Genomic DNA, 44701 nt, shown 5'->3' on the forward strand with positions numbered 1-44701 from the left:
ACGCGACCAGTAACACACCTATTGCCATCATTCGCCAACTGAAATTGGTATTCATTTATCAATATCCCAGCAAGTAAGCTCCGATTCTTGATCTCTTCGTACCGGCTGCCCCGCGCAATTATTTGCTTTAACACGGCAATCTTTGCCGCCGTCGAATATCCAGCACTTTATCTCGGCACAAGCACCAATACGATCACCGGCATTCAACTTCTTATAGAACGTTGAGGGAAAGCATTTGGCTGGGCCGATGTTGTAAGGACAAAATGAAGCGATACCAGCAATAGCTGGCTCGGATAGTGGCACCGTTACATTACGCTTAACCCATGCAATGGCTTTATCACGTTCTATCGCGTCGTAGCGTTTACATTCGCTGTATGAAAGTTTCATTCCTCGAGTAACTGGCTTTCCTTCAATGCGCGTTAAGCCTCGGCATATCGTCCAGATCCTTTGTCCTCCATCTTGGTAAGCAATAGTCCGAACGCCCTCTTTCTCATCCAGAAACTGATCAAGGATTTTATCTGCTGTGGCTCCACCGAGAACTAATGCCAGAACTGCAGCGCTGAGTTTTGTTTTAGTCCCCATCAATCCCGCTCCAGCATGTCTAGCTCCTCATCCAACGGCGCAGCAGCCATAACCTGACGGCTTTGAATCCACTCACGCAATAAGCGCTCACGACGGCAGCGGAAATAAATCCCCGAAATAAGGCCGGCCAGAGTGCAAAAAATGCCAACAATGATGCCGACAACCATCCACTCGTTAGGTGAAAAATAGTTAATCAGGCCAAATAGCCATGACGAAAGCCCACCAGCGAGCAAGGTGTTATCGGCAGCACGTGTGTACATTCTTTTCATCCTTCACCTCCACCAGCGAGGCAGGGTTATTTAGTGAATAGCGCCCAGCCGTAAAACCACTCTCAGCTAGAAAGTGTTTAATGTGTGGATGGTTGTTGGCTGGGCGCTACATATGAAAAAGGCCGCGCATACGCGCAGCCTGTGAATAATTTCCGCTCAGTGGCGGCAGATTATCGCATCTGATATCGTTAAATCGCCAAATTTACGTATATCAAACAAGGATTAGAGATGTCCAAGAAAAAATTCACTTTCTATCACGCCGACAGAAGTAATGCTCTGTCACCTCTATCAACACTTATATCGATTAATGGACTTTCCTTATTTGGGGAAAACTATATGCAACGAATGCATAATAGTGATCCAAACATCGTGCTGGATCCTGAAGTTCAAAGAGAAATGCTATGTGAGGATATTCGACAAAAACAGTTCCCTACAAGACCAAGCCGATTTTCATGTCTGTTCGGTGCAAATAGTATTGTTGAAGCAGAATCTTTTGCAAATTTCATAACTCCACGCCCGATTAGCCCAGTGAAAATCTATGAAGTTTTTGCCACTGATTTCTTTATTTGCGATATGAAATGGCTAGATTTCGTCACTGATGATTTTGAGCATAAAATATTCAATGCTAATGGCTACTGGCTTCCTGCTATCACTCAACATGCTCCGATAGAAGGAAGTCGGGTTGCTCCAATGCTTGAAGCCTTACTTCCCTTACCTGTTGAAATCGGAAAAGTAGTTAGTATTCTCGACTTTTCCTAACGTCTCCTGTGAACACCATAAGCCGATGTTGCGGTGTGAATAAGTTCCATAAAACTTCAGACAACACTGCTTTATATAGTTCTTCATTTTCAGCATGATAATCAAACCTCGTTGAAGGTGATACGTACACCACTTCACCTTCATCAGATATAATCTGCACTTTCATTTAGAAATCCCCATTAAAGAGTGAGTGTGCTGCCCTGTATCAATCATTCGTTCTCCATAAATGCAAAAGCCCCGCATATTAGCGAGGCTTCGTATTACTTATGAAAAAGAGCACCCGTAGGTAGCCTCTGAAATGGTGTTGCAGTCTGGGAGAGAGAACCCGACAGCACTCCTTGCGTATCCCAACCTGCAACATTGTAGGAATGTGGCGCTCGGTACTTATCCCGATGGTATCACTTAGGCGCTGGTCAACCTGATACCGGGTGGCACAGTAATCTGCCAGCCTTACCCTCGCAGTCGCGTATACACCACAATCGGCTGAGCCATCTACAACTTAGCAAGACACACACATGAATCCCGATCTGCTACATGTAGTTGGCTCATGCGACTGTAGTGTTGAATGTGGGAACCGGTACTGATATCCGGCTGGGTTATCCTAAATACTGGAAACTTGATAACCGGTGAGTTGCTGAACTTTCATTCATCCAGTTAACCTGCGCATCAGCCTGCGCCACTCCCACAACTGTCATGAGCACTAAAGCTGCTAACAAATCTCGGCCTGAGAAACTAAGAATTCTGATAGCTGCCGGTGACCCGAATAATACTCATGCAGTTGTGCAGCACACCAAACGCTCTGGGCTATCCCTTCTTCGCTGAGTGATGTGCTGGCTTATTCGTAGAACAAAACCATAAAAAAATAAAATACCATCATTAACAGGCATGCTGCGATGACGATTAATAGATCCAAAACTACAGGTTGTTTCATCTGTTTTTTTATCAATAGATTGGACCGCCACCGAGGCCTCGAACCTCGCACCTACAACTTATATGGTCATCGGCTCTATCCTGCTGAGCTAGTGGCGGCTAGGACGAGCAGCGCTGTAACGAGCAGATAAATTGGCTTTCACCAATGATAACGACGCACATCCCTACGCTAGCTCGCTACAGCAACGGAATAATAACCATATCCGATAATTCATTACAATAACTAAGCGTTACTTTCAGATTAATTCTAACTACATTGCCACTAGCCGTAGTGGCCACGCCCATGCCCTTGGGGTTGCGTCGCTTTATCGCCGCTAATAACCGGTTTATGTTTGGCAGGCACAATGCTTTACCGGCACATCTTCTTCCTCGTTAACCCTAACCAGCGTGTGTGCAGTTCGACCTGCTTCTGGCTCCATCTAGTGGACTCGGGGCCGCATCATGACTGTGGCATACAGTGAGCGCGATTTTACCACGTTAGAGCTTCATTTTCTCATCCTCCAGAAACGCAAAAACCCGCACAGTGGCGGGTTCTTAATTTATTCGTTAACGCATAGTCAGTAAATTCCCATCGTTAGGCTTAATCTAGTCCAATCTCGCCAAAAATGCAAATGTGGTTCTTAACTTGCCGCTACCTTCTATTTTGTAACCTTTTTCAGTGCATCTTCAGCGTAGGATTCTTCTATATAACAGCGCTGAACAAGTAACTCATATAGGGGTTTAAAATTACGACGCCATGTCGCATCAGGGATACCGAGCGCACTATAAATCTCGGAATCCTTCAGCCTAGGAAATCCACGCCCTGAACACTTTATACATGTTTTTTCTACCGGAACCCCTTGCCGTTCTGATTCAACCAGATCCCGTACCTTCCCACTACCACCACACCGACATGATATTTTAACCTTGCCCTTTCCATTGCATGATGAGCACTTGCATTGTTCAATATCGTAATAGACATGCTTCGCGTACATTTCACGACTTTCTACAGGGGTTATACTGGCAGGGAGATCACCACGAACAAAAGAGGCTACAGTGTCGTGCTTTACGGCTAAGCGATTCATAACGAACTTTTTCTTTTCAATAAATCCGGTCCCATTGCATTCCTCGCACTTCTTGGTCGCCGCCGCGCTTTTCGCATAGTCTTTGAATGCATACTCAGCAATAATCCTCAATATCGACCAGCGTTGCATCGGTGGCAGTTTTTGCAGGGGCTTATGGTTAACTGAAAACTCTTTTGCCAAATTATAGAGATATTCCTGAATGGGCTCGGATGGCATGATCCCTACTTTCGCGAGGTAAAGCTCTATCCCCACGCGCGCTCGAGCACTCGTTAATCCTTGCGCAGCCATAATATCAGTGATGGAAAGCGCATCCCCAGCCGTCGATTTTGCCGTAGCACCAAACATGGTGGATTTTGGTGAATAGTATTTCGCTATACCTTCCAGCGTCATTTTAGTATTCCCTCTTTTCTCAGGATGGACTGCGTGCGGAAAACGCCCTCAGCGTGATAGAGGCGCGCTATTCTATTGTCAAAGATGTGCGTACGGCGATCGATTTCATCGTGACAGCTGCTGCAGGCGAACGCAGCGAGTGAATCAACAGGTTTGTTCCCGGTACCGCATTCACCTGCCAATCGGTAATGCGCTAAAACCACCGTCTCCGAATTTCCATTACACACACCGGGTATGCGTACGGTGCACTCACGGCCACGCGCTGCGTTTTTGATAATGTGGCTTTTACGTGGTTTCTTTGCCGGTTTTAGCGCGACGTTGCGAGCCATGAGGTTAGCCATTCCCCACCTCCGACAAACGCTTATCAAGCAATTCTAACGGCGCGTACGAGGGCACAATGTCACACTCTTTACCGGTGCTCTCATTTGGCTCATAGCCAAGTAACTTGTGCAATAAGGCGCTGGGTAGGTGAGATTGGAGATTGTGACGAAGGCACCACATGAAAATATCAGCCTCGCTGAGCTGTCGATCATCCGGCTGGCCCATTTGCTCACTGATGGTTTTGAGCATGAAAGCAATACGATTCTGCCGCGCTATTTCTGCGAACTGGCGCGGGGTTTCTTGGATATTGAGTTTATTCTTACATGAGCGGCATACACAGACGGAACCGTTATCGCCAACGGGGAATGGTTCGTAGTATTTCGCTTCACATCCCAACCACTGGCATTTTCCTAACCAGAGAACGTGGTGATCTAACGAAGTTGTTCCACCGCACAGACCAAATGCGCGATCATTATCGTATAAACCTTGGAAGTGGGGATTGAGCGCTTCAATTTGATTAACAGCAGGTACAATGCCAGAACTTAAGTGTTCTTGAGCCGAGTTAAGCTCAATAATGGCGTAACGCATACCATCACGGAATTTAATCTTTCTACCTGCTTGAAACGTGACAAGCCCAAGTCGTGGCTGAGTGTTTACTGTGAGGATTGCGATCATGCTATCACCCTGCTGGATGATAGATATGAGAAAGCACCAACCTCTATAGCGGTCAGTGCAGTATTTCGTTGTTTGCGCCATTCTAATAGTCCAAATAGCGCAGTACTCAGGTTTCCAGTTATTCAGGCTGGAATGGCTATTTTAGTCCATCTCCAGCCAATTTCCTAGCTTCACACGCCAACTTGTTCCATTAACTCAACAAATTCCGATAACTCCAAACCTAAAACCTGCTTGCTAATGGCAATGGCCTCATCATGGGTGTAGACAAAGATAGCAACCGATGACTCTTTTATTTCAACAGCACCACAGACATCTTCCATATATGATTTAAATTCGTTAAACGTCATATAGTTGTACTCGATAGATTCATAAACCCTCGCGGGAATCACATCCGTGTCACCTATGCGCGCACTACTTACTATGAAGGTTAAAACGACCACGTCCAATAGGTCACATAGATCGGTATGGCTGTTTCGATCGTTTTTATCGATCAATCGAGTTATCTGGGCTTGATTGGATGATGTTGATTTATTTTCAATGAGTTAGATCATAAGACATAAAAAAAACCGCCGGAGCGGTTCTTTAATTGCAGAGCACTTGTTTTTATTTTTTTTCTTTGAATTTGGTATACATATCGGAGTTGAATAAAGATATGGATTCAATTTGATCACGAGGAATTACATGCCGATATTGGGATAATGACAGTGGTTCTGATGTAAACGTTATTCCACACTCTTCATAATGATCAGCATAATTAACCTCCTCTCTAAATGACAACGTATCTTTATCACGATAACCACTAAGTAAGGGGATGATAACCACGGTATCAGTATCATGCTCTTCAAGTCTGGCTTCATGAACCATCCCAACATAAACTTTTCGTGACTTTAAACTTATAGATACCAATAGACGGTGATTACTGTCCAACGACTCTAGCAAGACATTTTCGATAGGACTGCACTTTGCTACTTCTTCAAAAATCTTTCTACGCGCATCGGGATCCTTTAATTGTTTCTCTGCTTGTTTAGACTCCATCACACTGATGAATATCGTTAAACTCGCAAGCGCAACAAATGGAAGTCCAATCCCAGCAATGCTTCCATCAATAAGATCCATTGCAAATGAAAACTTATGGAGTGATGAGTTAAAGAAGTGGGGCAAGTTAAAAATTTGCATTACAACGAAAGCCGCAATCCAAAACATGACAAGGGAAAGTGCCGCCAATGTCAGATAGATAGACCCTTTAAGCGCTACCTGAAAGTAGGATTGCCAACCTGTTGATTTTTTGAAAAGAATTTTTGAAGGTATGTGGCTATTAATGAATAAATAGCCACATACTAAAACAAGAACAACTAGCGCTGCGCCCATATTTAACCTTGATGTTGCTTCTTAGAGGACAAGGCATTTATGTTATAGCTAAAGGCCTTTTGCACACTTTCGTTTAACGGGTTAATTTTAAGTGTGCCACTCCGGTCGAAGAAGTATGGTTCAGCATTACTATCGACCGCTGGGTTGTCCTTCGTATCCCAGCGATCACGAACCCAGATATCCATGATTTTATCTGGAGTGGCCAGTCTTGATAGGAACCGCTTTACTGATTTCATAAGTCACTCCTAGCCAGCTTGTTGTAAGGATTTGCTAACTACTAGTGAGTGTACATTCACTATTTAAGTTTATCAATAAACTTAAGGTTTATCCCCCTTGATTCCTTTGCGTTTTCATCTATTACCAATCACCCTCTGCCATATTGCCGAAACATACTTAGCCTGGTGAATGGCATCAGCTAACGCGTTATGGCGTTCGCCATCAAATGGCATATCACGCTTTGGATCAAAACCAATCGCCCTACCCATCTTAACTACCGTACGAACATCTAGATCGTTATACCAATTCCATGGTTCCTTGATGCCCGCCAGCTCGTAGCTATTACGCAAAATAACGTTATCGAAAGCAGCGCCATTACCCCATACGCTTAGGTATTTTGGTGATTCGCAGTAGTCATACACAAAATCACAAAGCATACCTAACGCCAGTTTAATATCGACGTTATCCGCTGATGTAATCGCCTCCTGCGCCTCTCGGCTTTGCTCAATCCACCAAAGTATAGTGCTAGCATCAGGCTGACAACCTAACTGCATGGCGCTTTCTAGCTTTACACCAACATAGAATTGCTCACCGAGAGCGCCAGTATCCGGCTCAAAAAATACCGCACCAATAGCCACGATGGGAGATGATGGCTTGTTACCCATGGTCTCGAGGTCGATCATTAAGTTTTTCACGTGTTATTCCTTATCGCCTGCATAGGCCAAAGTTTTTTACCAGCGCGGTCTCCATTCGACTCATGCATGCTCGTATACGGGTAATCTCTGCCTCTGGGAACATACTGTCGCTCATGCTCAATAATGCATTTTTCAATGGCTCACTTTCCACTAAGTTAGCGCGATAACGACCAAATTCCTGCAGGGACTTGCGTATACTGCGGCCATCTGCTCTAGCCATCGCCCTGCACAATTCAGCGTGAAGAATTGTCTCAGGAAATTCCGCATAGGCTGTGTTGATAATTTGTTTTGCAGTTCTTAACTCAGTCATGACTAACACCCCTTCGCCAACTGACGTACGGCACCGCTGACTGCTTTTTTTAGTGCCTCAACTCTACGAATCTCACTACGCAAACGGCGCAGCTCAAGATTCAGGTATTCTGGTGTTGGAACAATAAGCTCCATCATGTGTGATGGGATAGCGGGCTTATTTAGCATAGTGGCCACAGTTTCTTTTTTCTTGGCCATATCTTTAGCAGCATCGCCAGCAGGAATAGTTTTTGGAATATTTTGTGGCTCGTTTTGTGGTTGCACTTCTTCGCCCTCTTTGACCAAGTGGTAGTAATTTTTTCCGTTGCGCTCCACCAGCGTAATACGACCAGCTTTTTTGTCGTGTGCCAGCATTGGTCCAATCATACGACCTTCAATTTTTGACTTCTCGCCCAGCTCGGCGGCGGTCATATCACCGTGCTCAGCAAGCAGTTCGCGAAGTAGGCCCACAGTCGGTCTTGTTGCACTGTTCGGCATCTTTGTTGCCTTAATTTCTGGTTTAGGTGTATTTTGATGCGCTTTTACCGTGTTTTGTTGCTGTTTGGCTGGATTCCGTTGCACTCGTTTTCCTCCTGATTCTGCGTACAGGCCATTCACGCAAATAAGCTCATTGTGTTCTACGGCATCGGAAAGAAACGTGATCATATCTCTCGGTGTTACCCCAAGTAACGCAGCCAGATCCCCGCAGCTTGATGCTCCGTATTGCTCGATTTGTGATACTACCGCACTCAGTGTTAATGCCATTTTTTGCCTTCCCGTTAGAAATATTTTGCCTTGGCGCCACACGCCGCGTTTTTGTCTAAAGCCCAGTTCACCGTATCTTGCTCCGCGGCCTCCGCTATAAGCTGTGATATGGCAGTTTGTGCACGGAGGTAGAGTTTTTTATCAATCAGCTCAGTTATCTTTTGCTTTTTCGCGTTGATACCTGCAGCAGGATTTTTAGGTTGTCGTTTTCCAACCGGAGGTTTTGTTTTTGCGTATTGTTTTGTCGCCGGTAATGAATAGCACCATCTCTTTTTGGTACCAGTCTTGATTAGGCATCCAAGCTGCTGAAGGTACTTCAACTGGGTACCCACAGTGCCATTCGAAATCCCTGTTCCTTCAGCGATAAAACTAAAATCTGAATTTGGGTTTTTCTCCAGAAAAACAATAACATCTCTAATGGCTGACATTTTAAAACACCCCTGCATTTTGATTTTCATTGGCGTGATGACGCCCAATTGCCATCGCGCAGCGTACCGATACAACGCATTTATCAAAAAGCCTTACCATTTCACACATCTCACGCTCTTTGGGCTCTAACGGCGGCGGCACTCGGTCGCTCGGTGATTTTCTGCTACCTGATGATTTTCTGGCATTCTCTGACCGCTCGTAATAACGCTCGTCAACGCTGATTAGTCGCCATTTTCTACCGTGGTTTCTGTACTCGATGTCTACCAGAGAAGAGCGTTTCAGCGTCCCGATGCGTGTGTTTACGTCCGTAAGCGGTATGTCGAGATCAGGGTATTTTTGATTGATTCTCTGCAGAACTTATTTCGTCGTCATTGCACCCTCAAACATAATTTCGCAGAACTCACGTGCAGACAGCGTCTCTTTGGTTTCCATCGTTAGCTCCTAAATCCTTTGGGTATTCCTGAATAATCTTGGTTTTTTAAGTCGATATTTACCTTCGCTGGCTCTGCGATTTTTTGCGGCTTGCCGTTACGCCGCCACGCCCTCGCTTGGTCGAAATATCCCTCGAAGTTCTCTTGGCTGAATATCGTCTTGGGGCGCAGGTAAAAACTCATGTTGTCCTGCCCTGCCCACTCATTAGCGATGTAATCGACCACCAGCATGAGGTCGTCAGCAACGTATTCGCCCTGCAGCACACCGGAAATAAAACCTCGCGTCGTAGCACCATCCCGAAATTCTGAGTTGGTCACTCGGTTGAAGTGATTTAACACCCGTAAAACCGGATCAGATTCGTCGTCGTGTGGTTCGTCGGGCAGCTCGTCTGCCTGACAATAAATCTCCTGTGTAATCTCCTGTGTAGTCTCTGTGTAATCTCCTGTAAGAGAGTTTGCGGGGTTTCCACCAGCTAGTTGGCAGGGTTCCCCCCGACTAGTTGGCGGGGGTTCCACCATCTTGTTGGGTGCATTGCCGCCAACCAGTTGGCGTGGTTTCCGCAATCTAGTTGGCGGGGTTTCCACCAACTGTGATTCCTCTTGGGCTAGAGCCAGCAAAAGAGCCTCAAGGCGATCAGCATTGACGCGATAATGCATCGTCGCCGGAGCTCCCCTTAACTGTTCCTCAAGGACACCCACAGCGACCAGACGTTTTCTCCCTGTTTCCTGCTCGTCACGGCTAAGCCCAGTCTCTTGGGTAATCTCTTGCCGAGTTTTATAAAACCACCGTCCGTCCATGCGGTTATGCCAATACACAAACTGAGATAGTAAGACCGCCCCTACGGGGCCTGTCTTTATCTTTCCCACTCGCAGCTGGGCAAACGATGGTTGATAAGCAATTGGCCTATCAAGAAGTTTGATTAGTGACCCCATTTACGCCTTCACTTCTGTGAACTTCATAGAAAACAATCTCAGTGGGAGTTGGCTTGGTGCATCAGAACCATGACGCAGATAAACCACATAGCCACCAGCCAACCCCTGAACAGTTACGGTTGCGCCACGATGATCTTTAAATCGCTGGCCTTTCTTGACCTCGATATAGCCCCGTGATGGGGTTTCGCCTTTAAAGTTACGTTGCAAAGCACACCGTAGGCGCTCTTGTAAGTTGCTCATAACCACCTCACTGAGATAGAAATTACGGTTCTACATACCACTTAGGCATGCTGGGTAATTTAGCCTGCCGGATTTCACGTTTAACCGTTGGCGCTGGAGCGGCTTTGTTGTGCTTAGCGTGAAACTTTGCCTTATCCAACAACATGGAGAAGCTCGCATTCTTGTTGCTCCTCCCGTACTGAATTGCATAATCAGCCGCCGTAATAGCCGCTGACGCGGATATCTTTCCCGCCAACAATGATTCAACTATCGACTTGTGCATGTATTGCTCGCTCTGCAACATAGCTACACCTCAATGGAAAACTCGGGGCTGATTAGTAAGCGATTCATTGACCTGATATGCGCTAAGTACCGTTTCACTGAATGCGTCAACGTAGGCTTTGGCCTCTGAGTTCGTGAACTCAACTGCTCGCTCTCTAAGGCGGTATTCTCGTGTCGCAATCCTTAATAGCTTGGCCTTACGTTGCCAAGGCAATACCTCCAAGATGGCTGGCAGCAATTCGCGGACCTTCTGGCGCGCAGCTGGGGTATAGCTATCAAGCCAACGGAATAATTTCTGTTGGTTAACATGGAACGCCGTTGGCGCACTCATTGGCATAAACAGCTCGGTACCGCCAAGGCCAAAATATGCACCGGCCACCAGCCCACCAACGTATTCACGATTGGTTTCAACAGCCCATGCGCGCAATGTTTCGCGGATAGATTCGTGTTTGATTTCCATAGTTCAGTCCTTAGTTTTCCTTGGTGGTATTGTGCTGTTCAGCCGGTAACCCATCAGTTGGGTTCGGGTAAAGATCGGGGCGTAGTTCGTGAGGAGTAACGCCTGTGACATGAAAAACTGGAAGTACACGATCAGGTGGAACGTTGCCCTTTAATTTCCCTTTCCACTGGCTAATCGCGTTAGGTGAAATACCCAAACGAGACGCTAGCTCGCGTGCTGAGCCGGCTGACTTAATGGCTTTTTGCAATGACATCATATAAACCTCAGATTTAGTTTGTAGGGAAAGTAAAACACGCAAACCCACTTAAATCAATCTTGGATTTATTTAAATTTATGAATCTTGGATTTATACTATTGATATGGCTAAGAATATAAACCCAGAACAAATAGAGCGACTCAAACAGCTCGTAGAGCTTGTTGGCGTGAAAAAGGTCGAGCTTTCAAAGATCGCCGAAGTCAGCCCGCAAGCCGTAAATAATTGGTTTAAAACGGGATTAATTAGCAAAGATTCAGCGAATAAACTAGCTAACGAATTGGGCGTATCAATCGATTGGCTACTTTATGGCGACTCCAAAGAGCTACTTAATCGACAATCACTAAGACGCAAGCAATTAGAATCATGGTTCTCAACTAGGACTGAGCCAGACAATGAGCGAGAAAGAAGGTTAATTAAAAAATTAATTTCTGGTGAGGGTGCATTTGGTTCTTTGCTGGCTCGTCGACTGGAATCCGATCACGGCATGCCGCATATGTACCTTGATGCAGTTAGTGAGGCGGAAACAGAGATTCCAGCCATAGAGCTCACAAAGCAAGAGCGTGAGCTTTTGCAGTATTTTCAGCAATTCCCTGACAGCACGAAACAAGCAATGATTGAGCAATTCAAGGAAAAGGCAGCAACCTTCGACAATTTATTCAAAGAATTATCAAAACTACGTTCAAAATAAAAACATGTACTTACACCATTCAAACCGCCTTCTTGGCGGTTTTTTTATGCCTACCAGAAATTATTTATAAATCTTGGATTGACTAAAATAAACCTTGGATTTATTATTCATCACATCAACAGCACAGCAGTACACAGGTTTCACATTCTGACGGCGTGAAAGAACGCGATAAGGGGAAGTTCATGAGCAAGACACAAATCACAAACCTACTGATAAGCAACTATGGCATTTCTTGGGAAGCTGCTTATCACTATGCAAGTGCAGCAGAGTGGGATTGGGTTCTGGCTGGGATTTATATCCGTGAAGATGTCAAGAATGGAAACCTTTACAACTAAGGTTTTTAAGCCAGCATCGTTTAGGTTTCGGGTTAAACCATGTTGGTTGCGATTGATTAGCCAAGTGAGCACAAAGTAAGGATTTAGAAATGAAAGAACTTCTCGAGGTCTTATCTATATGCCTACTAGCCAGTGGATTGACCAGCTATTTGGTGACAGAGTCAATCTGGAGTCTGTCGACAGGGGAGAATTATTTTGGCAGAGATATGCGTGCGGCTCTTAGTTTTCTTAAGCGCCTGAAAAGCAGTCAAAAGGATGGTGATTGATTATGACCAATTCAATCGAATGGCGCTGGTTGTCCCTGCTCACGCCTGAAATTGGCCGTGGTTTCCTGCGTACTTTGGTCGATATCCAAGGTCTGGCGCTGTATGACGGCCATTGCGTTCGCATCAAGCGTGCCGTTCTCCAGATGACTCAGAATCTGGTGGTAGCGAAATATGAAGACATCCGGGCTGCGGACGCCGACCTTACCAGACTCGGCGATTTTGCGATGATGGTTCCATTCTTCAAGTGCGAGCGTCAGCGCGAGTTCCCGCGTTTTTGCATTTATCCCGGCGAGACGGTCTTTTTCCGTCCGGATCCTATCGGCTTCACGCTGTTTATTACCGTTTACCAGATTAAACCAACCAGCGATGAGCGCACTGAAAACACCGCTGGATACCACGCTAATGATGATGGTGAACCAATCATTTTGATGCAATGACATGCCGAACCTCCCTCAGTTCTTAGATGTTGGAGTCAAAAGAATACCAGAGGGAAGGTTCGGCACCAATTATAGCCAGCATCGTTTAGCCCTCGGGTTAACCAATGCTGGGTAAATGATTACAAAATGAGGTTAGAAATGAGCGAAACAGATTTGAGGCACGTAATCGCGCTATTGCTTGAAGATGTGAAGCGCCTCCAACAACTTGAACCAAATGCAGGTACAGAGGCCCGCATTTGGATTGCTAAAGAAGCGCTTGAATCCGGTGATAAAGAAGGTTAGGCATCATCTAGATTGGAGAACCATCGGCCAGCAGATTTAGTGACCATTATTTTTGGATTTTTGCGGATTCTCTCCGCAATAGATTCAGCGAGAGTGCCAACTTCATCTTTGCTTTTTGTTTTACTTTCGTAGCTGTACTCAGCACTAGGTAAAATAAGAACGGAATTACTCGTAGTCATGGAAACCGTGCGAGAAAAGCCCTTGGCCTCCATTTTTTCATGGAGCTCATCATAGTCGGCACTTTCGGAATTGCGAAGTTCGACGCGAACACTGAATTTTGACATTTTAAATTTCCTTACTTGGTTTGAACTCCCATAAGGATACCACCGAGCCTGATGTGGTTAAAAGACAGGCATACAACCGCATGGGTATTTGGATTCAGGGGCGTTTCTGAGTATCCAGCCGGTTGTGGTAAGGAAATAAACCACAATGCGCCAACACCAGTGAAGTACTTAGGCGGTATTAGGTCCCTTTAACTAATACGCATTAGCAAAGCTGATACCGCCATTTTTCAATAGAGATTTTTTACGGCATTTTTGCCGGGGCTTTCTGCAACCAAAATTCAGGAGTTCGGAAATGAAATTAAATCCAATACAGCACCGCATGATGATTAATCGCGGACTAGCGTACGTTGCATTCAAATGTCAAAAAGCCGGGCATAAATGGGCTTCTGCCATGTCCGCAATGCGCTGCGCATTCACTGATTTAACAACACCTCGCCTAGTTAAAGCCTCTGGCCTTGAGCGTTCCGAATGCTGGTCCTCTTTCAGCATTGACGATGCCGATATGAATTTTCGCATGTATGGCGATGAAACAATTATTGACGGCGATAAGAAGCAAGCCACCAGCGTTATTAGCCTCGAATTCGGATGTTCGGTAATCAACAACCATTAATTTTGTTGGCTTTATTCAAAAGCCAATTGATATGCGCCTCGTGGTCCCCTTCATAAATTTATGACCTGGGCACGTTTAGACGCGAGGCGCATATCAATTACTAAGGAGATAAACAGCATGACTATATATTTAAATTACTTGAGCGCTAAGAAAAGCTCTGACGCAAAAGACGCAGTTATTTTAGTTGATGTTGAAACGGCTAAAGAGTGCCCTTTCGCTATTTCTTTTTTAGCTAAACAAACTGGTATCGACCTATCTAATTATTTCAAACCCGTTACTACTGATACGCCAATTGTTGATGATCTGCCGGAAGAAAATGAATTCAGTACAACATGGTGTGAAAAGTACGAGCTCGCCGATGATAAAAAAACGTGGCGCTTAATTGCCGATGAAGAAGCACCTCAGCCGGAGGTTGAACTTATCAATATTTCCACTCGCCCTCTGGATTTTCGATTTTCGTCATTATGGTTATTTGGACCAGAAACCGAAACCATTACTCGCGAACAAATGAAAGACGTCATTGATATGATTGCGGATACTGGAGATAACTTCGCCCAAAACATCCTGCTGTGCGTACGTGGCGAACAGTTCGCGAAAGATGCCACCCTGCAACAGCTCGGCGCCCTAGCTCAAGCAACCAAAGACGTGTTCATGTACACGGATCGCCCCGCTGAACTGGGACAAATATCTAACTTCATTAAACAATATTGTTCCTGCGCCGTTTCGGAAGCCGGGGAAAGTGCACTGGCAAACATTGTCACACTGTATCGCAGCAAACAGACTACGCCGGTAATGCCCGAAACCAGAGAGCAAACGACAAGTACTGGCGCCACGCTAGGGACCCCAATCCGCTTGTCTGATGATGTTCTCCACTCCCCTGTATTTCTGAAAAAGGTTATTGCCTACGCCATGCAGCCGGCTAACGGTTATGACTTATTGGCCCCACCAAAAGGTATCGTCAAACGCGCTGAGGAGTTAATGACCGATCAAGATGTTATCGATTGGTATAACGCGCTTTCAGAAACACCAGGCATTTTAGCTCTGCATCCTGATTTTACCTTTGCATGCATCCAAGCTGCGCCGATTGCTATTACAAGTGATAAAGGAAAACTACGCGAGTACATCAGTAATAACCTTGGTGTGATTCAGCCAGTACCAATTAAGGCCGAAGAAACCGCCTCAAATGACGTAGAAAAAACGGAAGTAGGAACCACCGACAACACCACTAACATCAACTATAAAACTATACGCGCTGCCGTATGTACCGTGTTGAATGGCGAGACAACCGTTATCAGCAATAGCGAAGTTGACGCGTTTTTAGAAGCCATCAACATTACCAAAATCCCACTTGGCCGTATGCTTGCCAAAGAAATTTCGTCGTTTGATACCGATCGCCAACTGACTGACGACGATATTCACCACCTTGTCGCCGACGTTCTTGATAATTGGAACGATGACCAAGCCCCACGATTAGAGTTCATTGAATCCCGAGTGAATGCCTGCATCGCCGACCACCAGCCAAGTGATGCCTTAAGCGTTGTCACAAAACACGAAGTGTCCCCTGAAGAAAAAACGGAACACAAAACAGTATTTTCTTTAGATGAGCTATTAGCTGGTCCAGATGAAAAGGCACAAATAGATGAGTGCGACAAATCAGCTACACAACCTAAGCCAACCATTGAAGAACTGCAGGCCGAGATTCAAGCACTGAAAGCCCACCAGCAATTATTTAGTAATTTTGTTAGCGCTGGCGTGAAATTCCTTCTGGCTTGCGAGGGGGATAAATGATGCCTACCCCTAATCCACTGGCGCCTTGCGCGCCAGAAGCTGAGAGCCACTGCTATTGGTGCGGTAAATCGAAAGAAGCCGCATCGATGATCGGGAAGATGATCAAAGTTGGCAAGCGCCAGCAATACCAAAAATTCTGTGATGAACACTGCCACGCCGAGTGGAAATTATATCACGCGCCAAAAGTACAAATATCACGTGCACCAGCCCGTCGCTATTCATCATGGGGGTTCCGTTAATATGAATCGGTTAACAACTGAGCGTTTAGAAAAATTCGTCAACGATATTAAAACTGATGGTATGTGCGACATAACTGATCATCAAGTTGAGTTGGCGTTGCGTCAGTTACTGGCATACGAGCAAGCAGCTAAGAATCCGGTGGCATACAGAAACAAATTTACAGGTCAGTTTTTTACGCTTGAACAGCAACCGAACGCCACTACTGACACCGCCGTATATGAACCTGTATTTCTAGCAGAACCGGTATTACCTAAACAGCCTGAACTGGTAGAAAGCCTTAAAAAGGTCATGAATAACTGGCTTGCAATGGAGCCTAAACTCGCTTTTCAGCCTGAATTTACTGATGTGATGATGTTGCTCGATGCAGAGCCAGCGCCAGCACAACCTGTAAGCGATCCTTACAAGTTGAAAGATGCCGTAGCAGATATTCGAAATTCAGGGGTAGAGATAGATGCGGATAAGATTAAAGCAGAGCGTGACACCCTCAACTCTCCGGTAATTCCGGATGGTTGGAAGCTGGTTCCAATTGAGCCAACTGCCGCAATGTTCCATGCATTTAATGATTGTGACTATGGCAGAAAGTCTATGCGTGAACGCTACATTCAGATGATTGAAGCAGCCCCTGCACAGGAGAGCGAATAATGCGGAAAGTAACGATTAGATATAAAAATCGCTCAATGTCGCAGTTCTCTCGAGTGAAGTTGGTTTTCGATGACGGATGGAACACGTTTTTTTATGACGAAGAAGGCGCTCCGTTTGTTATCTCAAATCAAGCATATGAAAGGCTGTGCGATGGTTGGCCGGATACACAAAATGAAGTCAAGTTCAGCGCAGCACAGGAGCAGAAATAGATGGCGAACATATTTCTAATCATTGTCGTTAGCAGCCAAAGCATGAGCATGCAGATAGAACCAATGCAGGACATGACCCAATGCCAAGCCGCATTAAAAGCTATCGATATTGCTCAAACAGAAACCAACAAAACATGGATGGAAACAATACCCAGCATTAATAACGCTCGGTGTGTTGAAGTGAAATCATGATCGTTGGATCTGATTCTTGAAAATCAATTTACAGATAAGTGATTCGATATAGTTCGTGGGGTGCCTATGGCGCAGGTTGTCTTTATCGAGGAATGGATGGTAGAGGATGGTCTCAGATCTAAAACCGGTTTAGACGACCGTCAGATTGAGAAATATAGGCAGGGATGCTGGATTGAAGGGATTCACTTTAAGCGTGTATCTCCCAGCGGGGAAAAAACGAAGCGCGGGATCATTTGGTACAACTATCCAATGATAAACCAGGTCATTAGAGAGGCATAAATGGCAACATTACCCACAGGTGTAGAGATCAGGGGCAATAGCATCTGCATCTGGTTTATCTACCGCGGTAAGCGTTGCCGTGAAACTCTTAAAGGATGGGCGAATACGTCTACAAACATCAAAAAGGCCGGAAACCTCCGGTCTATGATTGTTAGTGAAATAAACCTTGGTGAATTTGACTACAAAAATCGTTTTCCAGAATCAAAAGTAGCCAAAAAACTCGATTCGACGATCGTTATAAAAACCTTTGGTGAATTAGCTGATGGGTGGATTAAGAGCAAAGATGTAGAGCTAACCGCTAATACGCTAAAAAAAACGGCTTCACAACTAAAGACGCTAAAAAAAATTATCGGCGAACTTACTCCGGTCGAATCAATCACTCATAACGATATTTTAAACTATCGCTCTGAATTGCTTCATGGCAATACTTTCTATACAGAATCACGTAAGACTAATAATGTTGGACGTAGCGTGAGAACTGTAGACAATTATGTTTCATTACTATGCTCCCTACTCCGCTTTGCTAACCGCTCTCGCTACATAACAACTAAACCATATGAAAATGTGAAAAAGCTACAAAAAAGCAGAGTAAAGCCCGATCCTTTACTTAAGCATGAATTCGAACAATTAAAAAATGTGCTGAGTGGCCAAAGAAAAAATTTATGGCAGTTTGCTATTTATTCCGGTGTCCGCCACGGAGAACTCGCAGCTCTTGCATGGGAAGATGTTGATCTGGATGCTGGTACTGTGCATATCAGCCGAAACTTAAATGCATTGGGTATGTTTGGGCCACCAAAGACTTCTGCCGGCATTCGTACAATAACGCTACTTAAACCCGCCCTTGACGCACTAAAGGCGCAAAGAGAATTAACCGCATTGCATCCGAAAGTAGAAGTAACATTCCATCATCGAGAATACGGTAACACTGAGATCCAAAAATTACATTTCGTATTCATGCCCAGGGCAACGTTTCATGGGCAGAAGCCACACTATTCACTAACGGCAATCGGTGCTTTGTGGAACAAGGCTGTAAAACTCGCTGGAATTCGTCGCCGTAATCCGTACCATACACGCCACACTTACGCATGTTGGTTATTGTCTGCCGGTGCAAATCCATCCTTTATCGCGTCTCAGATGGGTCATGAAAATGCACAGATGGTTTATGAAATCTACGGTACGTGGATTGAAGATATGAATAACGAGCAAATCAACATGCTAAACGCTAAACTCGCACTATAGAATGTCATGCCCCTGTGGTGCCCCTTTTCGAATTGAGTATACAGTTAAATGTCAGAGAATCAGTCAGTTACAAAGAAAGAGCAATACAACCTTAACAAGTTGCAAAAGCGCCTGCGCCGCAACGTCGGTGAGGCCATTGTCGATTACAACATGATCGAAGAAGGCGACCGCATTATGGTTTGCCTGTCCGGCGGCAAAGATAGCTACACCATGCTGGAAATTCTGCGTAACCTACAGCAAAGCGCCCCTATCAACTTCAGTTTAGTGGCGGTTAATCTCGATCAAAAACAGCCAGGATTCCCAGAAGATATTCTACCGGCCTATTTAGACAGCATCGGTGTGGAATACAAAATTGTAGAAGAAAACACCTACGGGATTGTGAAAGAGAAGATTCCCGAAGGGAAAACTACCTGCTCCCTGTGTTCGCGTCTGCGTCGCGGAATTTTATACCGCACGGCAACCGAGCTGGGCGCAACCAAGATTGCACTAGGCCATCACCGTGACGATATGCTGCAGACGCTGTTCTTAAACATGTTCTACGGCGGCAAACTAAAAGGCATGCCACCAAAGCTGATGAGCGACGATGGCAAACATATCGTCATTCGCCCTCTGGCTTACTGCCGTGAAAAAGACATTGAGCGTTTTGCCGAAGCACGCGCGTTCCCGATTATTCCGTGCAATCTGTGCGGATCACAGCCAAACTTACAGCGTCAGGTGATTAAAGATATGCTGCGTGATTGGGATCGCCGTCACCCTGGTCGTATCGAAACCATGTTTAGCGCAATGCAAAATGTGGTGCCTTCTCACTTAGCTGATACCAACCTGTTCGATTTCAAAGGGATCCAGCACGGGAGTGAAGTGGTTGACGGTGGTGACTTGGCCTTTGATCGTGAAGAGCTTCCGTTAGTCCCTGTGGGATTAACCGATGATGAAGATGCGCCAAACTTTGATAATGCGATTCGTTTGGACGTGGTTGAAGTTAAATAATTCGCCTGAGCCTTAGATTAACGCCGCGTCCAGCGGCGTTTTTTCAACCGTTGTATCAACACTCAATCTGAAACAGTCGCGAAATGGCCTTCCTTCCATTCGACGTCATATTGACCTGACGAAAACCCGCAACTTTTTGTAGCCAATGTTTGTGTTCGCACAGCGCAAAAAATTGTGCCCCTGCTTCGCCACCGAGGTGAAACCGCCTTTCGCTCCAATCAAGGCAGCCACAGCAGATCTTTCGCTTGGTTTTATGTTCTAGATCGATGCCCAATATTTTGAATTGTCGAAACCCTTCATCAGTTAAAAATGTCCCATCTGCGCCAAACCATCCGGCACGGCTCATTGCATCATATATTTTCACCGCAATCTCACCCGCAAGATGATCGTAGCAGGTCCGAAGCATACGCAATTCAATCGGCGTTCTCGTTGCAGGTGTAGGATGGAGTTGCCATGAAATCCCCATCATCATCTCAATTAGCTCGGCAGTTTCCTTTCCCGCCAAACGATAATAGCGATGCCGTCCCTGCGATAAACAGATAATCAACTTATTCGTTAAGAGCCGGTTAAGGTGCGCGCTGGCCGTGGAGAACGCGACGTCTGTAACGGCGGCCAGTTCAGTTGCCGTCCATGCCCTTCCGTCCATCAACGCACAAAGTATCTTTACGCGAGACGGATCTGACATGGCAGCAGCCACGCCAGACATGGCGTCTTCAAGCACATCAGCACGAGTAAACTGCTCGGCATTTATCGTGTTATGCATATCTATTAGACCTTCACAGCCCACTTTTCGGTGGCTTGCTGAGCGATTATGTCATTATCCGTGATGAGAATAAGCTGGTTAGCATGATCGCTATATTGAGTTAAAATATTAACACCTTTCTCAGATAGCGCTGCCGCAATTGCCCCCAATTCCCCTAAACGTTCCTGCCTTAGCACTCTGATCAACGGGCGGCATACGCCGTAGACGCGAAATCCTTCGCTCTCAAGAACCGTTTTAGCCTTATAGCCGTCGGCGACCAGAAAGTGAGCGTGGCTTTCACCGCCTAACGCAAAGACGCCGCCCCCTTCGATTCCGATACCGTTAAGTGCCAGCGTTTTTCCTAACCAAGCCAGCTCTCCAGGCGAGTTTTTCAAGATAATATGCATATCATACATGCTCATTTCCCTCTATTTTCTGATGAGTAATCCCTGAAGACATGGGCTACTCTGATTCGGTAATACGAGAAAATAGACTCACGCCCTTCAGCTTGTGCTTCTTGATGAAAGACATTCTTCTTCCATGCCAAAACCGATTCCTCGTCACGCCACCAAGACAGTGACAAGATCTTCCCCGGCTCCAACAGGCTCTGGAATCGCTCTATCGCAATAAAACCGTCAATCCGCTCGAGTAATGGTCTCAATTCACTTGCGATTTCTAAATAGCGGGCCTGCTTATCTAGGTGCGAATTAGCCTCAAAGATCACTGCTATCATCATTTCCCCTCCGGTCGGTTGATAAGCATTAATCTAGCGATTTCGTTCGAGAATGCTTCGTTGAAAAACGAAATATCCAGAGTACAAAAATGAAATTGAGCGATAAGGAGACCCGCGGGATGAAGGGGTCGATAGGTATTAGGCTAGGTTTCAGGCAAAAAAAATGCCGACTAAAGTCGGCATGTTACGAATTAAATGTGCTATGCAATAATTCAAAAATTAGGAAGTAAGACAATATGGAGCGCAACGCCCATCGCTTGGCGTTGCATTCACCTGCGAGATGAAGTTTGCCCTACCTCTAAAGGATAAATGTTGATGTGGCTCAATATCGCAGGCTGTTTTACCCTTTCATTCCGATTTATTTGATTTACCACAAAATTTTACCGCATAACTCACTATAACCATTTACTGCGTTTTAACCAGACCACAACGCAAACGCACAATAAAACTAGCAAAAAGCAAAATGTCGCGAAGGCAACCGGTGAAGTATTCCCCGGAATGCCTCCAAGGTTAACGCCAAATAAACCGGTCAAAAACGTCGTCGGCAAGAACAACATAGCGAGAAGCGACATAGTGTAAGTGCGGCGGTTCATTGCATCCGCCATCAAGTTTGAGATTTCATCGGCCAAAATAGCGGTACGTGCGATGCTGCCGTCTAAATCATCTAACCCTCGACCTAAGCGATCTGAAATATCCTGCATGCGGCGGCGATCGTCATCGGTCATCCACGGCAAACGCTCGCTGGCTAAACGTGCAAACACATCACGCTGCGGCGCCATGTAGCGGCGTAGAACAATCAACTGCTTACGGATGAGCGCGAGCTGCCCTCTTTCTGGCGTTTGCTGATCCAGTAGGTTATCTTCTAAATCAATAATCTTGTCATGCAGATCTTCAATAAATTCGCTGGCATGATCGGTCAGTGCATCGGCGACCTGTACCAATAAATCACCGCTGCTTACAGGGCCCGTACCGTTTTGCAGATCGGTCAGCACTTCATCGATGGCGTAAACCTTGCGATGGCGAGTCGATACCACCAGCTTATCCGTCATGTACAAACGAATAACCACCAGCTGGTCTGGGCGGGAATCATTATTGAAGTTTATGCTGCGAAGCGTAATCATCGTGCCATCACCCAGACGCGTGACTCGCGGGCGCATGCTTTCACCGCCCAAGCATTCACGTACTGAATCAGGCAGCAAAGAGGTACTATTCAGCCAGTTCTGACTCTCTTCACGCGCGTAATCCAAATGCAGCCAGCAGGGATGTTCACACGATGCCTGAGTCAGGTCCGTCACAGGAACGCTGCCTCCCTTACCGTCAAGCTGTAAAGCGTAAACCGCATCCTGAATCTTTAATTGTTCGCCTGAAATGACATTAACGTCTGTCACAGCATCCCCTTTAAATTACCAAAACACTGTCGTTAATATTAGCCTTAACGCCTTGAAATTTAAACCTTCGTTTAACTTATCATACTTGCCAATCCGTAAACTAATACGCCCCACAGTTTGCACTGAAGGGCGTATCAAATCTGGGCTCTGGTGCTAAGCCGTTTCAATTACCGCCGTCGTGAGTCTAGAAGTGCAGCACAACCGGTTTTGCTCATCAAAAATCTCGGTCTGCCATACCTGATGGCGGCGGCCAATATGTATTGCCTTACAGACACCACGTACTCGCCCCTCACGCGCAGATCGTATGTGATTAGCATTGATTTCCAGCCCAACCACCTGTTGTTTACCTTCGGTGCATAAATATCCCGCCAGCGAACCCAACGTTTCAGCCAAGACCACCGAGGCACCACCGTGCAGCAGTCCAAAAGGCTGAGTCGTACGATGATCGACTGGCATCGTACCTTCCAACTCATCGTCACCTATTCGAGTGATCTGAATGTCTAAGTGCCCTACCATACAATCATGGCCGATCTGATTAAGCTGTTCCAGCGTTGCCGCACGTTTCCAAATCATCGAACAATCTCCAAAAGTGCCTGTAATGGATGACGTAACCCGTTACCTTCAATACGTTTGACCTGGCTACGGCAAGAATATCCGGGAGCGAGGCAGCGTTGACGCGGTAAACGTTGCAGCGCCTGATGCCACGACAGCTCATAAATGCCTAGTGAGTTAGCCAAATTTTTACTCTCGTGACCATAGGTCCCAGCCATTCCGCAGCATCCAACGCTGACATTTTCTAGCGTTGCACCATAGCGAGCAAAAATCTTCTGCCATTGCTGAGTGCTCGCTGGCAGCGCCGTAGTTTCAGTACAATGGCCGAAAAGATACCATGCCTCACCGGTTTGTGGCGGTAATGTTTCTCGCTCCGGTAACGCTTTCAGCAACCACTCATGTACGAGTTGGACGCTAAAATCACCGCGCTGCTGACCTAAAATTTCGCGATATTCATCCCGATAGCAAAGTACTAGCGCGGGGTCAACACCCACCATCGGCATACCCAGCCGCGCAATTCGATTCAGGAAATCAGCCGTCTTCTGCGCGGTTTTAGCAAAACGAGTCAGGAAACCTTTAATGTGCTGCGCCTTGCCGTTCGGCGAGAACGGCAGTAAAACCGGCTGGAAGCCTAATCGTTCAACCAACCGCACAAAATCAGCCACTACCTGCGCATCATAGTAGGTAGTAAACGGATCTTGTACGATCAGCACATGCCGCTGGCGATCTGACTCGCCGAGCTTTTCTAACTGTTCTAATGTGGTTTGGTAAGCGCTGTGCCCAGCCAACGACTGTTTGAGCGTTGGCGTGGATAACAGAGGCAAATCCACCATACCGATACGCTTTTCACTCATCTTACGCAGCCACGGCTGGCTAAAGAAGAAGTTAAACACCTTCGGCGCTTTGGCCATTAGCGGCGTATAGCTTTCCACGCCTGCAACCAGATAATCTCGCACCGGACGCAAATAGCGAGTGTGATACAACTGAAGGAAACGCGAACGGAAACCCGGCACGTCAATTTTAATCGGGCACTGTGTCGAACACGCTTTGCAGGCCAAACAGCCCGACATCGCCTCTTTCACCTCGTGGGAGAAATCGTACTCACCCTTTTTCGCGTGCCACGTATTACGCGTTTTTTCGATCATCGCACGCACGGTAGACTGCTCACCCAGCGTTTGTTCCAGCGTTAACGGGTCAACACCCTGTTCCGAAAGTAAACGCAGCCATTCACGTACCAACGTCGCTCGTCCTTTCGGGGAGTGAATGCGGTCGCCGGTGATTTTCATCGAAGGGCACATCGGACTACGAACATCAAAGTTAAAGCACAGGCCGTTACCGTTACACTCCATTGCGCCGCGAAATTCACTACGCACCTCAAGCGGAATACGTCGATCGAAGGTGCCTCGTTTGTCTGCATCAACCTGCATCATCGGTTCATCGCATCCCAAAGGAGGACAGATTTTGCCCGGATTTAATCGATTATCTGGATCAAACGCCGCTTTAACGCGACGCAGTTCAGTAAATAACGCCTCACCAAAAAACGCGGGGCTGTACTGGGCACGAAAACCTTTGCCATGTTCGCCCCACAAAAGCCCGCCGTATTTGGCCGTCAGTTCCACAACGTTATCCGATAACGTTTTCATCAGCATTTCCTGCTGCGGATCGCACATATCTAAAGCAGGACGTACGTGTAGGACGCCAGCATCTACGTGCCCAAACATGCCATAGGTCAGTTGATGACTATCAAGTAAAGCGCGGAATTCGGCAATATAGTCAGCCAGATGCTGTGGCGGCACGCAGGTGTCTTCAACAAAAGGAATGGGCTTCGCTTGTCCTTTGGCATTCCCCAGCAGACCCACGGCTTTTTTGCGCATCGCATAGATTCGCTCAATACCAGCAAGCTCTTCGCAAACCTGATACCCAATGACGCCGGCCTGCTGCGTGGCCATTAGCTCATCCATGCGCTGACATAGCGCCGCAACACGCTCGTCAATCAACGCGGCATCATCCCCAGCAAACTCAACGATATTTAAGCCCAGCATCTCTTTATCAGAGACATCAAGGATCAGTTCGCTAACCGAGTGCCAAACGATATCTTCACGCGCCAGATTCAACACCCGAGAATCGACGGTTTCTACCGACAACGCCTTAGCTTCAACCATATAAGGTGCGTTACGTAGCGCAGAATCGAAGGAGTCATATTTGATGTTGACCAAGCGCCGCACTTTCGGGATCGGCGTGATATCCAACTTAGCTTCGGTAACAAAGGTCAACGTCCCTTCTGAACCGGTAATAATGCGAGTCAGATCGAAGGTCTGTAAATCGTCGCTGAATACGTGACGCAGGTCGTAGCCGGTCAAGAAACGGTTTAGGACGGGAAACTTTTCAATAATCAACGCACGATTATCACGACAGGAATCCAACACTGCGCGGTAGATATTGCCGCTCTTAGTACCACTGTTCGCCAGCTTTTCTGCTAACTCAACGGGAATAGGTGCAGTATCGAGTAATTCGCCCCCTAGCAGAACCGTGCGCAATGCCAAAACGTGATCGGATGTTTTGCCGTAAACCAGTGACCCCTGTCCTGAAGCATCGGTATTTATCATGCCGCCGAGCGTAGCGCGGTTGCTGGTGGAGAGCTCAGGCGCAAAGAAGTAACCATAGGGTTTTAGATATTGATTCAGCTGATCTTTAATCACGCCAGCTTCCACTCTTACCCAGCCTTCCTGCGGATTGATCTCCAAAATGCGATTCATGTAGCGAGACATATCCACCACAATACCGCGATTGAGCGACTGTCCGTTGGTGCCCGTGCCGCCACCGCGCGGAGTAAAGACCAGCGTGCGGTAAGGCTCTTCGCTGGCTAACCTCGCGATAAGCGCAACATCCGGCGTAGAGCGCGGAAAAAGTACTGCATCAGGTAAAAGCTGGTAAATACTATTATCCGTCGCCATTGTCAGACGGGCGGCATAACTCGTGTCAGTATCGCCGGTAAAACCGCTGACCTTCAGCGACTGTAAGAAATCTAGCACTCGTTGAACGAGTCCTGGCGCCTGTGAAATTTGTGGGATCATCCGTCTCGACCCTGTCATGGAGGCTTATCAAATAAGAGTTATCAAAGCGTGCTCACATTCAAACTATCTGCGCCTGTACGCAGTTCCTGAACCTGAAAGGCAGATTCATCCTTTCTTATTATTCATACGCATTTTTGCCTCAGACAAAAATACGAACCTTAAGAAGCTATCACAAAAAATGTGTGGATGCCGATGGGAACCCAAACAAAATTTACCTTTTACTAACAAAGCGATTGCAACCATGCAAACGATATCGCTGCCTACGCGCGAAATTCTCCGAACTTTATGTTGATGAAAAAACGTATCGGTAAAAAAACCGCTCACGGCTATTTCTTAATGTTTCGTTAAGATTCGAAATAGATACTGCAACTCTGGTTATCGCTATTGAGTGAGTTCACTGATGTATTTCCCTAAAACTTCCATCGAATTTGTTGCGCAGTTATTTTCAGCTGCTACGGTGATCGCTTTTATCGCTCATTATTTCACCACCCTCTAAGTTATCTTTTGCTCTGCCCCCACTGTCGATCATATCTCAGTGGGTTTTTCTTTTAATTAATTGAATATCCACGCTCAAATAACATCCAGCTGCTATGCTTGCTTACATAGAGGCGCTAGGGTTTTTGCCAATGATAGTTCATCATAGGCATAGGGAACTCAATGTTCTATTTTAGGATGGATTTCAAATGTATAATTCGCAGCACAAATACGACTTACCCCGCATTATGTTTGGGGTTTTGTTTGTATCCCTCATGATAGTTGCCTGCCTGTGGGTAGTGAGACCATTTATTCTTGGATTCGCTTGGGCAAGCATGATTGTTATTGCCACCTGGCCAGTGCTTATTAAGCTACAGAACATATTTTGGGGTAAACGCTGGATAGCTGTACTCCTGATGACAATGTTACTTCTTCTGCTTTTTATTATTCCTATCGCTTTAGTGATTGGCAGCCTAATCGATAATAGCGGCCCTGTTTTAGACTGGGCCTCTTCCGCTAAAAATTGGTCTGTTCCAGACCTACTCTGGCTAAAAAGCATTCCTGCGGTGGGGCATAAGCTCTATAACAGTTGGCACTCAATGTTAGCGGGTGGCGGCAGTATCATCATTGCCAAAATCCAGCCCTATATCGGACAAACCATCACTTGGTTTGTCGCACAGGCAGCTCACGTAGGCTCTTTTGTGCTGCATTGTTCGCTGATGCTGTTATTTAGTGCACTTTTATATAGCCGGGGTGAAGATGTCGCCTTAGGCATCCGCCATTTTGCGATCCGTTTAGGCTCTGACCGTGGCGACGCCGCCGTGGTACTGGCCGCTCAGGCCATTCGAGCCGTTGCTCTTGGTGTGGTGGTCACTGCATTAGTACAATCCGTTCTTGGCGGGATTGGCTTGGCTATCAGCGGTATCGGTTATGCCACGCTGCTCACGGTCTTAATGTTCATTTGTTGTCTGGCACAGCTAGGTCCATTGCTGGTGTTAGTCCCTGCTATCATCTGGCTCTACTGGACCGGTGATACAACGTGGGGCACCGTATTGCTCGTCTGGAGTTGTGTGGTCGGTACGCTGGACAATTTCCTCCGCCCAGCGCTCATCCGGATGGGCGCAGATCTCCCCATGATCCTCATTTTATCTGGCGTTATCGGTGGGTTGCTCGCCTTCGGTATGATTGGCCTATTCATTGGGCCAGTGGTTCTTGCCGTCTCGTATCGTCTGGTCTCGGCATGGGTTCACGAAGCCCCTGAGCCAAGCAAAGATGTGGAGCAAGTAGCGAAGGAACTGGATCAATTATAATATATTTATATATATAAACTATCACGGGGCCATGGGCCCCGTTTTAATTAATCAGATAATTCGTGTTTTTAAACCGTGAAATTAAGAATATCCTTAACTTGCTCGCTTAATAAATAATAAATAAGCATTTACCTTTTATATTACTGTCTACTTTTTCATCCTCTAGGGAATATTCTTAATTCTCTTCACAAAAGTCATTGTCGTTATCCTGATAATTCGTTATATAATAAGTCTTCAATGTTATTCAGATGATTCTTAATGACGATGCAAGCCATGATACCTATCATGTTCAGTAACTTAGATTGCTAAGTACCCCTAAAGGAGCCGCTTGTTCAAGCGTCACTTCTTACCGAATTGCTGTGTGTAGTCTTTGCCCATCACCCTATGATGGGCTTTTTTTTATTGTTTTTTGATCGATGAATAATCAATCATTTTCTTGCTAACCCATCTATTTTCACCTGCGGCTTTGCGAAATTAAGCAAAAAAAAGCGGCTGTATTTAGCAGCCGCTTAGAAATAATTACGTATAATTAATATGCAAATCTATTTTTCTGACAAATTAATCCACGTTTGAACAACAGTATCAGGATTCAAGGACAAACTATCAATACCTTCGTCCATCAGCCAGCGTGCAAAATCTTCATGATCCGATGGACCCTGCCCACAAATACCCACATATTTTCCTTGTGCTTTCGCTGCTCGTATCGCCATTGAGAGCAACGCCTTCACGGCCTCATTACGTTCGTCAAACAGTTCTGAAACGACGCCAGAGTCACGGTCTAAGCCAAGCGTAAGCTGAGTCATATCATTAGAGCCGATAGAGAAACCATCGAAATACTCAAGGAACTGCTCTGCTAACAACGCATTTGACGGGATCTCGCACATCATGATGACTTTCAACCCGTTCTCGCCACGCTTTAAGCCCTCGGACGCGAGTTGATTCACTACCGCTTCTGCTTGTGCAACGGTACGAACAAACGGGATCATGACTTCGACGTTAGTCAGCCCCATATCGTTGCGCACGCGTTTCACTGCAGCGCACTCTAACGCAAAGCAATCTTTGAAGCTGTCAGCGACATAGCGACCTGCTCCGCGGAAGCCCAGCATCGGGTTCTCTTCATGCGGTTCATAGCGCTCACCGCCCACCAGATTGGCATATTCATTAGACTTAAAGTCTGACAGGCGCACGATAACGCGTTTTGGCCAGAACGCGGCGGCCAAAGTAGCGATGCCCTCCGTCAAACGTCCTACGTAAAATTCAACCGGGCTATCATAGCCCTGCATCATCTGCTTGATTTCAGCCTGTGTCTCAGCATCTTGCTGATCAAACTCCAGCAGCGCGCGCGGATGGACACCGATCATACGGTTAATGATAAATTCTAAGCGGGCTAAGCCCACACCTTCGTTTGGCAAACGTGCAAAGTCGAAAGCGCGATCGGGATTGCCGATATTCATCATAATTTTCAGCGGCAGTTCAGGCATCGTCGATACCTGAGAGCTATGCACCGTAAAATCCAGCATGTCGCTGTAAACATAGCCCGTGTCACCCTCTGCGCAGGAGACCGTCACTTTCTGACCGTCTTTTAAGTGATCTGTTGCATCACCGCAGCCAACGACGGCCGGAATGCCCAGTTCACGAGCAATAATCGCCGCATGGCAAGTACGCCCACCACGGTTAGTCACGATTGCCGACGCTTTCTTCATGATCGGCTCCCAATCGGGATCGGTCATATCGGTAACCAACACATCACCCGGCTCGATGCGGTTCATCTCGCTGATATCATGAATTACCTTAACCGGACCTGCACCGATGCGATGGCCGATAGCACGGCCTTCAGTCAATACTTCGCTATGTCCTGTCAGTTGATAACGTTCCATCACCTGTTCGTTAGAACGAACGGTTTCTGGACGCGCTTGAACGATATATAACTTACCGGTATGACCATCTTTGGCCCATTCGATATCCATCGGGCGGCCATAGTGTTTCTCAATCATCAAAGCCTGATGCGCCAATTGCTCGACTTCGTGATCGTTCAAACTGAAACGATTGCGCGCCGCCTCTTCAACATCTTCAATACGTACCTGCTTACCGTGCTCTTGACTATCGGCATACACCATACGGATTTTCTTCGAGCCCATGGTTCTACGCACAATCGCGGGTTTACCATTTTGCAGCGTTGGCTTGTGCACATAGAATTCGTCTGGGTTAACCGCGCCCTGCACCACCATTTCACCTAAGCCATAGGCCGACGTGATAAACACGACTTGGTCAAAACCAGACTCAGTATCAATAGTGAACATAACACCAGCAGCAGCCAGGTCTGAGCGCACCATCAGTTGTACGCCAGCAGACAGTGCTACGCCACGATGATCGTACCCTTGATGCACGCGGTAGGAGATCGCACGATCGTTAAACAGCGAAGCAAAGACGTGCTTCACCGCGACCATAACGGCTTCAATACCCTGAACGTTAAGGAAGGTTTCTTGCTGACCAGCAAACGATGCGTCTGGCATATCTTCAGCGGTGGCCGAAGAGCGCACGGCGAAAGAGGCATCGGCATTGTCTTGGGCGAGCTGTTGATATGCGCTGCGAATGTCGCGCTCTAGCTCAGGAGTAAATGGCGTTTCAACGACCCATTGGCGGATCTGTGCGCCCGCTTTAGCCAGTTGTGCAACGTCATCGATATCTGTCTTATCCAGCAATTCGTAAATACGCTGATTGACACCGCTTTGTTCGAGAAAATCATTGAACGCTTGTGCTGTGGTGGCAAAACCATTCGGCACGGAAACACCAAGCTCAGACAGATTGGTGATCATTTCACCCAGAGAGGCATTTTTGCCCCCCACCCGATCAACATCGTGCATTCCGAGCTGGTTGTACCAAAGCACGTTATGCAAGTCAGGGCCGTTACTAGACATCGAGACAATCCTTTTCACATTCAAAGATGGGTACAGAAAATAATTGTGGCCGCAAATTCGGCGTTTTCAGACTAGCACAATGTGAGGTTTCGCCAAGACAGGTGAATCGATCCACCTATTGGTAAATATCATGAATTTTCTTCAAACCGCACTTTTTTACTCTGACAAGCTGAAATCCGTCAGCTAATAACCAGAGCAAAACCAAGGGCAATCAATTCTTCACAGGCAAACGATTACTATAGTTATTATGTCCATATGATTTGGTTACGCCCCTCACACGATATCTCTGCGGCACATCGTCTCAGAACGGGTTGAGCAGTCCTCTAAATAAGCATTGTATTTATAAATAGCTATTACCTTACATCGGTGTTAAGTTGCTCCATCATCAGCCAGAAGAATAAATTCCTCCCATTATTAATATTTTCACGACTCGGCTGTTGTGAATATCTCTCCAACGCGTTCTCGCATTTCACGTCCATCAGATTTTTTAATTTTCATTTTCTTCATGTGCATACGAAGCATAACGAAGCGCTATGCTTTCCGTCTGTTTAATAGAATTTAATTCTCACCAAGGAATTTCTATGCTTGCCTATTTCCTGCTTGTCCACCGCTATCCGAACCAATTTAAGCGACTCTTTAAAGCCATTTATCATGCGGATAACCAATATGTTGTCCATATAGATAAAAGCTCAAGCGAAGAAATTCATCAAGATATCCACCACTTCCTGAGCGAATACCCCAATGCATCTTTAATAGAAAGCATGGATGCCAACTGGGGCGGCTATAGTTTAGTGGATGCAGAATTACGTGGCATGAAAATGCTGTTAGAAAAAAGTGATTCTTGGGAGTTCTTCATTAACCTCAGCGGTCAGGACTTCCCACTGCAATCCCAAGAAAATATTTGCCAATTTCTTAAAAAAAATAAAGGTCGCAACTTCATTAAAATGTCTAACCAAAAAGACACTCGCCCTGAAACCCTGCATCGGATAGAAAAATATGTCGAGGAATCAGGACGTAACATCACTGAAGTACCTTCCAGAAATCGCCCCTTCATGAAAGACGTTACGCCTTACATTGGCAATCAGTGGATGATCTTATGTCGAGAGTTTTGTGAATTTGTCACTCACAGCGATGAAATTAAGAAATTTCGTGATTTTTATCGCCATTCGCTCATCGCAGACGAAGGTTTCTTCCAAACCGTATTGATGAATACCTCTTATCCCCCTAGCGTAATCAATGACGATAAAAGAGCTATTGACTGGATCCCTATGGGAGATATTAAGCTTAGACCCCGCGACTTCACGAGTCTGGATGAAAAACAGTTATGTTCCAGCAAAAATCTTTTTGCTAGAAAATTTGATGAAACGATTGATAGCGACATTTTAACTATTTTAGAAAAGCACATCTCGATGCCGTCGAGTTTTATTCCTGCTAAAAACATCATTTAAATCATTTTCAGCGCTATCCCTGTCAGGGAATTTGCTTTTTTGCTCAAATAAACGTATTTTTATGCATCTACATAGGGTGAAATTATGAGACTATTCCCATTATTTTCATGATTTTCCTTATGTTTAGTTAAAATACCATTTTTATACGAGCTTCAGGCCTATTTCCTAAATTGTTGGCCTTTTCAGTTGTTTAACCATACCCCAAATCCTTGGTTTTGTATCAGTAACCTGTCGCTCGCCTTATCGAGACAACAAGCCAGCTGCCGATTCAACGTCAACGATGTGGGTATACGTAAATAGGCATAGCGTCACTATAGACGGTCTCCCAAGTCAGGATGCTCACTAAATTAGTATGCTCATCGCTTTAAGGTTAATACCATGATTTTCACTGAATCAGAGCTTCAAGATATCACTCGCTGCATGGATCTATTTTTGTCTAAACGCCGTCCTGCTGAGAATATGCGACATGAATCAGACCTTCAGTACCGTATCAAAGGTCATGACATCGACATTTACGAGTTGCATGCCACCGACGACAGTAAGAAATCCAAGATGGTTGAACATCCATCGATAAAAATTACCTACGTCGAAGATACTAAACAGTGGACACTCTACTGGATGCGCCCAAACGCTGAATGGCACCTCTATCAAGATGACACCGTTCCTTCTTTCAGCATCGCCATGCGCATTGTCGATCGCGATGAATTTGGCTGCTTCTTCGGCTAAGCTCTCAGCGCAAGAGCAAAGCCGTATCGATGCCACCAGTTTGAAATATAAAATATGTAAATAAAATGTGAGTGCGCTAGAGTAGGAACAACACAAGAAAGTCCCTACAGGAGCGCGGAGTGGAAAGAAGCGTATTTTATATTTCAGATGGCACGGCAATCACCGCCGAGGTTCTCGGACATGCGGTGCTCTCGCAATTCCCCGTCGATATCACCTCTTTTACGTTACCCTTTGTTGAAACTGAAACGCGCGCTGAAGCCGTGTGTCAGCAAATTAATGATATCTATCATCGCACCGGCTCTCGCCCGCTGGTGTTCTACTCGATTGTCTCGCCAAAAATTCGTGAAATCATTCACAGCAGTGAAGGTTTTTGTCAGGATATCGTCCGTTCTCTGGTCGCCCCTTTGCAGGACGAACTGGGCATGAGTCCCGTGCACGTCGCGAATCTAACGCACGGTTTAACCGAACATAACTTGCTGAAATACGATGCTCGCATCGCCGCCATTGATTATACATTAGCGCACGATGACGGCATTTCGCTGCGTAACCTCGACCAAGCGCAAGTCATTCTGCTCGGCGTTTCCCGATGTGGAAAAACCCCCACCAGTCTTTATCTCGCCATGCAGTTTGGTATCCGTGCGGCAAACTATCCGTTCACCGCTGATGATATGGACAATCTACAATTGCCTCCTGCACTGAAGGCACATCAGCATAAACTCTTTGGCTTAACGATAAATCCAGATCGTCTAGCCGCAATTCGTGAAGGACGCCGCGAAAACAGCCGCTATGCCTCCATGCGCCAGTGCCGCTTAGAATTAGCGGAAGTAGAAGCGCTATATCGCAAAAATCAGATACGCTACCTCAACACCACTAACCACTCGGTTGAAGAGATTGCCACTAAGATCCTTGATACTTTAGGTTTAAGCAGACGGATGTATTAACGCTAATCACATCGTTAGATACGCACAGGATTGTAGTTTCTGTGCGTTATTAGTTTGTCATTTCCCTCATACCAACATCGTAATTTCGTGTTAAAAACACACACTCAATCACATTGTACACATGTACTAGTAAAAAAGTACGCTATTCGTACATAAAATGAACAGCCCGCTATTGATTTGTTTGTCAATTGCTTTATTGTGATCGTCATCACTTCCCGGTACTCCTGCCGTAGCGAAGAACAGATTTAGAGATGGTTATGCACAAGACCGATGAATTGCGAACCGCGCGCATCGACACCCTTGTTACGCCTGAAGAACTGGCGCAGCAACTGCCTGTTGGATTGCAGGTCGCAGAAAACGTGACAGCGTCACGCAAGCGAATTGAACACATACTCAGTGGTGATGATAAACGCCTACTGGTTATTGTTGGCCCCTGCTCGATCCATGATATCAATGCTGCCGTTGATTACGCCCAGCGTTTATCAGCAATGCGTGACAAATACCAAGACCGCTTGGAAATTGTCATGCGGACCTATTTTGAAAAACCGCGCACGGTGATTGGCTGGAAAGGATTAATTTCCGACCCCGATCTCAATGGCTCATACCGCGTCAATCACGGCATTCGCTTAGCTCGTGAACTGCTATTGAAGGTGAACGAATTAGGCGTACCAACCGCCACCGAGTTCCTTGATATGGTGACCGGTCAATATATCGCCGATCTGATCAGTTGGGGGGCAATCGGTGCACGCACCACCGAAAGCCAAATCCATCGCGAGATGGCGTCAGCGCTCTCCTGTCCGGTAGGTTTCAAAAATGGTACCGACGGTAATACACGTATTGCGATTGATGCCATCCGTGCGGCGCGTTCTAGCCATATGTTCTTATCCCCCGATAAGCATGGCCAGATGACCATCTACCAAACCAGCGGCAATCCCTACGGGCATATCATTATGCGCGGTGGTAAAACGCCGAACTATCATGCCGATGACATCGCCAGTGCCTGCGACAGCCTGCGTGAGTTTGATTTGCCTGAGCATCTGGTTATCGACTTCAGCCATGGTAACTGCCAAAAAATGCACCGTCGTCAGCTAGACGTAGCCGCTAATGTCGGACAACAAATCCGCGATGGATCACAGGCTATCGTAGGCGTCATGGCTGAAAGTTTCTTAGTCGAAGGAACGCAGAAAAATGTTCCGGGACAATCACTTACCTACGGCCAGTCAATCACCGATCCGTGTTTGAGCTGGAAAGATACCGAAACTTTACTCGAGTTACTGGCCGATGCCGTTAGCGCTCGGCTGTCATCATCCTAATTCACACTCGTCGTCTTCATGAACCGGCCCCATCGAGCCGGTTTTTTTTCGCTTGATTACGCCTTAATCATGCTTGTATTAATTATCATTTCGTTTTGACGTAGATCATTCTATAGTGATTTCCCTGTTGATCAAATGAGTATGATTATCATTTAATGTCGACCTTTATCAAAAAAGTCACCAAGGAAATTTGCGCATGTATTTGGATCTAGCGCCCTATTTCGCCGCGGAAGAAGGTATTCCTTTCCGTGACCGATGGGCAACCATGCCATGGCGAAATCAAAAGCCAGTCTCGCCAGAAAGCGTTGATCAACACTGGCAAAGCATTCTGAATAGTAGCGTCGAGGCGAATAAGCGCCTGTTGTACCTGCATATTCCCTTCTGTGCGACACACTGCAAATTCTGCGGTTTCTATCAAAATAAACTGGAAACAGAAGCAACCGAACAATATTGCGACTATCTGGTTCGCGAAATAGAAATGGAGGCTTCCAGCCCGCTTAATCAGTCTGCGCCTATCCACGCGATCTATTTTGGCGGAGGCACGCCGACCGCGCTGTCTGCGTCTCAGCTACATCGTATTATCAGCACGCTGAAACGCCTGCTTCCGTTGGCTCCAGACTGTGAAATCACCGTTGAAGGCCGTATTCTCAATTTCGATGATGAACGCGTCGATGCCTGCCTTGAAGCCGGAGCAAACCGCTTTTCGATCGGTATTCAAACCTTCAATACCCGCATCCGTCAGCGTATGGGGCGGCGAGCTACTGGCGAAGAAGCCGTTGCGTTTATGCGCCAATTGGCTGAACGCGATCGTGCGGCCGTGGTGTGCGACCTCATGTTTGGCCTGCCAGAACAAACCATGCAGGACTGGCAAAACGATCTCGACATTGTCAGCGATCTACCGTTAGACGGCGTTGACCTCTATGCGCTTAACCTTTTGCCTTCTACTCCGTTGGGAAAGGCCGTTGAAAACAAACGCGTGACGCTCCCCGACGTCACTCAACGCCGAGACTTTTACCTCACGGGAGAAGCCTTTTTAGCCGATGAAGGCTGGCGTCAGCTCAGTAACAGCCATTGGGCGCGCACCACAAGGGAGCGAAATCTGTACAATCTGCTGATCAAACAAGGGGCGGACTGCCTTGCTTTTGGCAGCTGTGCTGGCGGAAACATCGACGGTCAGTCTTATATGATGGAACGCAGCCTTGAACGTTATTATCAAAAGCTAGATGAAGGGCGCAAGCCGATCATGATGATGACGTCACGCAGCGAGCAGCACCGCTGGCGTTTGGCGCTGCAAGGCGGCATTGAGGTGGGACATTTCGACCTTAAACGCGTACTTCCCGATCCATCACCTCTCCTTCCGTTACTGCAACAGTGGCAGAAATGCGGCTTAATGCAGGTTAACGGAACTCGTTTTCGCCTGACTCCCGCTGGCCGTTTCTGGGCGAGCAACCTTATGCAGGCATTACAAACCCTTGTCCCTCAACTATTAGAAACCAAGCAACCTATTTTGGAGCCAACAGCATGAGCACTCCCTCTTCTGCACAACAACACGATTTAATGGCATACCTAAGCACCAACCCAGACGGCACGGTTGAAGATATTGCCAAGCGTTACAACGTCACTCCGTTAGACGTTATCCGTTTAACCCCGGGTGCGCAGATCTTTGACGGTGCACAGTTTGATACGGTTTGGGATGAAATCACCCAGTGGGGCGACGTCACTACGCTAGTCAACAATGATGACTTAATCCTTGAGTTTCATGGCGAATTACCCACCGGCACTCATCGCCATGGTTTCTTTAACTTACGCGGTAAAAAAGGTCTCAGTGGCCACATTCGCGCCACTCATTGCCGACATATCGCGCTGGTCGAGCGCCCATTTATGGGAATGGACACCGCATCAGTCTGGTTCATCAACGAGGCTGGCCGCGCCATGATGAAAATTTTTGTTGGCCGCGATAGCCACCGCAAATTGCTGACCGAACAGTTAGACGCCTTCCGTGCGTTGCCTAGCAAGATCGCAACAAAGCTGGAGTCTTGTGTATGACACCTTGGTTAATCTTCGGTGCGGGCAGCGGCGTAGGTGCCGAATTGGTCACTCTAGGTCTACACGAAAAGCGCCCTATTTTTGCACTCGTCAGAAACCCAGAGCAGGCCGACACTCTACGCAAAAAAGGTGTAACGGTGCTTGAAGGCGATGCACTCAACGCGGATCAGGTTGAAAAAATCTGTCGGATGGCAGGCGAAAAAGCTCGAATTGTCTCTACATTAGGCAGCCGTGAAGGCGACTATCTGGGGAATCGACTGATCATTGATACCGCTGAGCGCTGTGGCCTCACCCATATGATGCTAGTCACCTCTATTGGCTGTGGAGATAGTTGGCCTACCCTCTCTGAACGTGCCAAAAAGGCCTTTGGACAAGCGGTGCGTGAGAAATCACTGGCGGAATGCTGGCTGCAAACCAGTCAGCTACAAAGCTGTATTTTGCGCCCAGGTGGGCTATTCAACGGCGAAGCAACCGGAAACGGCCAGTGTATTCAGGGAGAGGCACATGGACTTATTCGTCGTGCTGACGTTGCCTTGCTTATCCAAATGCTGATAGATGATGAAAGTTCATACGGGAAAATTTTCGCGCTGATTGACCCGATGCTGAAACCATAAAAAGGTTCACATTTTTTGCAAAAATATCTTGCTGTGCCAAGCGCATTTCATGATAATGATTCTCATTGTGATAACAATTAACATTCACTTACTATTTGTAAGAAAGAGCGCATATGGAAAAGCCGAATATTGATCCTCAATCAGTTGATCTGCTGAATTTGTCGACTCACCAAAGCCCTACGCTATATACCTCGGCTGCGGCAACGATTGACAGTCACGCACTGTTAGGCGACGAGGGAAAAGTCATTATTCAGCACCAAGGCGAACAGTATCAACTGCGCCAAACAAAATCAGGCAAACTGATCCTGACCAAGTAATCAGTACACCATTAACTTTAATCCAAACATTAATTTGCCAGCCACCCAGCCTTTTATTAGGCAAGGCAGCCAGCAGCCCTGATGCTATGTTTTCATACATACGGAGTGTTGCCCCATGTCTTGTTCCACCCGCGCCAGGCTGGCTCGTTCAACCTTTAGTCCTTCCCGCTTAAGCATTGCAGTGGCTTGCGCCCTACCTTTATTCGCTCATGCGGATACATTGGTTGATACTCCCGCTAGCTCCACGTCTCAAGAAATTGCTTACACTGGAAACACGCCTGCGGGTGGCAAAGACAGCAACCGCCAGCAAAGCGTTATGACCGTCACCGCAACAGGCAACGAACGTGACAGCTTTGAAGCGCCAATGATGGTGTCTGTTCTAGAAAACAACGATCCGGAAACCATGACTGCCAGCTCGGCACCCGACATGCTGCGCCATATTCCGGGGGTAACCATTTCTGGCGGTAGCCGTGCTAATGGACAAGATATCAGCATGCGCGGCTACGATCGCCGTGGCGTTTTGGTTCTGGTTGATGGCGTTCGTCAAGGCACGGATACTGGACATCTAAACGGCACCTTCCTTGATCCTGCGCTTATCAAACGCGTCGAAGTGGTGCGTGGTCCAGGAGCCTTACTGTACGGCAGCGGCGCATTGGGTGGCGTAATCTCTTACGAAACCGTCGATGCCGCAGACCTGCTGATGCCGGGCAAAAATACCGGTTATCGCGTATTTGGCACTGCAGGCACACAGGATCACAGCCTCGGTATGGGCGCGAGCGCATACGGAAAAACCGATGATTTAGACGGCATTATCTCATTTAGCACCCGCGACCGCGGTAACTTGCGCATGAGTAACGGCTTTAATTCACCGAATGATGAAACCATCAGCAACGTTCTCACCAAAGGAACTTGGACAATTGACGAAAACCAGTCGTTGTCCGGTGATTTGCGTTATTACAACAATGCCGCGCGTGAACCTAAAAACCCTCAGACAGAAAATGCGGGCACCGGCAATGTCATGACCGACCGCTCCACTATTCAGCGCGATGCGCAGGCGACCTACAAACTGAAACCGGTGGGTCAAGACTGGCTCGATGCCACGCTGACGGGCTATACCTCTGAAGTGAAAATTAACGCTAGCCCAACCGGGACATCGTACGAAGAGCGCAAGCAAACCACGAACGGAGCCAAACTGGAAAACCGTAGCCGTCTGTTTGCCGACAGCTTTGCCTCTCACTTGCTGACTTATGGTACAGAAGCCTACAAACAGAAGCAGACGCCAGGCGGCGCGACCACAGGTTTCCCACAGGCAGATATCAAATTTGCTTCTGGCTGGTTGCAGGATGAAATTACGCTGCGCGACTTACCCGTCGATATTGTAGCCGGTACTCGCTACGACAATTATAAAGGTAGCAGCGACGGCTACGATGATGTTAATGCCGACAAATGGTCATCGCGTGCCGCAATGACCATTAACCCAACCGACTGGTTGATGATCTTCGGTAGCTATGCCCAAGCATTCCGTGCTCCAACGATGGGTGAAATGTATAACGACGCCCTGCACTTCCAAATGGGTCCAGGAATGGCGAACTATTGGAAGCCAAATCCAAATCTGAAGCCTGAAACCAATGAAACCCAAGAAGTTGGCTTTGGTCTGCGCTTTGACGACGTGCTGATGGCAAATGACTCCCTGAAGTTCAAATCAAGTTACTTCGGTACCAAAGCTAAGGACTACATCAAAACCCAGGTCACGATGGATATGGGCTTTGTTAACGGTCGATTCGGCTGTATCGATTGCAGCACTACGTCAACCAACATTGACCGAGCCAAAATCTGGGGCTGGGATGCGGCGATGGAGTACCAAACAGACTGGTTCGATTGGAGTCTGGCCTATAACCGTACTCGTGGTAAAGATCAGAAAACCGGAGAATGGCTAGATAACATCAATCCAGACACCGTCTCTAGCCAAGTGAACGTGCCTATTAGCACCACCGGTTTCTCCGTAGGCTGGGTCGGTACCTTCGCCGATCGTAACAATCAGGTTAATGCCGGAACCGCACCACAAGCCGGCTACGGCGTGAACGATTTCTACGTTAGCTACAAAGGCAAAGATTCATTCAACGGCATGACCACAAGCGTCGTTCTGGGTAACGCCTTCGACAAAGAATACTACTCATCACAAGGTGTGATTCAGGATGGCATCAACGGAAAACTGCTGGTGAGCTACCAGTGGTAATCGCGGCTCCGACGCGTTTCCAACCTCTCCCTGTTTAGGGGGAGGTTTCTCATTTGTATCTGTAGCACAACTCATTGATTTTATTCATTTAAGCACCCTGTAACACCATAAAAAGGAAGACAAAATGACATCTGCATTATACGAGCAATACCTGACTGCCAAAGAGCAGAACAGCGGAAAATATGCCCGAGATCTGGCGGCAATTCTGAATGTCAGCGAGGCCGAGCTTACGCACGCCCGCGTTGGTCACGGCGCACGCCGTCTGAATGCGGATGCCCGTACTCTGCTGGCTGCATTAGAATCCGTTGGCGAAGTTAAGGCCATCACGCGTAATGAATACGCCGTTCATGAACAACTGGGCAGTTACGAAAACCAACATCTGCACGGCCATGCGGGGTTAATTTTAAACCCAGGCAGCATCGATCTACGCTTGTTCCTTCAGCATTGGAGCAGCGCGTTCACATTAACCGAAGAGAGCCGCAACGGTGAACGCCACAGCGTGCAGTTCTTCGATGCTCAAGGCGATGCGCTACATAAAGTCTACACGACGCCGAATACCGATATGGCCGCATGGAATGATCTGATCGGTCGTTTCGTCAGCGACGAAAACCCAGCGTTAGAGATCAAACCGGCACAGCCGGAAACAAAAAATAGCCGCATCGACAACGCCGTTATTGATAGTGAATGGCGCGCCATGACCGATGTTCACCAATTCTTCCAGCTACTGGGTCGCCATAATCTGTCACGTCAGCAAGCCTTCGCTGCCGTGGGTGATGATTTAGCTTACCGAGTAGACAACAGCGCCCTAACCCATCTGCTCAATACCGCTAAAGAAGACCAGAACGAGATCATGGTCTTTGTGGGTAATCGCGGTTGCGTACAAATTTTCACCGGTAAAATTGAACGCGTGGTGCCACACCATGAGTGGATTAATATCTTTAACTCCCGCTTTACCCTGCATCTGATTGAAACCGCGATTGCAGAAAGCTGGATCACCCGCAAACCGACTAAAGATGGTTTCGTCACGAGTCTGGAGCTTTTCGCCGAAGATGGCACTCAGATCGCCCAACTGTTTGGCCAGCGTACCGAAGGCCAGCCAGAACAAGAACAGTGGCGTACCCAGATCAATGGCTTACCTCGTCTTAATGGAGTTGCCGCATGACATTAGCCCGCCGCCTTGCGGCGGTGCTTTCTGCACCGCTGATGGTTGTATTCTCTATGAACGCCGTCGCAGCCGACCGCATCGTTAGCGTCGGCGGTGACGTCACCGAAATTGTTTATGCGCTAGGCGCCGGCGATCGTCTGGTTGCCAGAGATACCACCAGTACCCTCCCCGCAGCCAAAAAACTTCCTGATGTGGGCTATATGCGCCAACTCAATGCGGAAGGTATTCTTTCGCTTAAGCCGACAATGGTGTTAGCGACGGAACTGGCAGAGCCCTCACTCGTGCTTCGTCAGATTGCTGATGTCGGCGTGAAAGTCGTTCCTGTCAGTGGCAAAGCTTCTCTCGAAAATGTTCCACACAAAATCCAGCAGGTTGCTAGTGCCCTGAATTTAGAAAAACAAGGTGTAGAAGTGGCCCAAAAATACGAGCAGCAGCTCGCCGCCATCCCTCATACACCACTCAAAACTAAGGTGTTGTTTATTCTCAGCCACGGTGGAATGACGCCGATGGCGGCTGGGCAAGACACTGCAGCCGACGCAATTATTAAAGCCAGCGGCGCGCAAAACGCCATGCAAGGTTTTTCTCGTTATCGTCCTCTCTCGCAGGAAGGCGTTGTAGCGAGTGCGCCCGATTTGATCTTGTTGACCACCGATGGATTTAAAACCTTAGGCAACGTTAACAAGGTCTGGGAATTACCTGGTATGGCGCTAACACCTGCGGCTAAAAACAAACAGATCCTCGTCGTTGATGATATGGCTTTGCTCGGCTTTAGCTTAAAAACGCCTGAAGCATTAGCCGCATTGCGTCAGGCTGCGGAGCGAGCACAGAGATGACAAAAGTATCGCCACGCATTGCATTCAGCGTCCTCATCGTCCTTTTGCTGGCGCTCGGGTTAGGCTCGGCCAATATGGGAGCCCTTCGCCTGTCATTTCATACTCTGTGGGAAACGCCGCTGGATGATGCAATGTGGCAAGTCTGGCTGAATATCCGACTACCGCGCGTATTACTCGCCACGGTAGTCGGCATTGCGTTGGCGGTATCTGGAGCTATCATGCAGGGGCTATTTCGCAACCCGCTGGCCGATCCAACGCTGTTAGGCATCAGCAGCGGTGCGTCACTGTGCGTTGCGCTAGTCATCGTTATGCCCATGACGTTAGCCCCTACCTTGGCGCTCTATAGCCATATGCTCGCGGCGTTCGGCGGCAGTCTGATTATCTCCTTACTCATCTACGGTCTCAGCCGCGGTGGGCACGGCTCTTTATCCCGTTTACTGCTGGCAGGTATTGCTATCAACGCGCTGTGCTTTGCATTGGTTGGCGTTCTCAGCTATATAAGCAATGACCAGCAGCTACGCCAATTTTCACTGTGGAGTATGGGCAGTTTAGGTCAAGCACAGTGGGGAACCTTGCTGGCTGCCACCTCACTGATACTTCCCGCCAGCGCGGCTGCACTTCTGATGGCTCGCCGTCTCAATCTTCTACAGCTCGGTGATGAAGAAGCACACTATTTAGGGATTAACGTGGCGAAAACCAAGCGCCAACTGCTGCTACTGAGCGCGGTATTAGTCGGTGCTGCAGTAGCCGTTAGTGGGGTTATCGGCTTTATCGGCTTAGTTATTCCGCATCTGGTGAGAATGCGTTTAGGCGCAGACCACCGCTGGTTGTTACCTTGTTCAGCACTAGGTGGTGCTTGCTTGTTGTTAACCGCAGATACATTGGCGCGTACGCTAGTTTCACCCGCGGAGATGCCCGTAGGTATGCTAACCAGCCTGATCGGCGGCCCTTACTTTTTATGGCTGATTCTGCGTCAAAAGGAGTTTAACGTTGGATAAACGTTCCGAAATTCAGCTAACGTCCCCCGCGTTACAGGCGCATAGCATCAGCTACCATCTGGGACAACGCCGGCTCATTAAGCAAGTGTCGCTCTCTTTACAAAGCGGAGAAATGGTGGCGATTATCGGCCCTAACGGCGCTGGAAAATCAACGCTGATGCGATTGCTGACCGGTTTTTTGCCCCCCAGCGAAGGCCACTGTGAGCTACAACAACGGCCGCTCGACGAATGGAGCCCCCGCCAGTTAGCGCGTACGCGTGCCGTTATGCGTCAACACAGCGATCTCGCCTTTGCCTTTAGCGTCCGTGAAGTGGTGGCGATGGGGCGCTCTCCTTACCCAAATCAAGGTCGTGGCGGAGAACATAATCTGCGCGCCGTTGAGCATGTGATGGCGCAAACCGGCTGCGATATTCTTGCCGATCGAGATTATCGGGCTCTGTCCGGCGGTGAACAGCAACGCGTTCAGCTCGCTCGCGTATTAGCCCAGCTTTGGCAACCTGAACCACAGCCCCGCTGGCTATTTTTGGATGAACCCACCTCGGCACTCGATCTCTACCACCAACAGCAAACGCTACGGTTGCTAAAATCGCTCACGCGTAGTGAACCGCTTGGCGTTTGCTGTATTTTGCACGATCTGAACTTAGCGGCGCTGTACGCAGATCGCATCCTGCTACTGCACCAAGGCCAATTGGTCGCTCAGGGAACGCCTCAAGAAGTACTCAGCGATGACACCCTCACCCGCTGGTATCACGCGGATTTAGGGGTAATGCCACATCCGGAATGTGGGGAACCACAGGTATATCTGCGGCGCTAACGTGTGATTGAGTGGGTTTTGTGTTGATGGTTTTGTTTGCCATCCGATCTTTTATGGGGTAACGGTGTAATATTCCGCCCGCCGGTCAATATCGAGCTTCATTGATACACTAGTTTAGGCGTACGGGCAGAGACCACCAGCGCGTGGTCTCTGCACTCGCGCGCTTTTATCCGAGACGCCATTCCCGCTCCGGTTTGGTATCGCCCATCCAGGGCGCCCCAAACTCCGTCACGACATCCCTGTCGTGAC

Annotated in this window: 54 protein-coding genes and 1 tRNA gene (1 of these 55 only partly in view); 28 read left to right on the forward strand and 27 right to left on the reverse strand. The window is 47.4% G+C overall.

The window, feature by feature from the left end; genetic code table 11:
• The 3 genes in view from M988_RS22825 to M988_RS09965 are tightly spaced (at most 23 nt apart) and all read right to left on the reverse strand, a layout consistent with a single transcriptional unit that may run on beyond the window.
• On the reverse strand, positions 1–28 hold the beginning of the coding sequence (locus tag M988_RS22825) for a lysis protein (protein WP_064574049.1). The gene continues 413 nt to the left of window position 1, outside the view; the window shows 28 of its 441 coding nt (coding positions 1–28); its start codon is at positions 26–28; its stop codon lies off the left edge, out of view.
• A 23-nt stretch (positions 29–51) separates the two neighbouring features.
• Positions 52–582 (reverse strand): lysozyme, encoded by a 531-nt coding sequence (locus tag M988_RS09960; protein WP_064573943.1) that lies wholly within the window; start codon positions 580–582, stop codon positions 52–54.
• Positions 582–842: a phage holin gene (locus M988_RS09965; RefSeq protein WP_248846504.1), complete on the reverse strand. Its 261-nt coding sequence runs from the start codon at positions 840–842 to the stop codon at positions 582–584. Before M988_RS09965 ends, M988_RS09960 begins: the two co-directional genes overlap by 1 nt.
• Before the next feature lie 237 nt (positions 843–1079).
• Here M988_RS09965 and M988_RS09970 point away from each other — a divergent pair, with 237 nt between their 5' ends.
• Entirely contained in the window at positions 1080–1610 is a 531-nt protein-coding gene (locus tag M988_RS09970) for a DUF2441 domain-containing protein (protein ID WP_064573946.1), read from the forward strand.
• A gap of 951 nt (positions 1611–2561) precedes the next feature.
• Here the strand turns inward: M988_RS09970 and M988_RS09975 are convergent.
• The 16 genes from M988_RS09975 to M988_RS10050 form a co-directional block, all read right to left on the reverse strand.
• Positions 2562–2639 (reverse strand) — tRNA-Ile (locus tag M988_RS09975).
• 539 nt (positions 2640–3178) lie between these two features.
• The gene (locus M988_RS09980) at positions 3179–3994 is read right to left on the reverse strand and encodes an antitermination protein Q (RefSeq protein ID WP_064573948.1); all 816 of its coding nucleotides are present in this window, start codon (positions 3992–3994) and stop codon (positions 3179–3181) included.
• A complete protein-coding gene (locus M988_RS09985) occupies positions 3991–4323 on the reverse strand; it encodes a DUF1364 domain-containing protein (protein ID WP_064574051.1) in 333 nt (110 codons plus the stop codon). Before M988_RS09985 ends, M988_RS09980 begins: the two co-directional genes overlap by 4 nt.
• 4 nt (positions 4324–4327) lie before the next feature.
• Complete coding sequence (locus M988_RS09990; protein WP_064573949.1) at positions 4328–4990, reverse strand: hypothetical protein; 663 nt, start codon at positions 4988–4990, stop codon at positions 4328–4330.
• 170 nt (positions 4991–5160) lie between these two features.
• Positions 5161–5337 (reverse strand): hypothetical protein, encoded by a 177-nt coding sequence (locus M988_RS22830; RefSeq protein ID WP_156518167.1) that lies wholly within the window; start codon positions 5335–5337, stop codon positions 5161–5163.
• A 256-nt stretch (positions 5338–5593) separates the two neighbouring features.
• Positions 5594–6358, reverse strand: a complete 765-nt coding sequence (locus tag M988_RS10000) for a hypothetical protein (RefSeq protein ID WP_064573955.1) — start codon at positions 6356–6358, stop codon at positions 5594–5596.
• 2 nt (positions 6359–6360) lie between these two features.
• Entirely contained in the window at positions 6361–6594 is a 234-nt protein-coding gene (locus M988_RS10005) for a hypothetical protein (protein WP_064573956.1), read from the reverse strand.
• 114 nt (positions 6595–6708) lie between these two features.
• On the reverse strand, positions 6709–7269 hold the full coding sequence (locus tag M988_RS10010; RefSeq protein WP_064573957.1) for a 3'-5' exonuclease: 561 nt from the start codon (positions 7267–7269) through the stop codon (positions 6709–6711).
• Between the two features lie 10 nt (positions 7270–7279).
• Complete coding sequence (locus M988_RS10015; protein WP_064573961.1) at positions 7280–7579, reverse strand: hypothetical protein; 300 nt, start codon at positions 7577–7579, stop codon at positions 7280–7282.
• A 2-nt stretch (positions 7580–7581) separates the two neighbouring features.
• Positions 7582–8322, reverse strand: a complete 741-nt coding sequence (locus tag M988_RS10020) for a DUF1627 domain-containing protein (protein WP_064573963.1) — start codon at positions 8320–8322, stop codon at positions 7582–7584.
• A 14-nt stretch (positions 8323–8336) separates the two neighbouring features.
• Positions 8337–8780, reverse strand: coding sequence for a hypothetical protein (locus M988_RS10025; RefSeq protein ID WP_156518168.1), 444 nt, complete (start codon positions 8778–8780; stop codon positions 8337–8339).
• Positions 8781–9185: 405 nt separating this feature from the next.
• A complete protein-coding gene (locus M988_RS10030; protein ID WP_156518169.1) occupies positions 9186–9980 on the reverse strand; it encodes a conserved phage C-terminal domain-containing protein in 795 nt (264 codons plus the stop codon).
• A gap of 135 nt (positions 9981–10115) precedes the next feature.
• Positions 10116–10355 carry a DUF4222 domain-containing protein gene (locus M988_RS10035; protein WP_064573972.1) on the reverse strand — a complete coding sequence of 80 codons (240 nt, stop codon included), beginning with the start codon at positions 10353–10355 and terminating at the stop codon, positions 10116–10118.
• A gap of 22 nt (positions 10356–10377) precedes the next feature.
• Entirely contained in the window at positions 10378–10617 is a 240-nt protein-coding gene (locus M988_RS10040; RefSeq protein WP_156518170.1) for a hypothetical protein, read from the reverse strand.
• 30 nt (positions 10618–10647) lie between these two features.
• On the reverse strand, positions 10648–11076 hold the full coding sequence (locus M988_RS10045) for a toxin YdaT family protein (RefSeq protein ID WP_064573980.1): 429 nt from the start codon (positions 11074–11076) through the stop codon (positions 10648–10650).
• 10 nt (positions 11077–11086) lie between these two features.
• Entirely contained in the window at positions 11087–11332 is a 246-nt protein-coding gene (locus M988_RS10050; protein ID WP_064573983.1) for a transcriptional regulator, read from the reverse strand.
• Positions 11333–11435: 103 nt separating this feature from the next.
• Between M988_RS10050 and M988_RS10055 the strand changes: the two genes are divergently transcribed.
• The 4 genes from M988_RS10055 to M988_RS22960 all read left to right on the forward strand — a co-directional run bounded on the left by M988_RS10055 (position 11436) and on the right by M988_RS22960 (position 13340).
• Complete coding sequence (locus M988_RS10055; protein ID WP_064573985.1) at positions 11436–12020, forward strand: helix-turn-helix domain-containing protein; 585 nt, start codon at positions 11436–11438, stop codon at positions 12018–12020.
• Between the two features lie 182 nt (positions 12021–12202).
• The gene (locus M988_RS22835; protein ID WP_156518171.1) at positions 12203–12355 is read left to right on the forward strand and encodes a hypothetical protein; all 153 of its coding nucleotides are present in this window, start codon (positions 12203–12205) and stop codon (positions 12353–12355) included.
• A gap of 268 nt (positions 12356–12623) precedes the next feature.
• Positions 12624–13058, forward strand: coding sequence for a hypothetical protein (locus tag M988_RS10060; RefSeq protein WP_064573987.1), 435 nt, complete (start codon positions 12624–12626; stop codon positions 13056–13058).
• 138 nt (positions 13059–13196) lie between these two features.
• Positions 13197–13340, forward strand: coding sequence for a hypothetical protein (locus tag M988_RS22960; protein ID WP_169817472.1), 144 nt, complete (start codon positions 13197–13199; stop codon positions 13338–13340).
• On the opposite strand, the gene M988_RS10065 is transcribed toward M988_RS22960, so the two are convergent.
• A complete protein-coding gene (locus M988_RS10065) occupies positions 13337–13624 on the reverse strand; it encodes a hypothetical protein (RefSeq protein ID WP_064573989.1) in 288 nt (95 codons plus the stop codon). The two genes, M988_RS22960 and M988_RS10065, sit on opposite strands and share 4 nt — an antisense overlap.
• Positions 13625–13916: 292 nt before the next feature.
• Here M988_RS10065 and M988_RS10070 point away from each other — a divergent pair, with 292 nt between their 5' ends.
• The 9 genes from M988_RS10070 to ttcA all read left to right on the forward strand — a co-directional run bounded on the left by M988_RS10070 (position 13917) and on the right by ttcA (position 19810).
• Positions 13917–14234, forward strand: a complete 318-nt coding sequence (locus M988_RS10070; protein WP_064573991.1) for a hypothetical protein — start codon at positions 13917–13919, stop codon at positions 14232–14234.
• Between the two features lie 60 nt (positions 14235–14294).
• Complete coding sequence (locus tag M988_RS10075) at positions 14295–16022, forward strand: RecE family exodeoxyribonuclease (protein WP_082919452.1); 1728 nt, start codon at positions 14295–14297, stop codon at positions 16020–16022.
• Positions 16019–16261, forward strand: a complete 243-nt coding sequence (locus M988_RS10080) for a hypothetical protein (RefSeq protein ID WP_064573998.1) — start codon at positions 16019–16021, stop codon at positions 16259–16261. Before M988_RS10075 ends, M988_RS10080 begins: the two co-directional genes overlap by 4 nt.
• Position 16262: 1 nt before the next feature.
• Positions 16263–16904 carry a hypothetical protein gene (locus M988_RS10085; RefSeq protein WP_064574000.1) on the forward strand — a complete coding sequence of 214 codons (642 nt, stop codon included), beginning with the start codon at positions 16263–16265 and terminating at the stop codon, positions 16902–16904.
• Entirely contained in the window at positions 16904–17113 is a 210-nt protein-coding gene (locus M988_RS10090) for a hypothetical protein (RefSeq protein WP_064574002.1), read from the forward strand. Before M988_RS10085 ends, M988_RS10090 begins: the two co-directional genes overlap by 1 nt.
• Positions 17114–17305 carry a hypothetical protein gene (locus M988_RS10095; protein ID WP_064574005.1) on the forward strand — a complete coding sequence of 64 codons (192 nt, stop codon included), beginning with the start codon at positions 17114–17116 and terminating at the stop codon, positions 17303–17305. It begins immediately after the preceding gene.
• A 66-nt stretch (positions 17306–17371) separates the two neighbouring features.
• Positions 17372–17584, forward strand: coding sequence for an excisionase family protein (xisR, locus tag M988_RS10100; RefSeq protein ID WP_064574006.1), 213 nt, complete (start codon positions 17372–17374; stop codon positions 17582–17584).
• Positions 17585–18823 carry a site-specific integrase gene (locus tag M988_RS10105; protein WP_064574007.1) on the forward strand — a complete coding sequence of 413 codons (1239 nt, stop codon included), beginning with the start codon at positions 17585–17587 and terminating at the stop codon, positions 18821–18823.
• A gap of 48 nt (positions 18824–18871) precedes the next feature.
• The gene (gene ttcA, locus M988_RS10110; RefSeq protein ID WP_064574011.1) at positions 18872–19810 is read left to right on the forward strand and encodes a tRNA 2-thiocytidine(32) synthetase TtcA; all 939 of its coding nucleotides are present in this window, start codon (positions 18872–18874) and stop codon (positions 19808–19810) included.
• Between the two features lie 55 nt (positions 19811–19865).
• Here the strand turns inward: ttcA and M988_RS10115 are convergent, their stop codons facing one another.
• The 6 genes from M988_RS10115 to ydiJ form a co-directional block, all read right to left on the reverse strand.
• Positions 19866–20573, reverse strand: coding sequence for an ArsR/SmtB family transcription factor (locus tag M988_RS10115; protein WP_064574014.1), 708 nt, complete (start codon positions 20571–20573; stop codon positions 19866–19868).
• 5 nt (positions 20574–20578) lie between these two features.
• Positions 20579–20968 carry an amino acid-binding protein gene (locus tag M988_RS10120; protein WP_008813455.1) on the reverse strand — a complete coding sequence of 130 codons (390 nt, stop codon included), beginning with the start codon at positions 20966–20968 and terminating at the stop codon, positions 20579–20581.
• Between the two features lie 2 nt (positions 20969–20970).
• A complete protein-coding gene (locus tag M988_RS10125; RefSeq protein ID WP_040012474.1) occupies positions 20971–21285 on the reverse strand; it encodes an antibiotic biosynthesis monooxygenase family protein in 315 nt (104 codons plus the stop codon).
• 395 nt (positions 21286–21680) lie between these two features.
• Positions 21681–22673 (reverse strand): zinc transporter ZntB, encoded by a 993-nt coding sequence (gene zntB / locus M988_RS10130; RefSeq protein ID WP_039186775.1) that lies wholly within the window; start codon positions 22671–22673, stop codon positions 21681–21683.
• Between the two features lie 153 nt (positions 22674–22826).
• The gene (gene menI, locus M988_RS10135) at positions 22827–23246 is read right to left on the reverse strand and encodes a 1,4-dihydroxy-2-naphthoyl-CoA hydrolase (protein ID WP_008813452.1); all 420 of its coding nucleotides are present in this window, start codon (positions 23244–23246) and stop codon (positions 22827–22829) included.
• Complete coding sequence (ydiJ, locus tag M988_RS10140) at positions 23243–26299, reverse strand: D-2-hydroxyglutarate dehydrogenase YdiJ (protein WP_064574015.1); 3057 nt, start codon at positions 26297–26299, stop codon at positions 23243–23245. Before ydiJ ends, menI begins: the two co-directional genes overlap by 4 nt.
• A 683-nt stretch (positions 26300–26982) precedes the next feature.
• Between ydiJ and ydiK the strand changes: the two genes are divergently transcribed.
• Positions 26983–28083 (forward strand): AI-2E family transporter YdiK, encoded by a 1101-nt coding sequence (gene ydiK / locus M988_RS10145; RefSeq protein WP_008813450.1) that lies wholly within the window; start codon positions 26983–26985, stop codon positions 28081–28083.
• Between the two features lie 542 nt (positions 28084–28625).
• Here ydiK and ppsA read toward each other — a convergent pair.
• A complete protein-coding gene (ppsA, locus tag M988_RS10150) occupies positions 28626–31001 on the reverse strand; it encodes a phosphoenolpyruvate synthase (RefSeq protein ID WP_008813449.1) in 2376 nt (791 codons plus the stop codon).
• Between the two features lie 581 nt (positions 31002–31582).
• On the opposite strand from ppsA, the gene M988_RS10155 reads away from it, so the two are divergent.
• From M988_RS10155 to M988_RS10215, 13 genes are all read left to right on the forward strand, one after another.
• Positions 31583–32449, forward strand: coding sequence for a beta-1,6-N-acetylglucosaminyltransferase (locus M988_RS10155; protein WP_064574017.1), 867 nt, complete (start codon positions 31583–31585; stop codon positions 32447–32449).
• A gap of 378 nt (positions 32450–32827) precedes the next feature.
• The gene (locus M988_RS10160) at positions 32828–33175 is read left to right on the forward strand and encodes a DUF3024 domain-containing protein (RefSeq protein WP_004089875.1); all 348 of its coding nucleotides are present in this window, start codon (positions 32828–32830) and stop codon (positions 33173–33175) included.
• Positions 33176–33294: 119 nt separating this feature from the next.
• Positions 33295–34116, forward strand: coding sequence for a posphoenolpyruvate synthetase regulatory kinase/phosphorylase PpsR (gene ppsR / locus M988_RS10165; protein ID WP_004089878.1), 822 nt, complete (start codon positions 33295–33297; stop codon positions 34114–34116).
• Between the two features lie 257 nt (positions 34117–34373).
• Positions 34374–35429 (forward strand): 3-deoxy-7-phosphoheptulonate synthase, encoded by a 1056-nt coding sequence (locus M988_RS10170; RefSeq protein ID WP_020303754.1) that lies wholly within the window; start codon positions 34374–34376, stop codon positions 35427–35429.
• 196 nt (positions 35430–35625) lie between these two features.
• Positions 35626–36954, forward strand: coding sequence for a heme anaerobic degradation radical SAM methyltransferase ChuW/HutW (gene hutW, locus M988_RS10175; protein ID WP_064574020.1), 1329 nt, complete (start codon positions 35626–35628; stop codon positions 36952–36954).
• Positions 36951–37475, forward strand: a complete 525-nt coding sequence (gene hutX, locus M988_RS10180; protein ID WP_039186790.1) for a heme utilization cystosolic carrier protein HutX — start codon at positions 36951–36953, stop codon at positions 37473–37475. Before hutW ends, hutX begins: the two co-directional genes overlap by 4 nt.
• Positions 37472–38089: an NAD(P)H-binding protein gene (locus tag M988_RS10185; protein ID WP_039186792.1), complete on the forward strand. Its 618-nt coding sequence runs from the start codon at positions 37472–37474 to the stop codon at positions 38087–38089. Before hutX ends, M988_RS10185 begins: the two co-directional genes overlap by 4 nt.
• 113 nt (positions 38090–38202) lie before the next feature.
• Complete coding sequence (hemP, locus tag M988_RS10190; RefSeq protein ID WP_004089883.1) at positions 38203–38406, forward strand: hemin uptake protein HemP; 204 nt, start codon at positions 38203–38205, stop codon at positions 38404–38406.
• A 115-nt stretch (positions 38407–38521) separates the two neighbouring features.
• Positions 38522–40642, forward strand: coding sequence for a TonB-dependent hemoglobin/transferrin/lactoferrin family receptor (locus M988_RS10195; protein WP_064574022.1), 2121 nt, complete (start codon positions 38522–38524; stop codon positions 40640–40642).
• A gap of 124 nt (positions 40643–40766) precedes the next feature.
• Complete coding sequence (locus M988_RS10200) at positions 40767–41804, forward strand: hemin-degrading factor (protein ID WP_064574024.1); 1038 nt, start codon at positions 40767–40769, stop codon at positions 41802–41804.
• Positions 41801–42640, forward strand: a complete 840-nt coding sequence (locus tag M988_RS10205; protein ID WP_064574025.1) for a heme/hemin ABC transporter substrate-binding protein — start codon at positions 41801–41803, stop codon at positions 42638–42640. The genes M988_RS10200 and M988_RS10205 overlap by 4 nt, the downstream gene beginning before the upstream one ends.
• Positions 42637–43638: a FecCD family ABC transporter permease gene (locus tag M988_RS10210; protein WP_061060069.1), complete on the forward strand. Its 1002-nt coding sequence runs from the start codon at positions 42637–42639 to the stop codon at positions 43636–43638. Before M988_RS10205 ends, M988_RS10210 begins: the two co-directional genes overlap by 4 nt.
• A complete protein-coding gene (locus M988_RS10215; RefSeq protein ID WP_008813439.1) occupies positions 43631–44452 on the forward strand; it encodes a heme ABC transporter ATP-binding protein in 822 nt (273 codons plus the stop codon). The genes M988_RS10210 and M988_RS10215 overlap by 8 nt, the downstream gene beginning before the upstream one ends.
• Positions 44453–44701: the final 249 nt, after the last annotated feature.

Source organism: Hafnia paralvei ATCC 29927, from assembly GCF_001655005.1.
Taxonomy (GTDB): Bacteria; Pseudomonadota; Gammaproteobacteria; order Enterobacterales; family Enterobacteriaceae; genus Hafnia; species Hafnia paralvei.

What these genes read in the sequence shown, in the direction of transcription:
- M988_RS09960 (WP_064573943.1), bottom strand. Translation starts at nt 582, where the DNA reads ATGGGGACTAAAACAAAACTCAGCGCTGCAGTTCTGGCATTAGTTCTC.
- M988_RS09965 (WP_248846504.1), bottom strand. Translation starts at nt 842, where the DNA reads ATGTACACACGTGCTGCCGATAACACCTTGCTCGCTGGTGGGCTTTCG.
- M988_RS09970 (WP_064573946.1), top strand. Translation starts at nt 1,080, where the DNA reads ATGTCCAAGAAAAAATTCACTTTCTATCACGCCGACAGAAGTAATGCT.
- M988_RS09980 (WP_064573948.1), bottom strand. Translation starts at nt 3,994, where the DNA reads ATGACGCTGGAAGGTATAGCGAAATACTATTCACCAAAATCCACCATG.
- M988_RS09985 (WP_064574051.1), bottom strand. Translation starts at nt 4,323, where the DNA reads ATGGCTCGCAACGTCGCGCTAAAACCGGCAAAGAAACCACGTAAAAGC.
- M988_RS09990 (WP_064573949.1), bottom strand. Translation starts at nt 4,990, where the DNA reads ATGATCGCAATCCTCACAGTAAACACTCAGCCACGACTTGGGCTTGTC.
- M988_RS22830 (WP_156518167.1), bottom strand. Translation starts at nt 5,337, where the DNA reads ATGACGTTTAACGAATTTAAATCATATATGGAAGATGTCTGTGGTGCT.
- M988_RS10000 (WP_064573955.1), bottom strand. Translation starts at nt 6,358, where the DNA reads ATGGGCGCAGCGCTAGTTGTTCTTGTTTTAGTATGTGGCTATTTATTC.
- M988_RS10005 (WP_064573956.1), bottom strand. Translation starts at nt 6,594, where the DNA reads ATGAAATCAGTAAAGCGGTTCCTATCAAGACTGGCCACTCCAGATAAA.
- M988_RS10015 (WP_064573961.1), bottom strand. Translation starts at nt 7,579, where the DNA reads ATGACTGAGTTAAGAACTGCAAAACAAATTATCAACACAGCCTATGCG.
- M988_RS10020 (WP_064573963.1), bottom strand. Translation starts at nt 8,322, where the DNA reads ATGGCATTAACACTGAGTGCGGTAGTATCACAAATCGAGCAATACGGA.
- M988_RS10025 (WP_156518168.1), bottom strand. Translation starts at nt 8,780, where the DNA reads ATGAAAATCAAAATGCAGGGGTGTTTTAAAATGTCAGCCATTAGAGAT.
- M988_RS10030 (WP_156518169.1), bottom strand. Translation starts at nt 9,980, where the DNA reads ATGGACGGACGGTGGTTTTATAAAACTCGGCAAGAGATTACCCAAGAG.
- M988_RS10035 (WP_064573972.1), bottom strand. Translation starts at nt 10,355, where the DNA reads ATGAGCAACTTACAAGAGCGCCTACGGTGTGCTTTGCAACGTAACTTT.
- M988_RS10040 (WP_156518170.1), bottom strand. Translation starts at nt 10,617, where the DNA reads ATGCACAAGTCGATAGTTGAATCATTGTTGGCGGGAAAGATATCCGCG.
- M988_RS10045 (WP_064573980.1), bottom strand. Translation starts at nt 11,076, where the DNA reads ATGGAAATCAAACACGAATCTATCCGCGAAACATTGCGCGCATGGGCT.
- M988_RS10050 (WP_064573983.1), bottom strand. Translation starts at nt 11,332, where the DNA reads ATGATGTCATTGCAAAAAGCCATTAAGTCAGCCGGCTCAGCACGCGAG.
- M988_RS10055 (WP_064573985.1), top strand. Translation starts at nt 11,436, where the DNA reads ATGGCTAAGAATATAAACCCAGAACAAATAGAGCGACTCAAACAGCTC.
- M988_RS22835 (WP_156518171.1), top strand. Translation starts at nt 12,203, where the DNA reads ATGAGCAAGACACAAATCACAAACCTACTGATAAGCAACTATGGCATT.
- M988_RS10060 (WP_064573987.1), top strand. Translation starts at nt 12,624, where the DNA reads ATGACCAATTCAATCGAATGGCGCTGGTTGTCCCTGCTCACGCCTGAA.
- M988_RS22960 (WP_169817472.1), top strand. Translation starts at nt 13,197, where the DNA reads ATGAGCGAAACAGATTTGAGGCACGTAATCGCGCTATTGCTTGAAGAT.
- M988_RS10065 (WP_064573989.1), bottom strand. Translation starts at nt 13,624, where the DNA reads ATGTCAAAATTCAGTGTTCGCGTCGAACTTCGCAATTCCGAAAGTGCC.
- M988_RS10070 (WP_064573991.1), top strand. Translation starts at nt 13,917, where the DNA reads ATGAAATTAAATCCAATACAGCACCGCATGATGATTAATCGCGGACTA.
- M988_RS10075 (WP_082919452.1), top strand. Translation starts at nt 14,295, where the DNA reads ATGACCTGGGCACGTTTAGACGCGAGGCGCATATCAATTACTAAGGAG.
- M988_RS10080 (WP_064573998.1), top strand. Translation starts at nt 16,019, where the DNA reads ATGATGCCTACCCCTAATCCACTGGCGCCTTGCGCGCCAGAAGCTGAG.
- M988_RS10085 (WP_064574000.1), top strand. Translation starts at nt 16,263, where the DNA reads ATGAATCGGTTAACAACTGAGCGTTTAGAAAAATTCGTCAACGATATT.
- M988_RS10090 (WP_064574002.1), top strand. Translation starts at nt 16,904, where the DNA reads ATGCGGAAAGTAACGATTAGATATAAAAATCGCTCAATGTCGCAGTTC.
- M988_RS10095 (WP_064574005.1), top strand. Translation starts at nt 17,114, where the DNA reads ATGGCGAACATATTTCTAATCATTGTCGTTAGCAGCCAAAGCATGAGC.
- xisR (WP_064574006.1), top strand. Translation starts at nt 17,372, where the DNA reads ATGGCGCAGGTTGTCTTTATCGAGGAATGGATGGTAGAGGATGGTCTC.
- M988_RS10105 (WP_064574007.1), top strand. Translation starts at nt 17,585, where the DNA reads ATGGCAACATTACCCACAGGTGTAGAGATCAGGGGCAATAGCATCTGC.
- ttcA (WP_064574011.1), top strand. Translation starts at nt 18,872, where the DNA reads ATGTCAGAGAATCAGTCAGTTACAAAGAAAGAGCAATACAACCTTAAC.
- M988_RS10115 (WP_064574014.1), bottom strand. Translation starts at nt 20,573, where the DNA reads ATGCATAACACGATAAATGCCGAGCAGTTTACTCGTGCTGATGTGCTT.
- M988_RS10120 (WP_008813455.1), bottom strand. Translation starts at nt 20,968, where the DNA reads ATGTATGATATGCATATTATCTTGAAAAACTCGCCTGGAGAGCTGGCT.
- M988_RS10125 (WP_040012474.1), bottom strand. Translation starts at nt 21,285, where the DNA reads ATGATAGCAGTGATCTTTGAGGCTAATTCGCACCTAGATAAGCAGGCC.
- menI (WP_008813452.1), bottom strand. Translation starts at nt 23,246, where the DNA reads ATGATTTGGAAACGTGCGGCAACGCTGGAACAGCTTAATCAGATCGGC.
- ydiJ (WP_064574015.1), bottom strand. Translation starts at nt 26,299, where the DNA reads ATGATCCCACAAATTTCACAGGCGCCAGGACTCGTTCAACGAGTGCTA.
- ydiK (WP_008813450.1), top strand. Translation starts at nt 26,983, where the DNA reads ATGTATAATTCGCAGCACAAATACGACTTACCCCGCATTATGTTTGGG.
- ppsA (WP_008813449.1), bottom strand. Translation starts at nt 31,001, where the DNA reads ATGTCTAGTAACGGCCCTGACTTGCATAACGTGCTTTGGTACAACCAG.
- M988_RS10155 (WP_064574017.1), top strand. Translation starts at nt 31,583, where the DNA reads ATGCTTGCCTATTTCCTGCTTGTCCACCGCTATCCGAACCAATTTAAG.
- M988_RS10160 (WP_004089875.1), top strand. Translation starts at nt 32,828, where the DNA reads ATGATTTTCACTGAATCAGAGCTTCAAGATATCACTCGCTGCATGGAT.
- M988_RS10170 (WP_020303754.1), top strand. Translation starts at nt 34,374, where the DNA reads ATGCACAAGACCGATGAATTGCGAACCGCGCGCATCGACACCCTTGTT.
- hutW (WP_064574020.1), top strand. Translation starts at nt 35,626, where the DNA reads ATGTATTTGGATCTAGCGCCCTATTTCGCCGCGGAAGAAGGTATTCCT.
- hutX (WP_039186790.1), top strand. Translation starts at nt 36,951, where the DNA reads ATGAGCACTCCCTCTTCTGCACAACAACACGATTTAATGGCATACCTA.
- M988_RS10185 (WP_039186792.1), top strand. Translation starts at nt 37,472, where the DNA reads ATGACACCTTGGTTAATCTTCGGTGCGGGCAGCGGCGTAGGTGCCGAA.
- hemP (WP_004089883.1), top strand. Translation starts at nt 38,203, where the DNA reads ATGGAAAAGCCGAATATTGATCCTCAATCAGTTGATCTGCTGAATTTG.
- M988_RS10195 (WP_064574022.1), top strand. Translation starts at nt 38,522, where the DNA reads ATGTCTTGTTCCACCCGCGCCAGGCTGGCTCGTTCAACCTTTAGTCCT.
- M988_RS10200 (WP_064574024.1), top strand. Translation starts at nt 40,767, where the DNA reads ATGACATCTGCATTATACGAGCAATACCTGACTGCCAAAGAGCAGAAC.
- M988_RS10205 (WP_064574025.1), top strand. Translation starts at nt 41,801, where the DNA reads ATGACATTAGCCCGCCGCCTTGCGGCGGTGCTTTCTGCACCGCTGATG.
- M988_RS10210 (WP_061060069.1), top strand. Translation starts at nt 42,637, where the DNA reads ATGACAAAAGTATCGCCACGCATTGCATTCAGCGTCCTCATCGTCCTT.